39 protein-coding genes and 4 pseudogenes (2 of these 43 only partly in view) are annotated in these 57671 nt (G+C 70.2%); 34 read left to right on the top strand and 9 right to left on the bottom strand.

Translation table 11 applies throughout. From position 1 onward, the window contains the following. The 24 genes and pseudogenes from ACIQD6_RS09765 to ACIQD6_RS09650 form a co-directional block, all read left to right on the top strand. Positions 1-119: the 3' portion of an ABC transporter permease gene (locus ACIQD6_RS09765; RefSeq protein WP_401880236.1), read on the top strand. Its footprint begins 673 nt before the window's first position; only the last 119 of its 792 coding nucleotides appear in the window; the start codon falls outside the window, past its left edge; the stop codon is at positions 117-119. A 293-nt stretch (positions 120-412) separates the two neighbouring features. Further along, on the top strand, positions 413-9526 hold the full coding sequence (locus tag ACIQD6_RS09760) for an amino acid adenylation domain-containing protein (protein WP_401880235.1): 9114 nt from the start codon (positions 413-415) through the stop codon (positions 9524-9526). Then, the gene (locus tag ACIQD6_RS09755; RefSeq protein WP_401880233.1) at positions 9523-24624 is read left to right on the top strand and encodes an amino acid adenylation domain-containing protein; all 15102 of its coding nucleotides are present in this window, start codon (positions 9523-9525) and stop codon (positions 24622-24624) included. Before ACIQD6_RS09760 ends, ACIQD6_RS09755 begins: the two co-directional genes overlap by 4 nt. Before the next feature lie 64 nt (positions 24625-24688). Then, positions 24689-24913: an MbtH family protein gene (locus ACIQD6_RS09750; RefSeq protein ID WP_401880231.1), complete on the top strand. Its 225-nt coding sequence runs from the start codon at positions 24689-24691 to the stop codon at positions 24911-24913. A gap of 109 nt (positions 24914-25022) precedes the next feature. Next, a complete protein-coding gene (locus ACIQD6_RS09745; RefSeq protein WP_401880230.1) occupies positions 25023-25280 on the top strand; it encodes an acyl carrier protein in 258 nt (85 codons plus the stop codon). 38 nt (positions 25281-25318) lie between these two features. Next, entirely contained in the window at positions 25319-25867 is a 549-nt protein-coding gene (locus tag ACIQD6_RS09740) for a DUF3995 domain-containing protein (RefSeq protein WP_401880228.1), read from the top strand. Then, positions 25864-26871, top strand: a complete 1008-nt coding sequence (gene sbnA / locus ACIQD6_RS09735) for a 2,3-diaminopropionate biosynthesis protein SbnA (RefSeq protein WP_401880226.1) — start codon at positions 25864-25866, stop codon at positions 26869-26871. Before ACIQD6_RS09740 ends, sbnA begins: the two co-directional genes overlap by 4 nt. Before the next feature lies 1 nt (position 26872). Next, a complete protein-coding gene (sbnB, locus tag ACIQD6_RS09730) occupies positions 26873-27880 on the top strand; it encodes a 2,3-diaminopropionate biosynthesis protein SbnB (RefSeq protein ID WP_401880224.1) in 1008 nt (335 codons plus the stop codon). An 81-nt stretch (positions 27881-27961) separates the two neighbouring features. Further along, complete coding sequence (gene fabG / locus ACIQD6_RS09725) at positions 27962-28702, top strand: 3-oxoacyl-[acyl-carrier-protein] reductase (protein ID WP_401880223.1); 741 nt, start codon at positions 27962-27964, stop codon at positions 28700-28702. Beyond that, entirely contained in the window at positions 28699-29121 is a 423-nt protein-coding gene (locus tag ACIQD6_RS09720; protein ID WP_401880221.1) for a 3-hydroxyacyl-ACP dehydratase FabZ family protein, read from the top strand. Before fabG ends, ACIQD6_RS09720 begins: the two co-directional genes overlap by 4 nt. Then, positions 29108-29596 carry a 3-hydroxyacyl-ACP dehydratase FabZ family protein gene (locus ACIQD6_RS09715; protein ID WP_401880219.1) on the top strand — a complete coding sequence of 163 codons (489 nt, stop codon included), beginning with the start codon at positions 29108-29110 and terminating at the stop codon, positions 29594-29596. The genes ACIQD6_RS09720 and ACIQD6_RS09715 overlap by 14 nt, the downstream gene beginning before the upstream one ends. Before the next feature lie 51 nt (positions 29597-29647). Continuing rightward, positions 29648-29905: an acyl carrier protein gene (locus tag ACIQD6_RS09710; RefSeq protein ID WP_401880218.1), complete on the top strand. Its 258-nt coding sequence runs from the start codon at positions 29648-29650 to the stop codon at positions 29903-29905. Between the two features lie 5 nt (positions 29906-29910). Beyond that, positions 29911-31119, top strand: a complete 1209-nt coding sequence (locus tag ACIQD6_RS09705) for a beta-ketoacyl-[acyl-carrier-protein] synthase family protein (protein WP_401880216.1) — start codon at positions 29911-29913, stop codon at positions 31117-31119. Beyond that, positions 31116-32309: a beta-ketoacyl synthase N-terminal-like domain-containing protein gene (locus ACIQD6_RS09700; RefSeq protein ID WP_401880215.1), complete on the top strand. Its 1194-nt coding sequence runs from the start codon at positions 31116-31118 to the stop codon at positions 32307-32309. Before ACIQD6_RS09705 ends, ACIQD6_RS09700 begins: the two co-directional genes overlap by 4 nt. Further along, positions 32284-33423 carry a beta-ketoacyl synthase N-terminal-like domain-containing protein gene (locus ACIQD6_RS09695; RefSeq protein ID WP_401880214.1) on the top strand — a complete coding sequence of 380 codons (1140 nt, stop codon included), beginning with the start codon at positions 32284-32286 and terminating at the stop codon, positions 33421-33423. The genes ACIQD6_RS09700 and ACIQD6_RS09695 overlap by 26 nt, the downstream gene beginning before the upstream one ends. After that, a complete protein-coding gene (locus ACIQD6_RS09690; RefSeq protein ID WP_401880212.1) occupies positions 33420-34397 on the top strand; it encodes a beta-ketoacyl synthase N-terminal-like domain-containing protein in 978 nt (325 codons plus the stop codon). Before ACIQD6_RS09695 ends, ACIQD6_RS09690 begins: the two co-directional genes overlap by 4 nt. A 1-nt stretch (position 34398) precedes the next feature. Continuing rightward, on the top strand, positions 34399-35250 hold the full coding sequence (locus tag ACIQD6_RS09685; protein WP_401880211.1) for an alpha/beta fold hydrolase: 852 nt from the start codon (positions 34399-34401) through the stop codon (positions 35248-35250). A gap of 26 nt (positions 35251-35276) precedes the next feature. Next, entirely contained in the window at positions 35277-36230 is a 954-nt protein-coding gene (locus ACIQD6_RS09680; RefSeq protein ID WP_401880209.1) for a thioesterase family protein, read from the top strand. Continuing rightward, on the top strand, positions 36227-37006 hold the full coding sequence (locus ACIQD6_RS09675; protein ID WP_401880207.1) for a 2-hydroxychromene-2-carboxylate isomerase: 780 nt from the start codon (positions 36227-36229) through the stop codon (positions 37004-37006). Before ACIQD6_RS09680 ends, ACIQD6_RS09675 begins: the two co-directional genes overlap by 4 nt. 12 nt (positions 37007-37018) lie before the next feature. After that, a complete protein-coding gene (locus ACIQD6_RS09670; protein WP_401880205.1) occupies positions 37019-37552 on the top strand; it encodes a cobalamin B12-binding domain-containing protein in 534 nt (177 codons plus the stop codon). Beyond that, positions 37549-38889: a methylaspartate mutase gene (locus ACIQD6_RS09665; protein ID WP_401880203.1), complete on the top strand. Its 1341-nt coding sequence runs from the start codon at positions 37549-37551 to the stop codon at positions 38887-38889. Before ACIQD6_RS09670 ends, ACIQD6_RS09665 begins: the two co-directional genes overlap by 4 nt. After that, entirely contained in the window at positions 38843-39409 is a 567-nt protein-coding gene (locus ACIQD6_RS09660) for a hypothetical protein (protein ID WP_401880201.1), read from the top strand. The genes ACIQD6_RS09665 and ACIQD6_RS09660 overlap by 47 nt, the downstream gene beginning before the upstream one ends. Before the next feature lie 147 nt (positions 39410-39556). Next, entirely contained in the window at positions 39557-40450 is an 894-nt protein-coding gene (locus tag ACIQD6_RS09655) for a 3-hydroxybutyrate dehydrogenase (protein WP_401880199.1), read from the top strand. 131 nt (positions 40451-40581) lie between these two features. Further along, positions 40582-41862, top strand: a pseudogene (locus ACIQD6_RS09650) (GAF domain-containing protein); the annotation flags it as partial. 13 nt (positions 41863-41875) lie between these two features. Here the strand turns inward: ACIQD6_RS09650 and ACIQD6_RS09645 are convergent. Further along, on the bottom strand, positions 41876-42790 hold the full coding sequence (locus ACIQD6_RS09645) for an IS30 family transposase (protein ID WP_401880783.1): 915 nt from the start codon (positions 42788-42790) through the stop codon (positions 41876-41878). 475 nt (positions 42791-43265) lie between these two features. Next, the gene (locus ACIQD6_RS09640; protein ID WP_401880197.1) at positions 43266-43505 is read right to left on the bottom strand and encodes a hypothetical protein; all 240 of its coding nucleotides are present in this window, start codon (positions 43503-43505) and stop codon (positions 43266-43268) included. Between the two features lie 129 nt (positions 43506-43634). On the opposite strand from ACIQD6_RS09640, the gene ACIQD6_RS09635 reads away from it, so the two are divergent. Next, entirely contained in the window at positions 43635-45077 is a 1443-nt protein-coding gene (locus ACIQD6_RS09635; RefSeq protein WP_401880195.1) for an aldehyde dehydrogenase, read from the top strand. Positions 45078-45392: 315 nt separating this feature from the next. Here ACIQD6_RS09635 and ACIQD6_RS09630 read toward each other — a convergent pair whose 3' ends face one another. Beyond that, the gene (locus ACIQD6_RS09630; RefSeq protein ID WP_401880781.1) at positions 45393-45881 is read right to left on the bottom strand and encodes a TetR/AcrR family transcriptional regulator; all 489 of its coding nucleotides are present in this window, start codon (positions 45879-45881) and stop codon (positions 45393-45395) included. Positions 45882-46123: 242 nt separating this feature from the next. On the opposite strand from ACIQD6_RS09630, the gene ACIQD6_RS09625 reads away from it, so the two are divergent. From ACIQD6_RS09625 to ACIQD6_RS09600, 6 genes and pseudogenes are all read left to right on the top strand, one after another. Beyond that, positions 46124-47668, top strand: a complete 1545-nt coding sequence (locus ACIQD6_RS09625; RefSeq protein ID WP_401880193.1) for an MDR family MFS transporter — start codon at positions 46124-46126, stop codon at positions 47666-47668. 65 nt (positions 47669-47733) lie between these two features. Then, positions 47734-48144, top strand: coding sequence for an ABC transporter permease (locus ACIQD6_RS09620; RefSeq protein ID WP_401880191.1), 411 nt, complete (start codon positions 47734-47736; stop codon positions 48142-48144). Then, positions 48141-48302: pseudogene (locus ACIQD6_RS09615) on the top strand (ABC transporter permease); the annotation flags it as partial. The gene ACIQD6_RS09620 and the pseudogene ACIQD6_RS09615, both read left to right, overlap by 4 nt. Positions 48303-48399: 97 nt before the next feature. Beyond that, a complete protein-coding gene (locus ACIQD6_RS09610; RefSeq protein WP_401880830.1) occupies positions 48400-48606 on the top strand; it encodes a hypothetical protein in 207 nt (68 codons plus the stop codon). A 55-nt stretch (positions 48607-48661) separates the two neighbouring features. Continuing rightward, complete coding sequence (locus tag ACIQD6_RS09605) at positions 48662-48805, top strand: acyl-CoA dehydrogenase family protein (protein ID WP_401880828.1); 144 nt, start codon at positions 48662-48664, stop codon at positions 48803-48805. Between the two features lie 133 nt (positions 48806-48938). Beyond that, positions 48939-49832, top strand: a complete 894-nt coding sequence (locus tag ACIQD6_RS09600) for a hypothetical protein (RefSeq protein WP_401880189.1) — start codon at positions 48939-48941, stop codon at positions 49830-49832. Between the two features lie 258 nt (positions 49833-50090). Here the strand turns inward: ACIQD6_RS09600 and ACIQD6_RS09595 are convergent. The 4 genes and pseudogenes from ACIQD6_RS09595 to ACIQD6_RS09580 form a co-directional block, all read right to left on the bottom strand. Then, a pseudogene (locus tag ACIQD6_RS09595) lies at positions 50091-50513 on the bottom strand (RNA polymerase sigma factor); the annotation flags it as partial. A gap of 381 nt (positions 50514-50894) precedes the next feature. After that, positions 50895-51545, bottom strand: a complete 651-nt coding sequence (locus tag ACIQD6_RS09590) for a TetR/AcrR family transcriptional regulator (RefSeq protein WP_401880188.1) — start codon at positions 51543-51545, stop codon at positions 50895-50897. 565 nt (positions 51546-52110) lie between these two features. After that, positions 52111-53103 (bottom strand): zinc-dependent alcohol dehydrogenase family protein, encoded by a 993-nt coding sequence (locus tag ACIQD6_RS09585; protein ID WP_401880186.1) that lies wholly within the window; start codon positions 53101-53103, stop codon positions 52111-52113. Positions 53104-53251: 148 nt separating this feature from the next. Continuing rightward, positions 53252-54100 (bottom strand): alpha/beta fold hydrolase, encoded by an 849-nt coding sequence (locus tag ACIQD6_RS09580; RefSeq protein WP_401880184.1) that lies wholly within the window; start codon positions 54098-54100, stop codon positions 53252-53254. Between the two features lie 361 nt (positions 54101-54461). Between ACIQD6_RS09580 and ACIQD6_RS09575 the strand changes: the two genes are divergently transcribed. After that, positions 54462-55016: an IS3 family transposase gene (locus tag ACIQD6_RS09575; RefSeq protein WP_401880183.1), complete on the top strand. Its 555-nt coding sequence runs from the start codon at positions 54462-54464 to the stop codon at positions 55014-55016. Beyond that, the gene (locus ACIQD6_RS09570) at positions 55016-55312 is read left to right on the top strand and encodes an IS3 family transposase (RefSeq protein WP_401880181.1); all 297 of its coding nucleotides are present in this window, start codon (positions 55016-55018) and stop codon (positions 55310-55312) included. Before ACIQD6_RS09575 ends, ACIQD6_RS09570 begins: the two co-directional genes overlap by 1 nt. Before the next feature lie 307 nt (positions 55313-55619). Here the strand turns inward: ACIQD6_RS09570 and ACIQD6_RS09565 are convergent, their stop codons facing one another. Next, positions 55620-55838 carry a hypothetical protein gene (locus ACIQD6_RS09565; protein WP_401880826.1) on the bottom strand — a complete coding sequence of 73 codons (219 nt, stop codon included), beginning with the start codon at positions 55836-55838 and terminating at the stop codon, positions 55620-55622. Between ACIQD6_RS09565 and ACIQD6_RS09560 the strand changes: the two are divergent. Further along, positions 55800-56120 (top strand): annotated as a pseudogene (locus tag ACIQD6_RS09560) (transposase); the annotation flags it as partial. The gene ACIQD6_RS09565 and the pseudogene ACIQD6_RS09560 overlap by 39 nt on opposite strands. 227 nt (positions 56121-56347) lie before the next feature. Here ACIQD6_RS09560 and ACIQD6_RS09555 read toward each other — a convergent pair. After that, positions 56348-57671: the 3' portion of a SpoIIE family protein phosphatase gene (locus ACIQD6_RS09555; protein WP_401880179.1), read on the bottom strand. It continues 1178 nt past the right edge of the window; 1324 of the gene's 2502 nt are visible here — the last part of the coding sequence; the start codon falls outside the window, past its right edge; the stop codon is at positions 56348-56350.

Genomic DNA, 57671 nt, shown 5'->3' with positions numbered 1-57671 from the left:
GCGAAGGGGCGTTCCCCGTCCAGCATCCGGTGCCGGTGTCGCTGGTGCTCAGCGCCCTGGTGCTGTCCGCCGTTGTCCCGGCGGCCGTCGGCGCCTACCGCCGCGCCGCCGCCCGCTGAGCGAGTTGAGTTTCTGAGGGACCTCAGGGTTGTCCCGTAATGCCAGGCGCGCTTCCGGATTACGGGACAACTCTTCCGTCAATGATTCCTCCTCATTCTCCCTCATTGTTTTCTATTCTGTTCCGCTGTCCGACGTATAGACGCGCGGATTGACATCCCGAAGATCCAACAGGTTTCTCCGGTGTTAACCCGTGGCGGATGTAATGGCTCCTGAGTTCGTAATGCCGGTGACTTTCCCGGCCGCATTCGATTCTTCATCGACACATAAATGCCCGACCGAGAACGGATGAACCATGACCGGTTATCAGATTGCTCGTCTGCCCCTTACGGCCGCGCAGTCCGGTATCTGGCTTTCCCAGCGCCTTGAGCCGACGAACCCCATCTTCAACATTGCCGAATACATCGAGATCCACGGTGAGATCGACCCGGCACTGTTCGAGAGCGTGCTGCGACGCACCGTCGCCGAGGCCGAGACGCTGCGGATCCGGGTCGTGGAGGAGGACGGCAGGCCGCACCAGATCGTCGAGGAGCTCGGCGACTGGGACATGGACCTCCTCGACGTCAGTGGCGAGGACGATCCGCGGGCGAGCGCCGAGGAGTGGATGCGGGCCGAGGCGCGCCGGGCGGTCGATCCGACACGCGGCCCGCTGTTCGCGTTCGCGCTGTTCAAGGCGGCGGACGACCACTGGTTCTGGTACCAGCGCTACCACCACATCGTCATGGACGGCCTCGCCCTCTCCCTCGTCGGCGGGCGCGTCGCCGCGCTCTACACCGCTCTGGCGGCGAGGCAGCCCTGCCCGGAGCCGACGTTCGGATCCCTGCGGGAGCTGATCGAGGACGAGGCCGCCTACCGGGCCTCCGACCGGTTCGTACGCGACCGCGCGCACTGGACGGCCCGCTTCGCCGATCTGCCCGCCCCCAGCAGCCTCGCCGACCGCCGGCCGAGCCTGCCCCGGTATCTGGAGCGGCGGACCGCGTTCCTGGACGAAGGGGTACTGGACGGGCTCCGCGGTACGGCACGCGACGCGGACGTCAGCTGGCCCGCCGTCGCGGTCGCCGCGCTCGCCGCGTACATGCACCGGATGACGGGCAACCGGGATGTCGTTCTCGGCCTCCCCGTCGTCGCACGCGGGGCGATGGCGACCCGCACCGTCCCCGGCATGATGTCGAACGTGCTGCCGTTCCGGCTGGAAGTGCACCCGGGCACGACCGTCGGGGAACTCGTCCGGCAGGCGTCCAAGGAGCTGCACCTCGCGCTGAAGCACCAGCGGTACCGCTTCGAGGACCTGCGGCGGGACCTCGAACTCTCCGGCGACGAACACCGCTTGGTCGGCCCGCACATCAATATCGTCATGGTCGACTACGACCTGCGGTTCGCCGGTCACCGCACCACCGTGCACAACCTCGGCGGCGGCCCGGTCGACGATCTGTCGCTCGTCGTGGACGGCCGCGCGGGCTCCGGGCAGGGCCGGGGCGGCGGCCTGAGGATCGACCTGGACGCCAACCCGGATCTGTACGGCTCCGAAGAACTCGCGGCGCACCAGCGGCGATTCCTCGATGTCCTCGGCGGCATCGTCCGAGCCGGACTCGACGAGCCGGTCGGCGCTCTGGAACTCCTCCGGCCCGCCGAGCGCGAGCAAGTGCTCGTGGAGTGGAACGCCACCGCTCACCCCGTACCGTCCGGCACCCTGCCCGCGCTGTTCGAGGCACAGGCCGCCCGCACCCCGCGGGCCACGGCGGTGGTCTTCGAGGACCGTGAGCTGGCCTACGCCGAGCTGAACACCCGTGCCAACCGGCTCGCCCATCTGCTGATCGAACGAGGCGCGGGCCCCGAGACCGTTGTCGCGCTCTCGGTACCCCGTTCCGACGCGATGATGGTGGCGCTGCTCGCGATCCTCAAATCCGGGGCCGCCTACCTTCCCGTCGACCCCGGCTACCCGGCGGACCGGATCGGGTTCATGCTCGACGACTCCCGTCCCACGCTCGTACTCACGGTGGCGGGGACCACGGTGACCGAGTCCGGCAGGGAATGTCTGCTCCTCGACGACCCGCGGACGGCCGAACTGCTCGCCGTACAGCCGGTCACCAACCCCTCCGACGCCGACCGCACCGCCGCGCTGCGGCTCCTGCACCCCGCGTACGTCATCTACACCTCGGGCTCGACCGGCAGGCCCAAGGGCGTTGTGGTGTCCCAGGCGAGCGCCGTCGACCTCGCCTCGTGGGCGGCCGGCACCATCGGGCCGCGACAGCTGCGACGCGTCCTGGCGTCCACCTCGCTCAACTTCGACGTCTCCGTCTTCGAGATGTTCGGACCGCTGTGCTGCGGCGGCAGCATCGAGGTGGTCCGCGACCTGCTCGCGCTCACCGAACGGGCCGACGGTGGCTGGTCGGGCAGCCTGATCAGCGCGGTGCCGTCGGCGATCGCGCAGGTCCTGGCGCACGGCGGGGCGAAGGCGTCCGCGGAGACCGTGGTCCTGGCGGGCGAGGCACTCTCGGCGCACGCGGTCGCCGACATCCGCGCCGCCGTACCGGGCTGCCGCGTCGCCAACATCTACGGTCCGACGGAGGCCACCGTCTACGCGACGGCCTGGTACGGCGACGACGACGTGGACGACGACCGGACGCCGCCGATCGGCCGTCCGGTGTCCAACACACGTGTGTACGTGCTGGATTCGGGGCTGCGCCCGGCACCGGTGGGGGTGGCCGGTGAGCTGTACATCGCGGGCGCGGGCCTGGCCCGTGGGTATGTGCGTCGTCCGGGGTTGACGGGGGAGCGGTTTGTCGCTGATCCGTTCGGTGTTCCGGGTGCGCGGATGTATCGCACGGGTGATGTGGTGCGGTGGCGTGCGGACGGGAATCTGGAGTATCTGGGCCGGGCGGACGAGCAGGTGAAGATCCGGGGGTTCCGGATCGAGTTGGGTGAGATCGAGGCGGTTCTCGCCGGGCATGCGCGGGTGGACCAGGTCGCGGTGATCGCGCGTGAGGACCAGCCGGGTGTCAAGCGTCTGGTGGCCTACGTGGTCGGGGACGCGGATGCTGATGTGCTGCGTGAGCATGTGGGCGCCGCGCTGCCGGAGTACATGGTTCCGGCGGCGTTCGTGGCGTTGGACGGGCTGCCGGTGACGTCGAACGGGAAGCTGGACCGCAGGGCGTTGCCGGCTCCGGAGTTCGGTGCGGTGGTGACGGGCCGTGGTCCGGGCAGTGCGCGGGAGGAGGTGCTGTGCGAGGTCTTCGCGGACGTGCTGGGTCTGCCGCGGGTCGGAGTGGAGGACAGCTTCTTCGATCTGGGCGGTGACAGCATCGTCTCCATCCAGCTGGTCAGCCGGGCGCGTAAGGCGGGCCTGGTGTTCACCCCGCGCGATGTGTTCCAGTGCCGCACCGTCGCCGCACTCGCCGCCGTCGCCGTTCAGGCGGAGGAGACGCGGGCGCAGGCCTCCGACGACGGGGTGGGCCCGGTCGCGCTGACGCCGATCGTGCACTGGCTGCGCGAGCGCGGTGGTTCTGTCGAGGGGTTCCACCAGTCGATGGTGGTGCGGACGCCCGCCGGGCTGACGTGGGAGCGGTTGACGGCGGGGCTGCGGACGGTCCTCGACCATCACGACGCGTTGCGGCTGCGGTTGCGGCGTACGGGCGGTGAGTGGGAGCTGGAGACCATGCCGCGCGGCGCGGTGGACGCCGCCTCGGTGGTGACACGTGTCGAGAGCGCGGACGCGCTGACCGACGAGCCGTTGCGGCCGGACGCCGGTGAGATGGTGCGCGCGGTGTGGTTCGACGCCGGCCCCGCCGAATCCGGTCGGTTGTTGGTGGCGCTGCATCATCTGGTGGTTGACGGTGTCTCGTGGCGGATCCTGCTGCCGGACCTGGCCGCCGCTGTCGCGGGGCAGGAACTGGAGCCGGTCGGCACGTCGTTGAGGCGCTGGGCCGAGCAGCTCACCGACCTCGCCCAGGACCCCGCCCGCCTCGAAGAACTCCCCCTCTGGACGAGCATCCTCGAACGACCCGAGGCCCTTCTGTCCCGCCGGCCCCTGCTGCCTTCACGTGACACCGGCGCCACGCAGCGGCACCTCAGACTGACTCTGCCGTCCGACCGTACGCGGCCGTTGCTGACCACGGTGCCCGCCGCTTTCCACGGCGGTGTCAACGACGTCCTGCTGACGGCGCTGGCGCTGGCCGTCGCCGACTGGCGGCGCCGCAGGAACCGTGGGGACACGGCCTCGTTGCTGGTCGACCTCGAAGGCCACGGCCGCGAGGACATCGTCGGCGGCGCCGATCTCTCCCGTACCGTCGGCTGGTTCACCAGCCTGTATCCCGTACGACTGGATCCGGGGACGCCGGACTGGGACGACATGGGGCGGGCGCTGAAGCTCGTCAAGGAACAGCTGCGAGCCCTGCCCGACAACGGCATCGGCTACGGCCTGCTCCGCCACCTCAACCCCGCGACCGCGCCCGTACTCGCCGCCCTGCCGACCCCGCAGATCGGCTTCAACTACCTCGGCCGCCTGGAAACCGGCACCGGAACCGACTGGGCCGTGGAGAGCGCGTCCGGCGGCGCCGACGACGGCATGCCGTTCGTCCACGCCCTCGAAGTCGACGCGCTGACCCATGACTCGCCCGAAGGCGCACAGCTCAGCGCGACATGGACCTGGCCGGAGGCGCTCTTCTCCGAGGACGACATCCAGGACCTGGCCGAGACCTGGTTCCGCGCCCTGGACGCACTCGCCGCCCACGCCGAACGGCCGGGAGCAGGCGGACGCACCCCCTCCGACCTCCCCCTGGTTCCCCTGGAGCAGGACGAGATCGAACTCCTGGAGCGGTCCTGCCCCCCGCTGGAGGACATCCTGCCGCTGTCGCCGATGCAGGAAGGGCTGCTGTTCCACGCCCTGTTCGACGAGGAAGCCGCCGATGTCTACACCGTGCAGCTCTTCCTGGGCATGGAGGGCGCACTCGACGTGAAGGCCCTGCGCTCGGCGGCGGAAACACTGCTCCGCAGGCACCCCAACCTGCGCAGCGGATTCCGGCACGAACAGGTGAGCAGAGCGGTCCAGGTCGTCCACCACGAGGTGGAACTCGACTGGGACACCAAGGATCTCCGCGGCCTCGACGCGGACGAGCAGCCGGAGCGGCTCACCCGGATCGCCGACGAGGAGCGGGGCCGCCGGTTCGATCTCGCCGCGCCGCCGCTCGTGCGGTTCGTCCTCGTACAGCTCGCCGACGACCGGTTCCGCCTGGTCATGACGGTCCATCACATCCTGCTGGACGGCTGGTCGATGCCGCTGCTGGCGCAGGAGCTGTTCGCGCTGTACGCACGGGGAGGCGACGACACCGGGCTGCCCCACCCCACCCCGTACCGTGACTATCTGACCTGGCTCGCGGGCCGGGACAACGAAGCCGCCGAGCAGGCATGGCGGAACGCCCTCGCCGGAGTCGAGGAGCCCACCCTGCTGGCCCCGACCGGTGGCGACCGCGGGGCCCTCCCGCCCGAACGGGTCGCGCTGGAGCTGTCACCCGAGCTCACCACCGCGCTCGGCGACCGGGCCCGGAACCTCGGGCTCACCATGAACACCGTCGTCCAGGGCGCCTGGGCCGTGCTGCTCGCCCGGCTCACCGGCCGTGAGGATGTCGTCTTCGGCGCCACGGTGTCCGGACGGCCCCCCGAGATCGCCGGCATCGAGTCGATGGTGGGGCTGTTCATCAACACCCTCCCGGTGCGGGTGGAGTTGCGGCAGGACGAGACCCTGGCGCAGCTGCTCACCCGGCTCCAGGAACAGCAGTCCGGGCTGATGGAACACCAGCACGTCGGACTGCGTGACATCCAGCGGCTGACCGGTGCCGGGGAACTCTTCGACACGCTGACCGTCTTCGAGAACTACCCTCTCGACCCGAGCCTGCTGGATGTCTCCGGCACCCGGCTGCGGGTCACGGACGCCGACGCCGACGATGCCACGCACTACCCCCTCACCCTGGTGGTGGTTCCCGGACCGCGGCTCGGCCTGCGCCTCGGCTACCGGCCCGATCTGCTGACCGCCGAGACGGCCGAGAGCATCGGGGCCCGGCTCGGCCGGCTCCTCGAAGCCGTCGCCGCCACCCCCGACCGGCCGGTCGGGGAGATCGACGTCCTGGACGAGGCGGAGCGCGAGCGGGTACTCGTCGAGTGGAACGCGACCGCTCACTCCGTACCGTCCGTCACCCTCACCGAGCTGATCGAGACACAGGCCGCCCGCACCCCGCGGGCCACGGCGGTCGTCTTCGAGGGCAGTGAGCTGTCCTACGCCGAACTCGCGGCCCGCGCCAACCGTTTGGCGCGGCTGCTCGTCGAACGGGGCGCCGGACCCGAGGGATACGTCGCCCTCGCTCTGCCGCGCTCCCAGGAGCTGATCGTCGCGCTGCTGGCGGTGCTGAAGTCCGGGGCGGCGTACGTGCCGGTCGACCCCGACTATCCCGCCGAGCGGATCCGGTACATCCTCGACAACACCCGCCCCGCGCTCGTGCTCACGACGCGTGACGTGGACGCCGTACTGCCCCCCACCGACGGGACGGACCGGCTCGTCCTGGACGACCCCCGGACCGAGACGGCTCTGGGTGCCTACTCCGACACCGATCTCACCGACGCCGACCGGCTCGCGCCCCTCGGTGTCCTCAACACGGCCTACGTCATCTACACCTCGGGCTCCACGGGCAAGCCCAAGGGCGTCCTCGTCCCGCACGAGGGAATCGTCAACCGGCTGCGCTGGATGCAGGGAAGGTACGGCCTCGACGCCTCCGACCGGGTGTTGCAGAAGACACCGTCCGGATTCGACGTCTCGGTGTGGGAGTTCTTCTGGCCGCTCGTCGAAGGCGCCACACTGGTGGTCGCCCGCCCCGAGGGCCACAAGGACCCGGCGTATCTCGCCCGGCTGATCCGCGAAGAACGCGTCACCACACTGCACTTCGTCCCGTCGATGCTCCAGGTCTTCCTCACCGAGCCCACGGCGGCGGACTGCGTCAGCCTGCGCCGAGTGGTGTGCAGCGGCGAGGCGCTGCCCGGCGAACTGCGCGCGAAGTTCTTCGAGACGCTGGACGTCCCGCTGCACAACCTGTACGGGCCCACCGAGGCATCCGTGGACGTGACGTCATGGGAGTGCGCGGCGCACGACCCCACCGGGCCGGTGCCGATCGGCGCCCCGGTGTGGAACACCCGGGTACTGGTGCTGGATTCACGACTGCGGCCGGTGCCGGTGGGCGTGGCCGGGGAACTGTATCTGGCCGGTGTCCAGCTCGCCCGGGGGTATGTGCGTCGTCCGGGGTTGACGGGGGAGCGGTTTGTCGCTGATCCGTTCGGTGTTCCGGGTGCGCGGATGTATCGCACGGGTGATGTGGTGCGGTGGCGTGCGGACGGGAATCTGGAGTATCTGGGCCGGGCGGACGAGCAGGTGAAGATCCGGGGGTTCCGGATCGAGTTGGGTGAGATCGAGGCGGTTCTCGCCGGGCATGCGCGGGTGGACCAGGTCGCGGTGATCGCGCGTGAGGATCAGCCGGGTGTCAAGCGTCTGGTGGCCTACGTGGTCGGGGACGCGGATGCTGATGTGCTGCGTGAGCATGTGGGCGCCGCGCTGCCGGAGTACATGGTTCCGGCGGCTTTCGTCGAGTTGTCCGCGCTTCCGCTCACGCCCAACGGAAAGCTGGACCGTAAGGCACTTCCCGCGCCCGACTACGGAACGGTGGTGACGGGCCGTGGTCCGGGCAGCGTGCGGGAGGAGGCCCTGTGCGCGGTGTTCGCCGACGTACTCGGCCTGTCCCGGGTCGGAGTGGACGACAGTTTCTTCGACCTGGGCGGCGACAGCATCGTCTCCATCCAGCTGGTCAGCCGGGCGCGTAAGGCGGGCCTGGTGTTCACCCCGCGCGATGTGTTCCAGTGCCGCACCGTCGCCGCACTCGCCGCCGTCGCCGGCGAGGTCCAGGAGACCGCCGTGGAGCCGCCCGACTACGGCATCGGCGCGCTGCCGCTGACGCCGATCGTGCACTGGCTGCGGGAACGCGGTGGCCCTGTCGACGGGTTCCACCAGTCGATGGTGGTGCGGACTCCTGCCGGGCTGACGTGGGAGCGGTTGACGGCGGGGCTGCGGACGGTCCTCGACCATCACGACGCGTTGCGGCTGCGGTTGCGGCGTACGGGCGGCGAGTGGGAGCTGGAGACCATGCCGCGCGGCGCGGTGGACGCCGCCTCGGTGGTGACACGTGTAGAGAGCGCGGACGCGCTGACGGACGAGCCGTTGCGGCCGGACGCCGGTGAGATGGTGCGCGCGGTGTGGTTCGACGCCGGCCCCGCCGAACCGGGACGGCTGCTGCTCGTCCTGCATCATCTGGTGGTCGACGGTGTCTCGTGGCGGATCCTGCTGCCCGACCTGGCCGCCGCTGTCGCGGGGCAGGAACTGGAGCCGGTCGGCACGTCGTTGCGGCGCTGGGCCGAGCAGCTCACCGACCTCGCCCAGGACCCCGCCCGCCTCGAAGAACTCCCCCTCTGGACGAGCATCCTCGAACGACCGGATCCCTTGCTGGGCCTCCGCCCCCTGGATCCGTCGCGCGACACCGCCGGCACCGTGCGGCACCTCACCCTCACCCTGGCGCCCGACCGTACGCGGCCGTTGCTGACCACGGTGCCCGCGGCTTTCCACGGCGGTGTCAACGACGTCCTGCTGACGGCGCTGGCGCTGGCCGTCGCCGACTGGCGGCGCCGCAGGAACCGTGGGGACACGGCCGCGTTGCTGGTCGACCTCGAAGGCCACGGCCGGGAGGACATCGTCGGGGGCGCCGATCTCTCCCGTACCGTCGGCTGGTTCACCAGCCTGTATCCCGTACGGCTGGATCCGGGGACGCCGGACTGGGGCGAGGTGTGGGCCGGCGGTCCCGAGGCCGGACGGGTGCTGAAGCTCGTCAAGGAGCAGCTGCGGGCCCTGCCCGACAACGGCATGGGCTACGGCCTGCTCCGCCACCTCAACCCCGCGACCGCGCCGGTACTCGCCGCCCTGCCGACCCCGCAGATCGGCTTCAACTACCTCGGCCGGCTGGAAGCCGGCACCGGGGCCGACTGGGCGGCGGCGCCGGAAGCGGACGGGCTCGGCGGCGGGGCCGATGACGCGATGCCCGTCCCGCACGCCGTCGAGATCAACGCGCTGACCCGGGTCGGACCCGAGGGCGCACAGCTCGGCGTGACATGGACCTGGCCCGCGGGGCTTTTCTCCGAGGACGACATACGTGACCTGGCCGGGACCTGGTTCCGCGCCCTGGACGCCCTGGTCACCCACGCCGAACGGCCGGGAGCCGGCGGGCACACCCCGTCGGATCTGACCTTGGTCTCGCTCACCCAGGACGAGATCGACGCATTCGAAGACGAGCTGGAACCCGGAACCGAGTGGGAGATGTCGAAGTGAGCCAGTCCACGGTTGAAGACATTCTGCCTCTGTCGCCCTTGCAGGAAGGGCTTCTCTTCCACGCGGTCTACGACGACCAGACACCCGACGTGTACACCATGCGGTTCGTCTTCGAACTGGTCGGACGGGTGGACGCGGACGCTCTGCGCACGGCGGCGGAGGTCCTGCTGCGCCGGCACGCCAATCTGCGCGCCGGATTCCGCCGGCGCAAGACCGGCGAGGCCGTGCAGGTCATCCGGCGTACCGTGGAACTGCCTTGGGACGTACGGGATCTGAGCGGTCTCGGCGAGGACGAGCAGACGGCCGGGCTCGCCCGGATCCTGGAGGACGAGAAGGCCCGCCGGTTCGATCTGGCGACGCCGCCGCTCGTGCGGTTCGTCCTCGTACGACTGGCCGACGACCGCTACCGCCTCGTCATGACGAACCATCACATCCTGTTGGACGGCTGGTCGATGCCGCTGCTGGCGCAGGAGCTGTTCGCGCTCTACGCGAGCGGCGGCGCCGAAGGCGAACTGCCGCGCGTCACCCCGTACCGCGACTATCTGGGCTGGCTCGCCGGCCGGGACAGCGACGCGGCGCGGGCGGCCTGGGAGCAGGCCCTCGCAGGGGTGACCGAGCCGACGCTGCTGGCCCCCGCGGCCGTGGGCGGGGAGCACGACGCGGCGACTCCACAGCGGGTGATACGGGAGCTGCCGACCGAACTGACCGCGTCGCTCGGGCAGTTCGCGCGAGCCCGGGGCCTGACCCTGAACACGCTGGTTCAGGGTGTCTGGGCGGTGCTGCTCGGCCGGCACACCGGACGACAGGATGTCGTCTTCGGCGCCACGGTCTCGGGCCGTCCGCCGGAGATCCCCGGTGTGGAGACCATGGTGGGGCTGTTCATCAACACCCTGCCTGTGCGGGTCGAGTTGCGTCCCGAGGAGTCCTTCGTCCAGCTGCTCACCAGGCTCCAGGACGAGCAGTCGCGGCTGATGGAGCACCAGCATCTCGGTCTGCGCGATGTGCAGCGACTGGTCGGGGTCGGGGAGCTGTTCGACACCCTGACCGTCTTCGAGAACTACCCCCTGGACCCCGGGGGACTCGAACTGCCCGGCACCGGCGTGCGGATCGGCGGCGTCGAGGTCGACGACGCGACGCACTACCCCGTCACCCTCGCGGTGATTCCCGGCGACCGGCTCACCCTGCGGTTGGACCACCGGCCCGACCTCGTCGGACCCGACGCCGCAGCGCAGCTGACGGACCGTCTGGTGCGGCTCCTGGAGACCGCGGTCACCGCGCCGGACCAGCCCGTCGCGACGATCGACGTGCTCGATTCGGCCGAGCGCGAGCGGGTGCTCGTCGAGTGGAACGCCACCGGGCGCGAGGTCCCGTCGGCCAGCCTCACCGAGCTGATCGAGGCCCAGACCGCCGGCACTCCCGGGAACGACGCCGTGGTGTTCGACGGCGGCGCGCTGTCCTACGCGGAACTCGGCGCCCGCGCCAACCGGCTCGCGCATCTGCTCATCCGTCGCGGCATCGGCCCCGAGCACATCGTCGCTCTCGCCCTGCCGCGCTCCGTGGACGCGGTCGTGGCGGCGCTGGCGGTGCTCAAGTCCGGAGCCGCCTACCTGCCGGTCGACCCCGACTACCCGGCCGAGCGGATCCGGTTCATGCTCGGTGACGCCCGGCCGGAACTCGTGATCACCACCGAAGCCGACGCTCCGCAGACCACAGCCCCCGATGCCGCGTCCTCACGAGAGGTCCTGGTCCTCGACGGCCCCGGGACGGCCGGCCTGCTGGCCGGGTTCCCGGACACGAACCCGACCGACGCCGACCGCACGACCCCGCTGCGGCTGCCGCACCCGGCGTATGTGATCTACACCTCCGGCTCGACCGGCACCCCCAAGGGCGTCGTGGTCTCGCACGCCGGTCTGCCCAGCTTCTGCGCGGCGGCCGTCGAGGGATTCGCCGTCGAACCGGACAGCCGGGTATTGCAGTTCGCCTCCCCGAGCTTCGACGCGGCCGTCCTCGAACTCGGCATGGCCCTGACCGCCGGGGCCGCCCTTGTCGTCCCCCCGCCCGGCCCGCTGGCCGGGGAGGCCCTCGCCGACGTCCTGGCCGGGCAGCGGGTGAGCCACGCCCTCATCCCGCCCGCCGCCCTCGCCAGCGTGCCGACGACGACCGCGCTGCCCGGCTTCAGCTCCCTGATCGTCGGCGGTGACGCCTGCTCCGCGGACCTGGTGGCCCGCTGGTCGGCCGGCCGCCGCATGGTCAACGCCTACGGCCCGACCGAATCGACCGTCGCCGCCACGATGAGCGGACCGCTGGCGGGCGCGCGGACACCGTCGATCGGCCGGCCGGTGTTCAACACCCAGGTGCTGGTGCTGGACGCGGGGCTGCGGCCCGTACCCGTCGGTGTCGCGGGTGAGCTCTACATCGCGGGCGAAGGCCTGGCCCGCGGCTATCTGCGACGTCCCGGGCTGACCGCGGGGCGGTTCGTCGCCCACCCCTTCGGCGCCCCGGGCACCCGGATGTACCGCACGGGCGACGTGGTGCGGTGGCGCGCGGACGGCGAACTCGAATACGTCGGCCGGGCCGACGAGCAGGTCAAGATCCGGGGATTCCGGGTCGAGTTGGGCGAGATCGAGACGGTGCTGGCCCGGCACTCCCGGGTGGACCAGGTCGCGGTGATCGCGCGTGAGGACCAGCCGGGTGTCAAGCGTCTGGTGGCCTACGTGGTCGGGGACGCGGATCAGGCCGTGCTGCGTGAGCATGTGGGCGCCGCGCTGCCGGAGTACATGGTTCCGGCGGCGTTCGTCGCGCTGTCCGCGCTCCCGCTCACGCCGAACGGAAAGCTGGACCGTAAGGCACTTCCCGCCCCCGACTACGGAACGGTGACGACGGGGCGTGGCCCCGGCAACCCGCGGGAGGAGGCCCTGTGCGAGGTCTTCGCGGATGTGCTGGGTCTGCCGCGCGTCGGAGTGGACGACAGCTTCTTCGACCTGGGCGGCGACAGCATCGTCTCCATCCAACTGGTCAGCCGGGCACGTAAAGCGGGCCTGGCGTTCACCCCGCGCGATGTCTTCCAGCACCGGACGGTGGCGGCGCTCGCCGCCCTGGCCGCCCCCGTGGAGCGGTCCGCGAAGCGGACCCCCGACGACTCCGGCATCGGCGTGGTCCCGCTCACCCCGATCGTGCACTGGCTGCGCGAACGCGGCGGCCCCGTCGACAGCTTCCACCAGTCGATGCTGATCCGTACCCCGGCCGGGCTCGACGAGGAACAGCTCACCAAGGGGCTGCAGGCCGTACTCGACCACCACGACGCCCTGAGGCTGCGACTCACCCGCGCCGGAGGAATCGTGTGGGGTCTCGAAGTGGCGCCGCGCGGCGCGCTCGACGCCGCCGGATGCCTGACACGGGTGGACGCGACCGGTCTGCGCGGTGCGGCACTGCGCTGTGTGGTGGCCGGGCGCGGGGGCACCGAGCAGGCGCGGCTGTCCCCCGAAGCGGGCGCCATGGTGCGGGCCGTGTGGTTCGACGCGGGACCGCACGACTCCGGCCGGCTGCTGCTCGTCCTGCACCACCTGCTCGTCGACGGCGTCTCCTGGCGGATTCTGCTGCCGGACCTGGCCGCCGCCTGCCAGGCCGCGATGGAGGGTACGCGGGCCGAACTGGAGCCGGTGGGCACCTCGTTGCGCCGCTGGGCCGAGCAGCTCACCGCCCTGGCACAGCACCCCGCCCGGCTGGAAGAGCTGCCGCTGTGGGCGTCCATCCTCGACGCTCCCGACCCGGTGCTCGGCGGCCGGGCCCTGGACAGGACGCGGGACACCGTCGGGACCGTCCGGCACGTCAGCCTCACCTTGCCGCCCGAGCGCACGGAACCCCTGCTGACGACCGTGCCCGCCGCCTTCCACGGAGGCGTCAACGACGTCCTGCTGACGGGCCTGGCGCTGGCCGTCGCGGACTGGCGCCGACGCGGGAACGACGGCGAGGCGGCCCCGCTCCTCGTCGACCTCGAAGGCCACGGCCGGGACGACGTCGTCGGCGGCAGCGATCTGTCCCGTACCGTCGGCTGGTTCACCGATCTGCACCCCGTCCGCCTCGACCCGCGGGTGCGCGACTGGGCCGATGTGTGGGCCGGTGGCCCCGAGGCCGGCCGGGCTCTCAAGGAGATCAAGGAGCAGCTGCGGGCCCTGCCCGACAACGGCATCGGCTACGGGCTGCTGCGCTACCTCAACCCGCAGACGGGACCCGCGCTCGCCGGTCTCCGTACCCCGCAGATCGGCTTCAACTACCTCGGACGCTTCCCCGCCGCCCCCAAGGAGAACGGGGACTGGGCCGTGGCCCCGGAGGCCGACGGCCTCGGCGGTGGCATCGACCCGGACATGCCGGTCCCGCACGCCCTTGAGATCAACGCGCTGACCCAGGACCACACCGATGGACCGCGGCTGACCGCGACCCTGTCCTGGCCCGGCGACCTGCTCTCCGAACAGGACGCCCAGGACCTGGCCGAGACCTGGTTCCGCGCCCTCGACGTCCTCGCGGCCCACGCCGCGGCACCGACAGCCGGCGGACACACCCCGTCCGACCTCCCGCTGGTCTCCCTCACCCAGGCCGAGATCGACACCGTGGAACAGGCCCGCCCCGGCCTGGCCGACCTGCTGCCGCTGTCGTCCCTGCAGAAGGGCCTGTTCTTCCACGCCCTCTACGACGAGGGGGCGGCGGACGTCTACACCGTGCAGCTGCTGCTCGACGTCGAAGGCCCCCTGGACACCGACGCCCTCAAGCGGGCCGCGCGGGTCCTGCTGGGGCGGCACGCCAACCTGCGGGCAGGATTCTGGCACCACGGACTGTCCGAACCCGTCCAGTTCGTGCCCCGTGAGGTCCCGCTGCCGTGGTATGAGCACGACCTGTCCGGCACGGCGGCCGCGGAGCGGGACGAGGAGATGGAGCGGCTGCTCACCGAGGACCGTGCACGCCGCTTCGACCTGACCGCGCCCCCACTGCTCCGCTTCACCGTGATCCGGCTCGCCGGCGACCGCCACCGGCTGGTGCTGACGAACCATCACATCCTGCTGGACGGCTGGTCCACGCCGCTGCTCGCGCGGGAACTGTTCACGCTGTACGCCCGACAGGGAAGCGACGCGGAGCTGCCGCGCGTCACCCCCTACCGGGAGTATCTGGCCTGGCTCTCGGACCAGGACCAGAGCGCCGCGCACGAGGCGTGGAAGCAGGCGCTGGACGGTGCGGAGCCCACCCTGCTCGCGCCCGTCGGCCCCGGCCGCGCCCCGGCGGTGCCTCAGACGGTCACCGTCGATCTGACGGAGACGCTCACCGTCGCGCTCACGGAGCGGGCTCGCGGCCTCGGACTGACCGCGAACACCCTTGTCCAGGGCGCGTGGGCGGTCCTGCTCGGCCGCCTCACCGGGCGCCAGGACGTCGTGTTCGGCACCACGGTCTCCGGCAGGCCGCCCGAGATCGCGGGCATCGAGTCGATGGTGGGGCTGTTCATCAACACCCTGCCGGTCCGTGTCGAGCTGCGCCCCGAGGAGTCGCTGGCGTCGCTGCTCACCCGGATGCAGGACCAGCAGGCCAGGCTGACCGAGTACCAGCACGTCGGACTCACCGACATCCAGGGCATCACCGGTACCGGTGAACTGTTCGACACCCTGAACGTGTTCGAGAACTACCCGCTCGATCCCGCCACGATGGAGCTGCCCGGCACCGGTCTGAACGTCCTCGGGATCGACGGACGCGATGCCACCCACTATCCGCTGACCCTCGTCGCGCTCCCCGGCCGCGCCCTGGGACTGCGGCTGCACTACCGGCCGGACGCACTCGACCGCGACGCCGTCGAAGGGATCGGGGACCGGCTGCTGCGGCTGCTGGAACTTGTCACCGTGGATCCGAACCGGCAGGTCGGTCGGATCGATGTGCTCAACCGTGAGGAGCGCACCCGGCTGCTGACGGAGTGGAACGGTGCCGTACGCCCCGCCCCCGAGACGGCCGGGTCCGTCCAGCGGCGCTTCACGGAGCAGGTCGCCCGTACTCCGGACGCGGTCGCGCTGTGCGGCTGGGACGGCCGGCAGGTCACCTACCGCGAGCTCGACGTGCTCGCCAACCGGCTGGCGCACCGGCTGATCGCCGACGGCGTGGGTCCGGAGAGCCGGGTAGCGATCTTGCAGGAACGTTCCGTCGGGCTGGTCGCCTCCATCCTCGCCGTACTCAAGGCGGGCGGCGCCTACGTACCGCTCGACGCCCGTTATCCGCGGACCCGACTCCAGCTGATCGTGGCGCAGACCGGCGCCACCGTGCTGCTCACCGATCTGGCCACGCTCGACGACGCCCGCGGCTTCCCGCACGACGCCCGGCTGCTGGTCATCGACGACGACCCCGCGCTGGCCCATGAGCCCGGCACGGATCCCGGCGTCGACAGCCACCACGAACAGCTCGCCTACGTCATGTACACCTCGGGCTCGACCGGCACGCCCAAGGGCGTCGCCGTCACCCACCACGACGTACTGAGCCTCGCCTTCGACGGGTGCTGGGACACCGGGAACCACGAACGGGTGCTGCTGCACTCGCCGCAGGCGTTCGACGCCTCCACCTACGAGCTGTGGGTGCCGCTCCTGCGCGGCGGACAGCTCGTCGTGGCGCCCCCCGGCGAACTGGACGTCCACGATCTCGCCCGGGTCGTCGTGGAGCGGCATGTCACCGGACTCTGGCTGACGGCGGGCCTGTTCCGGATCCTCGCCGAGGAACGGCCCGAGTGCTTCGCGGGGGTCCGCGAGGTCTGGTCGGGAGGCGACGTCGTCCCCGCGCCCATGGTCCGCAGGGTGCTCGACGCCTGCCCGTCCACCGTCGTCGGTGACGGCTACGGTCCCACCGAGACCACCACCTTCGCCACGCACCACCTGATGCGCGCCGAGGACACCGTCCCCGGCACCGTCCCGATCGGCACGCCGCTGGACAACATGCGGCTCTACGTCCTGGACGACGGCCTCGCTCTCACCCTGCCCGGCGTCGCGGGCGAGCTGTACATCGCGGGCGCGGGTCTCGCCCGCGGCTATATCGACCGGCCGGGGCTCACCGCGGAGCGGTTCGTCGCGGACCCGTTCGGGCCCGCCGGCGCGCGGATGTACCGCACCGGAGACCTGGTGCGGTGGACCGGTGACGGTGTGCTCGAATTCGTCGGCCGCGCCGACGAACAGGTCAAGGTCCGCGGCTTCCGGATCGAGCTGGGGGAGATCGAGGCGGTGCTCGCCCGCCACCCCGGCCTCGCCCAGGTCGCGGTGATCGTCCGGGAGGACCGGCCGGGGGACAAGCGCCTGGTCGCCTACACGGTGGCCGAGATCCGTACCGATGCCCCGGATGCCTCCGCCCTGCGCGACCACGCGGGCGCCGCACTCCCCGAGTACATGGTCCCGGCGGCCTTCGTCGCGCTCGACTCCCTGCCCGTCACCGCCAACGGCAAGCTCGACCGCAAGGCCCTGCCCGCCCCGGACTACGCCGCCGCCTCCACCCGCCGCGCACCGCGCACGCCCGAGGAGCGCATGCTCTGCGAGGTGTTCGCCGAGGTCCTCGGGCTTCCCGAGGTGGGTATCGACGACAGCTTCTTCGACCTGGGCGGCCACTCGCTGCTGGCCACCCGGCTGGTCAGCCGGCTGCGGTCCGCGTTCGGAGTGGAGCTCGCGGTCCGCAGCCTGTTCGAGGCGCCCACCCCCGCCAGGCTCGTCGAATCCATCGCCGGAGCCGGACGGGCCCGTACCGCGCCGCACCCCGCGCACCGCCCCGAACTCGTCCCGATGTCCTACGGCCAGCACCGCCTGTGGTTCCTCAACCGCCTGGAGGGCGCGGCCTCCCCGTACAAGATCCCGATCGCGCTGCGGCTGCGCGGGCGGCTGGACCTGGCGGCCCTGCGGGCGGCCCTCGGCGATGTGGTCGAGCGGCACGAGTCCCTGCGTACCGTCTTCCGGGAGACCGGAGGAACACCGCACCAGGTGGTGCTCGACGCTTCCGAGGCCACCCCGGCCGTCACGGTGACCTCCCTCGCGGAGGAGCAACTCCCGGGCGCGATGCTGCTGGCGGTGCAGCCCGGATTCGACCTGGCCGTGGACCCGCCGCTGCGGGCCGACGTCTTCGAGATCGCTCCCGACGACTACGTACTGCTCCTCGTCCTGCACCACATCGCGGGCGACGGATGGTCGATGAACCCCCTCGCCCGTGACTTCTCGGTGGCCTACACCGCCCGGCTGCGCGGCGAGGCCCCGCAGCAGGACCCGCTGCCCGTGCAGTACGCCGACTACAGCATCTGGCAGCGCGAGGTGCTCGGCGCGGAGTCGGATCCGGACAGCCCGCTCTCCCGTCAGCTCGACTTCTGGACCACCACCCTCGCCGGGCTCCCCGACGAACTGGAACTCCCGTCGGACCGGTCACGGCCCGCTGTCGCCGGTTACGAGGGCGGCACCCTGCTCTTCCGGCTCGACCCCGAGCTGCACCAGGGGCTCCTGGGGCTCGTACGGGACAACGGGGCCAGCCTGTTCATGGTGGTGCAGTCCGCGCTCGCGGCGCTGCTGACCCGGCTCGGCGCCGGCGACGACATCCCGCTGGGCAGCCCGATCGCCGGCCGCACCGACGAGGCCCTGGACGATCTGGTCGGCTTCTTCGTCAACACCCTCGTACTGCGCACCGACACCTCGGGCGATCCGACCTTCCGGGAACTGCTCGGCCGCGTACGGGACACGGACCTCGCCGCCTACGCCCACCAGGACACGCCGTTCGAGCGGCTCGTCGAGGTGCTCAACCCGGCCCGCTCGATGTCCCGCAACCCGCTGTTCCAGGTGATGCTCGTCCTGCAGAACAACACCCAGGCGGATCTCGCCCTGCCGGGACTCGATGTCACGGTCGAGACGGCGAGTGCCCACGCGGCCCAGTTCGACCTGTCCTTCGACCTCACCGAGCGCTACGGACGCGCCGGCGACCCCGGCGAACCGGACGGCCTGGACGGCCGGTTCGACTACAGCACCGATCTCTTCGACCGGACCACGGCACAGCGGCTGCTGGGCTGCTTGGTCCGGCTCCTCGAAGCCGCTGTCGCCGAACCCGACCGCCGCGTCGGACAGTTCGACATCCTCGACCCGGCCGAGCGCGGGCAACTGCTGCACGACTGGAACAGCACCGCACGCGACGACGGCATCACCGGAGTCGTGGAACGGGTACGGGAGATCGCGGCGCTGCGCCCGCGGGACATCGCCCTCGTGGACGACACCGGCGACACCAGCTACGCGACGCTGGCCGCCCGTGCGAGCGCCCTGTCACGCCGACTGCTCGCCGGAGGTGCGGGCGAGGGCTCCATCGTGGCGATCCTGTCCGACCGCACGGCCCGGGTACCCGCCGCGGTGCTCGGCGTGCTCGGGATCGGCGCGGCCTATGTGCCGCTCGACCCCCGTGCCCCGCTGGCCCGCAGCGCGGGCATGCTCACCGACAGCGGCGCCCGCCGGCTGCTGGCCGCCCCCGAACACCTCGACCGGGCCACCGAACTGGCGGCGGCGGCCGACGGCCCCGTCGAGATCCTGCTCCTCACCGACGACACCGACGACGGCGAGCTGCTGCCCCTGGCCGGCGGCCCGGAACACCTCGCCTACGTGATCTTCACCTCGGGCTCCACGGGCCGCCCCAAGGGCGCGATGGTCCAGCGGCGCGGCATGGTCAACCACCTCCTCGCGAAGGTCGAGGACCTCGCGATGACGCAGGACGACAGCGTGGTGGCCAACGCCCCGCTGACCTTCGACATCTCCGTGTGGCAGATGCTGACCGGCCTGGTCGCGGGCGGCCGGGTGCGACTGGTCGGGGACGACACCGCCCTCGACCCGCAGGCCCTGTTCGGCCGGGTCGCCGACGAGCGCATCACCGTGCTCGAAGTCGTCCCCTCCCTGCTGCGGACCGCCCTGGACGCGTGGGACGCGGGTGCCGAACCCTTCGAACTGCCCCAGCTGCGCTGGCTGATGGTGACGGGCGAGGCGCTGCCGCCGGACCTCTGCACCCGCTGGTTCGCGCGCTACCCGGGCATTCCCCTGGTGAACGCCTACGGCCCGACGGAGTGCTCCGACGACGTCACCCACGCCGTCATCGACAGCGCGACCCCGCTCGGCGGCGTCCGGGTGCCGATCGGCTCCACCATCCGCAACACCCGGCTCTATGTCCTCGACGACCGGCTGCGGCCCGTCCCGGTCGGCGTACCGGGCGAGCTGTACGTGGGCGGCGTCGGCGTCGGCCTCGGCTACCTCGGCGACCCCCGGCGTACCGCCGTCGCCTTCGTCCCCGACCCGTTCGCCGCCGCCGACGAGCCGGGCAGCAGGCTGTACCGCACCGGCGACCGGGTACGTCATCTGCCCGACGGACAGCTGGAGTTCCTCGGCAGGCAGGACCACCAGGTCAAGATCCGCGGACAGCGCATCGAACTCGGCGAAGTCGAGGCCGCCCTGCGCGCCGTCCCCGGAGTGACCGACGCCGTGGTCACCGTCGGCACCGACCCCGCGGGGCAGAGCCGGCTCGTCGGCCATGTCGTCGGCGCGGTGGATCCCCGCGAGGTCCGCGCACGGCTGGCGGGCGCGCTGCCGGAGGCGATGGTGCCCGCGGCGCTCGTCCTGATGGAGGGCGCACTGCCGCTCACCCCCAACGGCAAGGTGGACCGCAAGGCCCTGCCCGCCCCGGACTTCGCGAACTCCGGGACGGGAGCCCCCGGGCGTGCGCCACGCACCCCGCAGGAGGAGATCCTGTGCGATGTCTTCGCCGAGGTCCTCGGTCTGCCGCGGGTGGGCCCCGACGACAACTTCTTCGACCTGGGCGGCCACTCACTCCTCGCCACCCGCCTGGTGAACAGGATCCGGTCGGCCTTCGGCGTCGAACTCCAGGTACGGGCCCTCTTCGAGACCCCCACGGTCGCCGGTCTCGCCGCCTCGCTCGGAGTCTCCGGCTCCGGCAGGCGGGCTCCCGCCCCGGTGGAGCGGCCCGAGCGGGTTCCGCTGTCGTTCGCCCAGCGCAGGCTGTGGTTCCTCAACAGGTTCGACGGGGACAGCGCCGCCTACAACGTGCCGCTCGCCCTGCGCCTCACCGGTGAACTGAACCGTGACGCACTGCGCGAGGCACTCGGCGATGTCGTCGGGCGCCACGAGAGCCTGCGCACCGTATTCCCCGAGACCGCCGGTCCCGACGCGGACGGCAGCGCCCACCAGCGGATCGTGGACGCCGAGGCGGCGAGGCCCGAACTCCCGGTCACGGAGACCGAGGAGGCGGTCCTCGCGGAGCGGCTGACCGCCGAAGCGGCGAAGGGATTCGACCTCGCCCGCGAACTGCCCCTGCGCGCCCGCCTGTTCGCCCTGCGCGCGGATGAGCACTGCCTGCTGCTCGTCATGCACCACATCGCGAGCGACGGAGCCTCCGCGGCGCCGCTCGCCCGCGACCTCGCCGCCGCCTACGAGGCGCGGTGTGCGGGCTCCGCCCCGCGCTGGACCCCGCTGCGGGTGCAGTACGCCGACTACAGCCTGTGGCAGCGCGAGGTGCTCGGCGCGGAGTCGGATCCGGACAGCCCGATCTCCCGGCAACTGGACTTCTGGCGCGGCCAACTGGCCGGACTGCCGGACCAGCTGGAACTGCCCACCGACCGTCCCCGCCCCGCGGTGGCCGGCACGGAGGGTGGCACCGTCCCCGTCGTCATCGGCCCGGAGCTGCACCGGCGGCTGGTCGGACTCGCCAGGGAGAACCGGGCGAGCGCCTTCATGGTGGTGCAGTCCGCGCTCGCGGCGCTGCTGACCCGGCTCGGCGCCGGCGACGACATCCCGCTGGGCAGCCCGATCGCCGGCCGTACCGACGAGGCCCTGGACGATCTGGTCGGCTTCTTCGTCAACACCCTCGTACTGCGCACCGACACCTCGGGCAACCCCACGTTCCGTGAGCTGCTCGGCCGCGTCCGCGAAAGCGACCTCGCCGCCTACGCCCACCAGGACACGCCGTTCGAGCGGCTGGTCGAGGTGCTCAACCCGACGCGGTCGCTGTCCCGGCACCCGCTCTTCCAGATCGCATTGGCCTTCCAGAACCCCACCGAGGTCGGCCAGGAGGTGACCGGCCTCACCGTGGCCGCGCAGCCCCTCGGCGTCGGCGGCGCCAAGTTCGACCTGTCGGTCAGCCTCAGCGACCGGCGGGCCGAGGACGGTGCCTGCCAGGGCATCGAGGGCCAGATCGTCTACCGCACGGACCTGTTCGACGCGGACACGGTCGCCACCCTCGTCGCCCGGCTCGTCCGGCTCCTCGACGCGGCCGTCACCGACCCCGACCGGCCGATCGGCGCGATCGGCCTCCTCGACGCCGCCGAGCGCGAGCGGACGGTGGTGACCTGGAACGACACCGCCACCGAGGTGCCGAAGGTGACGCTTCCCGACCTGTTCCAGGCCCAGGTCGCCCGTACCCCCGACGCCCCCGCACTGGTCTTCCGCGGCGAGGAGATCTCGTACACGGAACTCAACGCCCGCGCCAACCGGCTCGCCCGGTATCTCGTACGGCGCGGAGTGGGGCCCGAGCGGTTTGTCGCGGTCGCGCTCCCCAGGTCGGCACACCTGGTGGTGGCCCTGCTCGCCGTACTCAAGGCGGGCGGTGCCTATGTGCCCGTCGACCCGGAGTACCCGGCCGAGCGGATCGCGTTCATGCTGGCCGACACGGACCCGGCCCTGCTGCTCACCGACGCCGCGACGGCCGGTGAACTGCCGGACATCGAGGCGCCGCGCATCCTGCTGGACGACTTCGGCACCGACCTCGGCACCGACCTCGGCACCGACGGAGATCCGACGGGCTTCCCCGGCACCGATCTCCCCGGCACCGATCTCCCCGGCACCGATCTCCCCGGCACCGATCTCCCCGGCACCGATCTCCCCGGCACCGATCTCCCCGGCACCGATCTCACCGACGCCGACCGGCTGACGCCGCTGCGTCTCGCCAACCCCGCCTACATCATCTACACCTCGGGATCCACCGGGCGGCCCAAGGGCGTGGTGGTGCAGCACACCTCGCTCACCGACTACCTCGTCTTCGCCGGAGGCGACTACGAAGGCATCCGAGGAACGGCCCTGCTGCACTCGCCGATCTCCTTCGACCTGTCGGTGACCGCCACCTACGTACCGCTGACCGTGGGCGGCACCGTCCATGTCGTCGCCGATCTGCAGGACCCCGAACCCGGCACCTCGGAGGCGCTCCAGCAGCGCCCGTGCACCTTCCTGAAGGCCACCCCCAGCCATCTGCCGGTCCTGGGCGCGCTGCCGCAGGAGTTCTCGCCGGCCACCGAGCTGCTGCTCGGAGGAGAACTGCTGCTGGGCGAACTCGTCGACGAATGGCGCCAGAACCACCCCGGCACCACCGTCCTCAACATGTACGGGCCCACCGAGACGACGGTGAACTGCAGCGAGTACCGGATCGAGCCCGGCCAGGAGATCCCCCCGGGCCCGCTGCCCATCGGCGGCCCCATGGCGAACACCCAGTTCTATGTGCTCGACGACCGTCTGCAGCTCGTACCGCAGGGGGCACCGGGAGAGCTGTACGTCGCGGGCGACTGCCTGGCCCGCGGCTACCTGGGCCGCCCGGACATGACGGCCGCGCGGTTCGTCCCCAACCCGTTCGGCGCGCCCGGCTCCCGGATGTACCGCACGGGGGACGTGGTGCGGTGGAACGCGGACGGCACGCTGTTCTTCCTGCGGCGCGTGGACGACCAGGTGAAGCTGCGCGGCTTCCGGATCGAACTCGGCGAGGTCGAGGCCGTCGTCGACCGCCACCCGGCCGTCGCCAGGGCCGCGGTGATCGTACGTGAGGACCGCCCCGGCGATCAGCGCCTCGTCGCCTATGTAGTCCCGGAGCAGGGCGCCGAACTCCCGCCCACCGCCGTACTGCGGCAGCACGTCGCCGCCGACCTGCCCGAGTACATGGTCCCGGCGGCGTTCGTCCCGCTCGACGCACTGCCGCTGACGCCCAACCGCAAACTGGACCGCGGGGCACTGCCCGCCCCCGACCTCGGAGCGGGCACCGGCGGCCGGCCACCGCGCACCCAACAGGAGCGACTGCTCTGCGAGTTGTTCGCCGAAGTCCTCGGGGCCCGCCGGGTGAGCATCGACGACGGCTTCTTCGACCTCGGCGGCCACTCCCTGCTGGCCACCCGCCTGATCGGCCGGGTGCGCTCGACCTTCGGCGTGGACATCGCCATCCGTACCCTGTTCGAGGCACCCACCGTGGCGGAACTCGCGGAGCGGCTCGACGGAGCGGGCGGCGAAGGGGACGACGCCCAGGGCGCGTTCGAGGTCCTGCTGCCGCTGCGCCGCGGGGGAAGCCGCCCGCCGCTGTTCTGTGTGCACCCCGCCAGTGGGTTCAGCTGGTCGTACGCCGGGCTCATGCGCCACCTCGGCCCCGAGCACCCGATCTACGGGCTCCAGTCCCGGGGCATCGCCGAACCCGGTGAACTGCCCACGACGGTCCAGGAGATCGCCGCCGACTACCTCAAGCAGATGCGTACGGTGCAGCCCACCGGCCCGTATCTGCTCCTCGGCTGGTCCTTCGGCGGACTCGTGGCCCACGCCATCGCCGACCAGCTCCAGCGGGAGGGCGAGAAGGTGGCCCTCCTCGCCATGCTCGACTCCTTCCCGAGGCTGCGGGCGGAGTCCATGGACGACGTGCTGTCCCAGCGGGAGTTCCTCGCCGGGATGCTCGAACTCGCCGGATACGACCGGGAGAGCCTCGGCGAGGAGCCGCTGGAGTACGCCCGCGTCACAGAGATCCTCCGGCAGCAGGACGGAGTGCTCGGCTCCCTGGAGGAACGGCATGTGGCCGCGCTCCACGAGGTCTTCGAGAACAACTCGCGGATCGCGCGCGGCCATGTGCCCGGGATGTACGTCGGCGACGTCCTCTTCTTCGAGGCCGAACTCGGCAAGCCCGCGGACGCGCCGGGACCCCAGGTGTGGGCGCCGTTCCTGGAGGGCTCCATCGACAGCCACCCCGTCAAGGCCACCCACGACGACCTGACCCGGCCGGGCCCGCTGGCCGAGATCGGCGCGATCCTCGCCGACCGGCTCCGCGACCTCGCCTGACCCCCTGAACCGACACGTGCCACCCCGGGCAAGTGACCCCCAGAACCGACAAGGAGACGAGGAAATGAGCAACCCGTTCGAGGATGCGGACGCCAGCTATCTGGTGCTGGTCAACGACGAGGGACAGCACTCCCTGTGGCCGGTCTTCGCCGAGATCCCCGCCGGCTGGACGACCGCCCACGGCCCCGACGCCCGGCAGGCGTGCCTCGATCACATCGACGAGAACTGGACCGACATGCGTCCCAAGAGCCTCGTGGACGCCATGGACGCCGCCTCCTCAGCCTCCTAGGTCCTGTTGCCGGGGTCCCGCCTGCCAGGCAGTGACCCCGACGACACGCCCCAGGACCCACCAACCCTTCACCGCACAGCCAATCACCAACGAACACAGGAGAAGAACCATGTCTGGAACACGCGAACAGCACCTGGACGAGCTGCGCGAGATCGTCGCCGAGGTGCTCGAGGTCGAGCCCGAGGAGATCACCGAGACCGGCTCGTTCGTGGACGAGCACGAGGCGGACTCGCTGCGGGCGATCGAGATCCTGGCCAGGATCGAGAAGAAGTACAAGATCGACATTCCGCAGGCCGAGCTGCCGAACATGGGCCACCTCAAGGCCGTCTACGACGTCGTGGCCGTGCAGGCCGGCTGGCAGGACTGACCCGCCGAGCCGACGACGTCACGAGGGAAGGGACGGACATGAGTGCAGCAACAGTTCAGGAGACCGGACAACCACCCGCGGGCCCGCCGGGCCGGTCGGCGGCCTGGGCCGGATACTCGGCCGCGGCGCTGGCCTTCGCCTTCGGCCTGGTCAGTTTCTACTGGGCGGCCGGAGGAACGGTCGGCCTCGACACCCTGGGAGGCAAGATCCAGGAGATGGCGGGCCACCGGGATCCCGGATTCATCGCCGTCGTGTGGATCACCGGTGCCATGAAGGTCGCGGGCGCCGTGTTCTCCCTGTCCCTCGTCCAGTCGTGGGGCCGGATCTTCCCCCGCCCGCTCATGCTTCTCGCGGGCTGGGGCGGTTCGGTCGGGCTGATCCTCTACGGCGCCCTGCAGGTGGGGACCCTGGTGCTGGTGGCCGGCGGCGTCCTCACGCCTTCCGATCCCATCGAATGGAAGCCGCTGCTGTGGCGCCTGTTCTTCTGGGACCTGTCGTTCCTGGTGTGGGGCTTCCTGCTCCTCCTGGCCACCCGCCACTACGTCAGGACCCGTCCGCGGCGCCCGGAGAAAGTCGCAGAGAAGTGATCTACGACAACGCGCAAGATCTGGTCCTCGACCGTCTCTTCCTGCGGTTCGACGGACTCGTCCCCGATATCCGGCTCCTGCTCAAGATCGAAGGGTTCAACCCCGCCGGGTCGATCAAACTGAAGACCGCGATCGGCCTCGTCGAGGACGCGGAGCGGTGGAACCTGCTGAAGCCCGGCGGCCGCGTCATCGAGTCGTCCTCGGGCAATCTCGGAGTGGCGCTGAGCTCGGTGTGCGCCGCCAGGGGATACCACTTCACCTGCGTCACCGACCCGAACACCTCACCGCAGAACGCCGCGTTGATCCGGGCGTTCGGCGCGGAGCTCGTGGTCGTCGACAAGAAGGACGCCAACGGCGGCTATCTGCAGTCCCGGATCGACTACATAGGCGACCGGCTCCAGGAGGACCCCTCCCTGTTCTGGCCGAACCAGTACGCCAACGAGGCCAACCCCCGTGTCCACTACGACAGGACCGCCGCCGCCATCCTCGACGAGGTGCCCGAGGTGGACTTCCTGTTCGTCGGCGCCGGCACCACCGGCACCCTGATGGGCTGCGCGGCCTACTTCCGTGAGCACTCCCCGCGGACCCGGGTGATCGCGGTGGACACGGCCGGCTCCGTCACCTTCGGCTTCCCGCCGGGCAAGCGGCATCTGCCCGGACTCGGCACCAGCCGCAGGCCCGAGCTGTGCGCCCCCGAACTCGTCGACGAGGTCGTCATCGTCCCCGAGTCGGAAGCCGTACGGATGTGCCGCTCCGTCGCCAGGAGCCGGGGCATGGCCATGGGCGCGTCCAGCGGCTCCGTCCTGGCCGCCCTGGCACGCAAGGGCGGTGAACTGCCCGCGGGATCCACCGTGGTCGCCATCGCCCCCGACAACGGCGACCGCTACCTCAACACCGTCTACGACGACGCCTGGGTCGCGGAGCGGTTCGGCCTGTCCGCCGTGGCCCCCCACGGGATGGACGACCGTCCCGACACCGACGGCTCGCTGCTTCTGAAAGGTTGACATGTTCGATTTCCACGTCGTCAGCGGCGAGACCGCCCGCCGGGTCATCGGCCGATCGAGGACCCGGATCGTGGAGGAGGTGCGCGAGACCTACCTCACCCACGACCAGGGTGACTCGGTCAACCCCAACAGCTACTTCCTGCGGTTCCCCGACAAGCCCGACAGCCGGATCATCGCCCTGCCCGCCTACCTGGGCGGCCGGCACAACACCGCCGGGATCAAGTGGATCGCCAGCTTCCCGGCCAACATCGAGCGCTCCGTACCGCGCGCCTCGGCCGTGCTGCTGCTCAACGACTACGAGACCGGCTACCCCTTCGCCTGCCTCGAAGCCTCCCAGATCAGCGCCGCCCGTACCGCGGCCTCGGCCGTCCTCGCCGCGGAGACGCTGACCGGCGGGCACACCGCACGGCGGCTGCTCGTGGTGGGCGCCGGCATCATCGCCCGCAACATCCTGGAGTTCTTCAAGGCGCGGGACTGGGCGATCGACGAGGTGCTCGTCCACGACCACTCCCCGCAGTACGCCGAGTCGCTCGCGGACTTCACCACCGGCACCCTCGGCTACCGGGCGAGCAGCGCACCCGACCGTGACGCCGCCGTCGCCGAGGCCGACCTGGTGGTGCTCGCCACGACCGCCGGGGAGCCCTACCTCACCCGGCCCGGCATCTTCGCCCCCGGGCAGACCGTCCTCAACGTCTCGTTGCGGGACATCGGCCCGGAGGTCATCGAGGGCGCGTACAACATCCTGGACGACATCGGCCACTGCCTCACGGCGAACACCTCCCCGCACCTCGCGGAGCAGAAGTACGGCCACCGCGCATTCATCACCGGAACCCTCGCGGAGGTCATCCGCGGCGAGGTACGGGTTCCCGGCGACCGGCCCGTCATCTTCTCGCCCTTCGGACTCGGCGTACTCGATCTGGCCGTGGGCGGACTCGTCCACCAGGCCGCTCTCGACCAGGGCGAAGCCGTCTCCATCGACGGATTCTTCGGCGAGACCACCCGTTGGTAACTCCCGCTCGTGGCCGGTGACCTTCACCCGCCCCGGCGAACAACCCACCCACCTTCCGGACCCGAAGCACGAGGTAATCCCATGTCCACAGAACGCCGCGCCCTGGTCACCGGGGGCTCGCGCGGAATCGGCAGAAGCGTCGCCGTCCGCCTCGCCCAGGACGGAATGGACGTCGCATTCTGCTACCGCAGCGAGAAGGAGCGGGCGGAGGAGACCGCCGCGCTCGTCCGCGAGCACGGCGTGCGCTGCTACCACGCGCCCTGCGACGTAGCGGACTTCGAAGCCGTCCAGAGCTTCATCAAGGACGCCGAGGCCGAACTCGGCCCCCTCGACACCCTCGTCAACTCGGCCGGGATCGTCCGGGACAACCCGCTCGTGCTCATGCCCCTGGAGGACTGGAACGCCGTCATCGACGCCAGCCTGACCGGCACCTTCAACTTCTGCCGGTCGATGGCGTTCGGCTTCATGAAGCGCAAGAAGGGCGTCATCGTCAACATCTCGTCGGTGGCGGGCGTCTACGGCAACAAGGCACAGACCAACTACTCGGCGGCCAAGGCCGGGATCCACGGGATGAGCAGGTCGCTCGCCAAGGAACTCGCCCCGTACAACATGCGGGTCAACGTCGTCGCGCCCGGGTTCATCGAGACCGACATGACCGCCCGCCTCTCGGACAAGGTGCGCGCGCAGGCACTGGAGCAGATCCCGCTGCGCCGCCTCGGACGCCCCGAGGACGTGGCCGAACTGGTGTCCTTCCTCGCCTCCGACCGCGCCGACTACATCACGGGGCAGGTCTTCCAGGTCGATGGCGGCATCGTCCTGTGAGCCGTCGCTTCGCCGCCCCGCTCGCGGCCGTCGACAGCGTGGACAGCGCCGCCGGCACGCGGATCGAGGCGGTCAAACGGATCGTCTCCGACGACCCGTATCTGGTGGGCCACTACCCGGACTTCACGATCTACCCGGGTGTGTTCACCATCGAATCCGTCCACCAGGCCGTGAGGCAGTGGGCCGCCGAACGGCACGGCCCGGGAACGTCCGTCGAGCTGACCACGATCACCTCCGTCAGCTTCGCGGCCCCGCTGCTCCCGGGAGACACGATGAGCATCGGCTGCGACGTGACCGACCTGGACGCTCCGTCCACGGTGCGCGTCAAAGCCCGCTGCCACCGCGCGGACGGCGTCCTCGCCGGCCGGATGACCCTCGAACTGCGTATCCACCGGGAGGACGGACATGACGACGCTTGAGCACGCCGACATCCGCCGGATCCTCCCGCACCGCCACCCCGTCCTGCTCGTCGACCGTGCCCTGGAGATCGAGCCCGGCGTACGCATCGTCACCACGAAGGCCGTGACCGGCAGCGAGCCCTGCTACGCCGGCCTGGACGAGAACCTCCCCACCGCCGCCTACGCCTACCCCGTCTCGCTGCTCGTCGAGTCGTTCGGGCAGAGCGGCGCCGTCCTGTGGCTGCACTCGGCGGCCCTGAAGGACGAACCCGTCGAAGGCACCCTCATCTTCGGATCCGCCCGCGACGTGACGATCACGGGCAGCGCCTACCCCGGCGACGTGATCCGGCACGTCGTCGAGATCGACCGGATCATCGGAGGCAACGCCCTGATGAGGGGCGAGATCTGGGTGGGCGACGTCCGTATCGCCACCCTGGGCTCGGTACTCGCCGTCGTACGCGACGAGCTCGCCTCCGACGCGTCCAACGCCTCCTGAACTCCCGAACCGCTCACCGTCCCCATTCCGCCACATCGCAGGAGAAGAACCATGTCCGAAACGCGTGAACAGCACCTGGACGAGCTGCGCGAGATCGTCGCCGAGGTGCTTGAGGTCGAGCCCGAGGAGATCACCGAGACGGGCTCGTTCGTGGACGAGCACGAGGCGGACTCGCTGCGGGCGATCGAGATCCTCGCCAGGATCGAGAAGAAGTACAAGATCGATATTCCGCAGGCCGAGCTGCCGAACATGGGCCACCTCAAGGCCGTCTACGACGTCGTGGCCGAGCAGGCCCGCTGGCAGGACTGACCACCATGAACCGACGAGTCGTCATCACAGGTCTCGGACCTGTCTCCAGCATCGGCACCGGAGCCCGGGCGTTCGGTCAGGCACTGCGCGAGGGCCGCAGCGGCATCTCCCCGATCTCCAGCTTCGACTCCACCGGCTTCCCGCATCACATGGCCGGTGAGGTCATGGACTTCGACCCGAAGACCATGCTGCGCACCGTCTCGCCCGACGAATGGGGCCGCACCAGTCTGTTCGCCGCCGCGGCCGCCCGGCTCGCCGTCGAGGACTCCGGCATCGACCAGGAGCGGCTGTCCGCGGCCGCCGCGGGCTCCAGCATCGGCACCACCAGCGGTGAGTCGCAGGTCATCGAGCAGCTGACCGCCGAGTGGGTCCACACGGGCCTCTCCGGCATCACTCCCGCATACGCGGCGCAGGCACCCGCGTCCCGGCTGGCCAACGCCGTCAACCAGGAACTCGGCCTCACCGGGGAGGCCGTGACGCTCTCCACCGCCTGCTCCGCCAGCAACTACGCGCTGGGGTACGCCTACGACCAGATCCTCACCGGCGACGCCGACTACATGATCGCCGGCGGGGCGGACTCGGTGTGCCGCTGGGCCCACGCGGGGTTCTACCGTCTCGGCGCGCTCACCGAGAAGGTCTGCTCCCCGTTCGACAAGGACCGCTCGGGCATCCTGACCGGCGAAGGCGGGGCCGCGCTCTTCCTGGAGACCCTGGAGTCGGCCACCGCGCGCGGCGCGCACATCTACGCCGAGGTGCTCGGTTACGGCCTCAACTGCGACGCCAACCACATGGTCGCCCCCGACCCCGTCAGCATCGCCGAGTGCATGCGCCGGGCCCACCGCAACGCGGGCATCACCCCCGCCGATGTGGACTACATCTGCGCCCACGGCACCGGAACCCCCGCCAACGACACGATGGAGGCCAAGGCCGTCGTCGAGGTCTTCGGAGAGCGCCCGCCGCCGATCAGCTCCATCAAGTCCATGCTCGGCCACACCATGGGCGCGGCCAGCGGATTCGGCGCCATCGCCTCCGCGCTCGCCCTGGACGAGGGCTTCCTGCCCCCGACCACCAACTACCGGACCCCGGACCCGGGCATGCCCGGAATCGACCCCGTGCCGAACGAGAGCCGTCCCGCGCGCCCCAAGGTCGTGCAGAACAACGGATTCGCCTTCGGCGGCAACAACGCCATCACGATCCTCGGACAGGTCGCATGAACACCACCGCCACCGACCCCGGCGTCTCCCAGGACGCCCCGCCACCCCACGCAGTCCCCCGCGACGGGACCCTGGCCATCACCGGCTGGGGCGTCGTCACCTCCCTGGCCATCGGCGCGGACGAGTTCACCACCGCCGTGGGCGAAGGCCGCAGCGGCCTTCGCGAGGTCACCGGGATGTTCGACGAGGAGCTGCCGGAGGACGAGGCGTTCGCCATGCCCGACTTCCGGGTCCGCGACCATCTCGGCCGCAAGGGAACCAGCTTCTTCGACCGCAGCACCTCGCTGGGCCTGCTGGGATGCACCCTGGCGCTCGACGACACCGATCTGCTCGTGACCGACGACAACCGCGACCGCGTGGGCATCGTCCTGGGCACCACCGCGGGCAGTATCAAGGCGACCAGCGACTACAGCCGAGAGACGCTGGTCAACGACCGGCCCTACCTGGTCAATCCGGTGCTGTTCCCCAACACCGTGATGAACTGCGCCGCCGGCCAGTCGGCGATCTGGCACAAGCTCAAGGGCGTCAACGCCACGGTCGCGGGCGGACAACTCGCCGGACTGAGCGCGTTGCGCTACGCGCGCAACCAGATCCGGCGCGGCTATGTGGACGCCCTGCTCGTCGGCTCCGTCGAGGAGTTCAGTCCGCACACCGGCTGGTTCGCCCACCGCCAGCACAGCGAATGGGAGAGCCGCGCCCGTCTCGGTGAGGGCTCCGCCGTCTTCATGGTTGAGGACGCGGCGACGGTACGCGAGGCCGGCCGACTGCCCGACGCCGAGGTACTCGCCGTCGAGGCGGGCACGTACGGCCCGCCGGGACGCACCCCCGACGCGGGAGCGGGACTGGCCAACTGCATTCTCCGCGCCCTGAAGCGGGCCGAGGTGGAGCCGTCGCAGGTACGGGCGGTCGCCTCCGGCGAGTGCGGGATCGGACCCCTCGACGATGTCGAACGCCGGGGAATCGAGAGCGCGTTGGGCACCGAGGTGTGGCACGTACGCGCCAAGGAATGGGTCGGCGAATGCCAGAGCGCCGCCGGTTCGCTGCAGATCGCGGCGCTGCTGGCCGGTCACAGGAGCCACCCGGAACTCGACGGGGCGGTGTCCGTCGTCACCTCCGTCTCGGCCGACGGCTCCGTCGGGGCGGCCGTACTGAGGGGGTGGCACCGTGGACGTCGCGATCACCGGAGCTGACTTCGTCACCTGCCTCGGCGACGCCGACGCCACCTTCGCCGCGCTGCGCGAGGGTGTCGACGGCGGCGAGCCGCTGCGCTTCTACGACACCGGCCGCATGGGCGTCACCCGCGGCTACCACGTGGACGACGACGAGGGTGACGACCAGGACGAGCTGTCGCTGCGTGCTGGGCGCTGGCTCGCCCGGTGCGTGGACGGCGCCGTCCGCCAGGCCGGGATCGACCCGGCGCGCGAGCGGGTGTCCGTCATCGTCGGCACCGGCCTGCGAGAGCTGCGGGCCGTGGAACGCTGGGCCCTGGACGGCGTCCCCGTACGCCGCCGCGACCTGCACTTCGACGCGGCGGTACGCGCGGTGGTGCCGGAGGTCACCGAGGTGATCACGGTGTCCAACGCGTGCTCCGCCTCCGGGCACGCCCTCGCCCTGGCACAGGACATGCTCGCGGCGGGCGAGGCCGACGCGGTCGTGGCCGCGGGCTGCGACGCGATGACCGAGAGCATGCTCACGATGATCGGCCGTGTCTCCGACGCGCCGACCGCCGCGCTCCAGCCCTTCCAAGAGGGACGCGCGGGCGTCCTGCTGGGCGAGGGCGCGGTGGCGGTGGTGCTCCAGCCCACCACGGCCGAGGGAATCCGCCCGCTCGCCACCGTGCTGGGGACGGGCCTGTCCTGCGACGCCCACCACGAGACGGCTCCCGACGTCGGCGGCATCGTCGCCGCCATGCGGGACGCCCACGGCCGTGCGGGGGTGAGCCCGCAGGACATCGGCCTGGTGCTCGCCCATGGCACCGGCACCGCCCTCAACGATCCGACCGAGGCCGCGGCCCTGAACGAGGTCTTCGCCGGTGCCGCTCCCGGACCGCTGGTCACCGGCGTCAAGGGAGCCATCGGACACACCTCGGGGAGCGCCGCGCTGATGAGCCTGCTCATCGCCGTGGAGTCGATACGCACCGGCTCGGTGCCCGCCACGGTGGGGCTGAGCGAGCCGATCCCACAAGCGGCGGGGCTGCGCCTCGTCGTCGGGGAGTCCGCCGACTGCGACGCCCGCGTCGCCCAGGTCAACGCCTTCGGGTTCGGCGGGGTCAACGCCGTCAGCATCATCAGGGTGGACCGATGAACAACACCGTGCACACCGCGCACCACACCGGATACGCGACGGGCGTGACCGTCACCGCGCATGCCGTCCATGTTCCCGGTGCCGACGCGCCGACGGCAGGAGCCGCGAGCGCCCTGTTCACGTCCGTGGCCCCGGAACCGGCGTGTGGTCCGGACGAGGCGCACACCGTACTCGGCCGCAAGGGGCTGCTGTACAAGGAGGACTCGACGCGGCTCGCGCTGTGCGCCGTACACCGGGCGTTCGGTCTTCCCCCGGGCAAGCTGAAAGAACCGCTGCCGGGTGCGGCCGGCACCGCCGTCGTCGTCAGCTCCGCCTTCGGCAACGTACGGACCGTCCGTGACATCGTCGCCGAGATGCGCGCCGGCAGCGGGCACGACGTCAGCCCCCTGAACGGTCCCAACGCGTCCAGCAATGTGATCGCCAGTACCCTCGCCATCCGCTACGGCTTCACCGGGCCGAACCTGATGGTGTGCGGCGGCGCCACCTCCGGCCTCGACGCCGTCCGGCTCGGCGCCCTGCTGCTGCGCGCGGGCCGCGCCCGGCGGGTCGTCGTGGTCGGCGTCGAACCGGACGACGAAGTGGCCCGGGGCCTGGCCGCCCTGCGGCCGGGAGGAGCCGAACTGCGCGCGACGGCGGCCTGCGTGGTGCTGGAGTCCGAGGGCGAGGGGCCGCGCCTCGGGAGCGTACGCCACCACGCACAGCCCGACCCTCTCGCCGAGCCCGAGGCACCGGCCGCGCTCCGGCTGGCCGCACCGGGATCGGCGGGCACCTCCGGCGGGGTCGACCTCACCGACCACGTGGGTGAGACGTACGGCGCGCTGGGCGTACTCCAACTCGCCGTCGCGGCTGCCTGGTTGCCGTCGTCCGGCGAACAGAGCGGCGGCGCGCTGATCACCTGTGGCGACGACGAGGACGGCTACGCCTCCGTACGTCTCGACCCGGCCGGTGGCCGAGTCCCCGCGGGAGCCTCCTGAGATGGCGAAACCGAAGGAGGGGACCTGGCCGGAGTTCTGGACGCCGGTGGCCGAAGTCCGCGGACCGCGCGAGCGGTTGGCGGTGTCCCGGGCGCCCGGCACGGCGGGACCCGTGGTGGCGCTGGTCCACGGTCTCGAAGGCAGCTGGGACAGCTGGCGCCCCCTCGTCGAGGCGCTCACGGGCTGCCGGGCGTACGCGCTCGACCTGCCCTGGCGCGCGGGCAACCCTTACCGCTGGCGGCAGCACGGTACACCGGCCGACTGGCTGCGACAGGCCCTGGACCTCGTCCCGGAACCCGTCGACGTCCTGCTCGGCCACTCCTTCGGCGCCAATGCCGTACTCGAACACCTGGCGACGTCCGAGGGCACCCGGGTTCCGTCCGCCGCCGTACTCCTGGCACCGTTCTACCGCCCGGAGAGCCTCACCGTGGACTGGCCGCTGCATGACGCGGCGCTCGCCGGTTTCCGCCGGGTCATCGCCGACGGTGTGGGCGTGGGACTGGGGGAGCGCGCCAGGACCATGGACCCCGAGGTCCTCTCCGCGATGGTGGACACCACCCTCGAACGGATCGGGCCCGTCGGATTCCTGAGCCTGTTCCTCCAGTTCGTGGGCACCACCGAACTCGCCCTGGCCGACGTCACCGTGCCCACGCTCGTCCTGGCGGGCCGGAACGACGAGTCCCTGGCCGGAAACCGGGCGACGGCCCTGGCCGCCGCCATGCCCACGGCGACGGTCCGTCAGCACGCCCACTACAGCCACTTCTGCCACGCCGAGCAGACCGGCGACGTAGCGGCGGAAATCGCCACCTTCCTTATGAACACCCCCATGAACACCCTCATCAGCTCCTCGTGAACACCCGCTCCGCAAAGGAACACGCCATGACAGTCCTGCTCGACGGCAGCCTCACCACCGCGGTGGGCAGCCCCCGCTACGAGGGCGCCAACATCCGCACATGGATCGGCTTCAAGCACTTCATGTACCTGACGGAAGAGGCGATCCTCGAGTACTTCCGCGAGCGCGGGGTGGGGGCGGAGACGCTCTACCACACCTACGGTCTGGGCCTTGAGGTCGTGGACCACTCGGTGAGCCTGCCGGCCACGCTCGGTGTGGACGACAAGGTGACCGCGGTCGTCGAGCCCGGCAAGCCCAAGCCCGGTCACGGCGCGCCGTTCAAGGTGAAGCTGACCGTCGAACGGGACGGCGAGACCGTCACGGTGCTCACCGGCAAGATCCGTGTCGCACTGGTCGTGCTGAAGGACGCGCCGGGCGACGTCCAGCCCGTCCCGTCGTTCCTGGAGCCCTACACCGTCCCCGAGGTGGCCGCCCTCGCGGACGCCGCCGGCACCCCCTCGCCGGAGGTCGCGGCGAGCGACGTCCCCGGTCTGCTCGTCCCCGTCGGCTCCAACGCGTTCCTGTGGTCCTGGCGGATCCCGTACTTCTACTGCCACTTCTCCGACCGTCTCCAGCACTCGGGCTACGTCCGCGCGATGGAGGAGGTCGTCGACCGGTTCCTGGAGGACCGCGGCATCTCCATCCGCACCATGCTCGTCGAGCGGGGCTGGATCCCGGTCGTGTCGCGGGCACGGGTGCACATGCTGGCCGACGCGTACATGGAGGAGACCTTGCACACCGTCTTCACCGTCGAGGAGATCATCAAGGAGGTGATGTACACCGCGACGTTCAACACCTACGTGTACCGCGACGGGCGGCTTGTGCACACCGCCACCGGCACGATCATGCACGGATACGCCGTCAGCCGCGGCGAGAACGCGGGCTCGCTCGCCGAGTTCGACGACACCACCCGTACCGCCCTGCTCGGAGGCGGGCGATGAACACCACGGAGCCGACGAACACCGCGAAGCCGATGGACACCACGAAGCCGAGGAAGAAGCTGAAGCGGCCGCCCCGGCTGTACTTCAACCTGCGCAGCCCGTTCAGCTGGATGGGCCTGCGCCAACTCGAAGAGCGCTTCCCGCAGGCCCCGGACGTCATCGAGTACTACCCGTACTGGGACCCGGACGAGAAGACCGTCGCCGCGCTCGAAGAGCGGGACTCCGGCTTCCACTACACCCAGATGAGCAAGGCCAAGCACCTCTACATCCTCCAGGACACCAAGCGGCTCTCCACGCGCTTCGGTTACACCATGTCCTGGCCGATCGACATCGACCCCTGGTGGGAACGCCCGCACCTGGCCTGGCTCAAGGCGCGTCACCTCGGCCGCGAGCGCGAGTTCTACACGGCGGTGACCGCGGCCCGCTGGGAGCGCGGCGAGAACATCTGCGACGCCGAAGTGCTGCGCCGCGTCGCCGAGTCGGCGGGTTTCGACGGTGACGAGATGCTGGCCGCCGCCGACGACCCGGCGCTGCGCGCCGAAGGCGTGGACGCGCTCGCCGCCGCCTACGACGACGATGTGTTCGGCATCCCGTACTTCAAGGTCGGACGGCACCGCTTCTGGGGGCTCGACCGCGTCGACGCCTTCCTCGACGAGCTGATCCCGGCCCTGGAGCAGGCCGTCGAGTCCACCCCCGCCCCGCCGCAGGAGGTGCCTGCCGACCTGCTCAACCGGGTCGGCGCGTACGACTCCGACTCGGCGGGCGGCTGCGGCTGAACGGAAGATCCGGTGCTACCGACAGCCGCCGGCGCAGCCCTCAACGGCCGCCGCAGAAGAGTGCTCCTCAGCAGTGTGTCCTCCGACGCGCACACATGGAACCTGGTCTTCCTCCAGTTGCTCCTGGAGGAGATGGGCCATGACGTCACCAACCTCGGTGCGTGCGTGCCCGACGAGATGCTGATCCAGGAGTGCGCCGCACTCCGTCCCGACCTGGTGGTGATCAGCACGGTCAACGGCCACGGACACGTGGACGGGAAGCGGCTGATCGGGAAAGTACGCGCCCAGCCGGAGACACGGCACACCCCGGTGGTGATCGGCGGAAAGCTGGGCATCACCGGGGGCACCCAGGCGACGGCGTCACACGAACTCGTGACGGCCGGTTTCGACGCGGTTTTCCAGGACGGCGCGGACCCGGCCGCCCTGGGCCGCTTCATGGACACCCTGGAGGCCGCGCCGAAAGCCCTGGAGCTCGGCCCGGGTGTTCCGAAGCCGGGCCAGGACGTCCTGAAGCCGGGCCCGGACGTCCTGGAGCCCGCGTCGTGAGCGCCGCCCGGGGCTCCTTCGTGGGCCTGTCGGAAGTGCGCCGCTCAACGGGTCTCCTGGTCCAGCCCCGCATGGGCTTCAGCAGCCCCGTTCAGATGCGGCAGGGCCTCGCCGCCACCCGGGGGGCGCGCGCGGCCACCGTGGGCACCCTCACCCTCGACAGCTATACGAGGGTGAAGGACTACGCGTCCGTCGAGCGCGCCCTCTCCGAGGACATCGGGCTCAACGGCTATCCGATCGTCACCCACGGCGTGGAGACCACCCGCGACGTCCTGGACGGCATCCGCGGCCCCGGCTTTCCCGTCCAGATCCGGCACGGTTCCGCCCTGCCGGACGACATCTTCGCCACCCTGGTAGCCGCCGGGCTGGACGCCACCGAGGGCGGCCCCGTCTCGTACTGCCTGCCCTACAGCCGCGTCCCGCTCGCCGTCGCCACCGACGCGTGGGCCCGCTGCTGCGAGCAGTTCGCGCGGCTGCGGGACGAGAGGGGCATCGAGCCGCACCTGGAGAGCTTCGGCGGCTGCATGATGGGCCAGATGTGCCCGCCCAGCCTGCTCATCGCCATCACCGTCCTCGAAGGGCTCTTCTTCCACCAGCACGGGCTGCGCAGCGTCTCCCTCAGCTTCGCCCAGGGGACCGACCGGCGGCAGGACGAGGAAGCCATCGCCGTCCTCCGCTCCCTGGCCGCGGAACTCCTGCCGCCCGACACGGACTGGCACATCGTCCTGTACACGTACATGGGCAAGTACCCGCGTACCCGCGAGGGCGGGCTGCACTTGCTGCGCGAGGCGGCCGAACTCGCCGTACGCGGCGGCGCGGCGCGGCTGATCGTCAAGACCCCCGCCGAGTCCCAGCGCATTCCCACCATCGAGGAGAACGTCGAAGCGCTGGAGTTCGCGGGCGCGGCGGCAGCAGCGGTGGAGGGCGAGCCGGTAACCCCGGTCCAGGACACCGGCATCGCCGCCGAGGCCCGGCTCCTCGTCGAAGCGGTCCTCGATCTCGACGCGGACGTGGGCAAGGCCCTGGTCGCCGCCTTCGCCAAGGGCTACCTCGATGTGCCCTACTGCCTGCACGCCGACAACCGCGGGCGCTCGCGCAGCTACATAGACGAGGCGGGGCGGCTGCGTTGGGCTTCCGTCGGCGCGATGCCCATCCGGGGCGTGACCGGTTCCCGCGAGCGCGATCACAGGGTCGGCAGCGCGGAACTGCTGACGGCGCTCTCCTACGTGGAACGCACACATGACCGCCTGGCGCTGCACGGCGGCGATCCGAGAACACCGGGAGCACACCATGAACTGGACGCTGGAACGACTGCTTCCGACCTTCGACAAACGTGAACACCACAGCCGCCTGATCCACGCGCCTCAGGAGCGCGTCTGGGACACCCTCATGGACCTGCGCGCGGGCGACCTCCCCGTCACCCTCGGCCTGATGCGGATACGAGGCGGCCCCTCGACGTGGGTGAAGGGCATCGACGTCGGGGCGCACGAAGGGATGGATCTCCGCGTCCTGGAATCCATGGCCCCCCGCGAGATGGCCGCAGATCCGCCCCACGAGGTGGTCCTCGGCGACATCGCGCGCTACGCCGCCATGCGCCCCTCCCGCCCGGAGATCGAGCGCGGTGACCCGGAGGCGTTCGCGGCGTTCGCCGAGCCGGGCTGGTCCAAGGTCGTGATGAACTTCCGGCTCACGCCCGAAGGCGACGGCACCCTGCTCTCCACCGAGACCCGCGTCCTGGCCACCGACGCCTCCTCCCGCCGCGCGTTCGCCCTCTACTGGGGCGTCATGCGCGCGGGCAGCGGCCTCATCCGCCACGACATCCTGCGGGCGATCGAGAAGAAGACACGAACGCCGTAGCTCAACGCCCCCTGGTGCTGCACTGGAAACCGCCGGATCAAGCAGGCGCTCGCCGATGCACCCACATGGTTCGAACCCACCACCCCATGGTGAAGTGTGGGCGCCGACCATATCGGTGGGGCTCCGAGCGCTGCTTAGGGTGCGGATATGACCGCGCCCATCACACCAGGTCCTGCCCCGCGTACGCCGGGCTCCCGCACCGCGGACAGCCCGGCCGCCAGTGGCCCCGCCACTGCCGGCTTCGCCGCCGCCCCCGGCGGGATCGCTTCCGTCGCGCTCGATCTTGAAGGCCGCGTCGCGCTGGTCACCGGCGCCGCGAGCGGCATCGGCCGCGCCTGCGCGCTGCGGCTCGCTGCGGCCGGGGCCAGGGTCAGAGCGGTGGACCGGGACGGCGAGGGACTGGCGTCCCTGGCCGGGGAAGCCGAAGGCGCCGGGGCGGCGGGTGCCGTCGACGCGCGGGTCCTCGACCTGACCGACCTCGACGCGGCGGAGACGGCGGCCGAGGGCGCGGACATCCTGGTCAACAACGCCGGGCTGCAACTGGTCCGCCCCATCGAGGACTTTCCGCCCGACGTGTTCCACACCGTCCTCACTGTCATGCTGGAGGCGCCCTTCCGGCTGATCCGGGGCGCGCTTCCCCACATGTATGCCGAGGGATGGGGCCGGATCGTCAACATCTCCTCCGTACATGGGCTGCGCGCCTCTGCCTACAAGTCGGCATATGTGGCTGCCAAACACGGTCTCGAAGGACTCTCCAAGACCGCAGCCCTTGAAGGCGCCTCGCACGGGGTCACCTCCAACTGTGTCAACCCCGGCTATGTGCGTACGCCACTGGTCGAGAAGCAGATCGCGGACCAGGCACAGACGCACCAGATCCCTGAGGAGAGGGTCGTCGCGGACGTCCTGCTCCAGGACTCCGCCCTGAAACGTCTCCTCGAACCGGACGAGGTCGCCGAGGCGGTCGCCTATCTCTGCACCCCACAGGCGTCCTTCATCACGGGCACGTCGCTCACGCTCGACGGGGGCTGGACCGCGCATTAGACCGACCGGTAATTGGGGGGGCGCGGGGGTGGGCACGCGCATCTGCCGCGTTGCCGGAGCCAAGTTGTCCACATCGCTTCCGTTGTCCACAGGCTGGCGCGGCTGACCGGACGACAGGTAATGCTGTGTCCATGTCCCAGCAGCAGCCCGACTCCCACGTCGCCCATGATCATCAGGTCTCCTACCTGGAACTCCTCGCCCGCGGCGCGGCGGCGGAGGCGTACGACCGCCCCGCGCTGCTGGCCCGCGCGGACGGCGGGGGCCCGGAGGCGCTGGCGGCACTGGAGCACGCCAAGCGGCTCGCCCTGAGGGTGCGGGCCGAGTTGGCGGAGCGACGGCGCCGGGAGGCCGAGCTGTCGGCCCTCTTCGAAACCGCGCACGACCTCGCGGGACTGCGTGATCTCGACGCCGTGCTCCGGGCGATCGTGCAGCGCGCGCGCTCCCTGCTCGGGACCGAGGTCGCCTATCTGTGCCTGAACGACCCGGCCGCAGGTGACACATACATGAGAGTCACCGAGGGGTCGGTGGCGGCCCGCTTCCAGCAACTGCGGCTCGGGATGGGGGAGGGGCTCGGCGGGCTCGTCGCCCAGACCGCGCGGCCGTATGTCACCGACAGCTATTTCGACGACCCGCGTTTCCAGCACACCGGGGCCATCGACTCGGGCGTACGCGACGAAGGGCTGGTCGCCATCCTCGGTGTGCCGCTGATGCTCGGCAGCCAGGTCATCGGGGTGCTCTTCGCCGCGGACCGCCACGCCCGGGTCTTCGAGCGTGAACAGATCTCACTGCTGAGCTCGTTCGCCGCCCATGCGGCGGTCGCCATCGACACCGCGAATCTGCTCGGGGAGACCCGCTCGGCGCTCGCGGAACTGGAGAAGGCCAACGAGATCATCAAGGAACACAGTGCGGCCATCGAGCGCGCCTCGGACGTGCACGACCGGCTGACCGAACTGGTCCTGGGCGGGGGCGGTGTCCATGACGTGGCGAGCGCGCTCTGCGAAGTACTCGACGGCACGGTGGAGTTCGCCGGGCCGGATTCCCCTTCCGTGACGGCGCTGGACCTGACCGGCACCGAAGGCCGTGCCACGCGTCACGGCGAGGTCTGGGGAGCCGCGGTCTGGGCCGGCGGAGAACTGCTCGGCGCGCTCGTCCTGCGTGGCCATCCCGGTCTCGACTCCGTCGACCAGCGCACCCTGGAGCGGGCCGCCATGGTCACCTCCCTGCTGTTGCTGGCCCGTCGCTCCGCCGGAGAGGCCGAGCAGCGGGTGCGGGGCGAGTTGCTGGACGACCTCCTCGACGCCCCCGACCGCGACCCCCGCCTGCTGCGCGAGCGGGCCGTCCGGCTCCATGCGGACCTCGACGCACCTCATGTGGTGCTGGCCGCCCGGATCGACGGCCCCGCCCCCGGCGCGCCCGGAGGCGAGCTCAAGCGGTCAGTGCATCACAGCTGTTCAGAAGATCAGCGTAGACCTCCGCGGGAGTGCGGTAGCCATGGGTCTTGCGTGGACGGTGATTGAGCTCGTGGGCGATGGCGTCCAGGTCGGCCTGGCTGAACGTGCGGAGGTCCGCGCCCTTGGCGAGGTACTGCCGTAGTAGTCGATTGGTGTTCTCGTTGGTGCCGCGCTGCCACGGACTCCGGGGCTTGCAGAGGTAGATCGGCATCCCCGTCTCGGCGGTGATGGCCTGGTGCTCAGCTATCTCCCGGCCGCGGTCCCAAGTGAGCGTTCGTCGCAGTTGGGGCGGGATGCCGAGGAGGCTCCGGGTGATATGCGGGGTGACCTGCTCGGCCTTGATGCCGTCCGGCAGCGCGACGATGGCCGTGTAGCGGCTGGTGCGCTCGACCAGCGTGGCGACTGCCGAAGGCCGGGTGCCCATCACCAGGTCGCCTTCCCAATGGCCGGGGACCTTGCGGTCCTCGACCTCGGCGGGGCGGTCGGTGATGGACACCATGCCGCGGATGATCCCCCGGCCCGTGGGACGGCGGGCGAGCTTCGGACGGCGCATCGGCCTGCCTGACCTCAGCCGCTGAGTGAGGCTGCGGTCGATCGCTTGGCGCCGGCGAGGGTCGTAGAGCGAGAGGTAGATCGCTTCGTGCGAGATCTGCATGGAGGCGTCACCAGGAAACTGCCGTCGCAGCCATCCTGCGATCTGCTCGGGTGACCAGCAGAGAGCCAGCTTGACCTCCACCAGGCCGCGCAGAGCGGGTAGTTGAGCGAGCTTGGCCTGCTTGGGACGGCGCCCGCGTCCGTAGGCGGCTGCATCGGCGGTGGCGGCTCGGTAGCGGTCCCGGCCGCCGTTGCGCGCGATCTCGCGGGAGACGGTCGAAGGGGATCGACCCAGCCGCTTGGCCAGTTGCCGAGCGCCGAACGACAGGGTTCACCGCATCAACATCTGTCCCTTTTCATCCGTACGAAGCTGGGGACGTAAGTGTGTACGCCGACACCGGGACGTGATGCTGGCGCTGATCAAAGCGGACGTTGCCGTGGCGCGCCGGGCCATCGAAGTGTTTGCCCAGTCCAAGAGTCCTCCCTTGCGGATCCGCCCCCGTGGTTCCGGGATCTGGCCCACCGCGCGGACATCTCCTCCAGGGGCATCCCCCGAGCATGGACGCCTGCCCGGGGCTGAGGTGGCTCTGCCGGTGCGATGCGAGGTGCACCAGCTCGGGCAGTGGTGGCCCGGTCCAGCCCCGCAGGTGGGCCTGGCGCAGGAATCCTTCGTCGGTGGCGCGCTGTAGGAAGGTGTCGGCTGCGCGGACGGCGGTGTCGCGGTGGGCGCGGAGGGTGTCGTCGTCGAGCATGCGGGTGAGGTCGACGGGTCAGGTGCGGTTGACGGTGATGATGTCGACGTAGCGGTGCAGGGCGACGGCAGCGGGTGCTTCGCTCAGTTGGGCGTCCTGGACGGCGTGCTCGCCTGCAGGCGAGCTGCGTAGAGGGCGGCGAGGAGGTCCTCGCGGCGGGCGAAGCGCCGGGAAGACAGTACGCCGGTCCACGCCCCCCTCGGCGGCGATGCTCGTGCCCGCGTCGGCGGCGAGCATGCGTGCTGCGGCGGCTCTCATTTCACATGAGTACCGGTGGTGGGAAGAATCGATAGTTGTTCACCGCCTCTGTGTGTATCTCTTGGCATGAAATGCTACATTGAAGTGACAGTTATGTGGGGGCTCGCGAGATCGAAAGAGGAAACGCACGTGATTACCTACGACCGGCTGTTCATCGGAAGTTCCTGGGTGGAGCCGAGCGACCCGGCGCTGCTCGACATCGCCTCGCCGCACGACCGGTCGGTCATCGGCTGCGCGGCACAGGCACAGCCGGCCGATGTCGACCGTGCGGTGGCCGCGGCGCGAGCGTCGTTCGACGCGGGTGTGTGGCGTGCGACCCCGCCGGCCGAGCGCATCGCGGTCCTGCGGCGGTTCAACGCGCTGCGGGAGGGGAACCGGGAGGAGGCCGCACACCTGATCTCGCTGGAAACCGGCTCTGCGCAGTGGTTCACCCGGGCCGGACAGTCGGGTCTGACCCGGCAGGCCAACGCCTATCTGAAGGCGGCGGAGGAGTTCGGCTGGGAGGAGACTCTGCTTCCCTCTGACCCGGCGTCCCCGGTACGCAGCGTGGTGCGCCGTGAGGCGGTCGGCGTCGTGGCCGCGGTGATCCCCTGGAACTCGCCGTTCTCCGCAGCCACCTCGAAGATCATTCCCGCGCTGCTCGCCGGTAACTCGGTGGTCCTCAAGGTGTCCCCGGAGAACTCGCTGAGCATGGGCTTCCTGGCCGAGCTGCTGGAGCAGGTGGGCCTGCCCGAGGGCGTGCTCAGCGTCCTGCCCGCGGACCGGGAGACCAGCGAGCACCTGGTGTCGCACCCGCAGGTCGACAAGGTCGCCTTCACCGGTTCGACCCGGGCCGGCCGCCGCATCGCCGCGATCGCGGGGAAGCAGCTCAAGCGGGTCAGCCTGGAGCTGGGTGGCAAGTCTGCCGCGGTCATCCTGGCGGACGCTGACATCGAGAAAGCCGTCGCGGGCCTGCAGTTCGGCTCCCTGCTCAACAACGGGCAATCGTGCATCGCGCAGACGAGGATCCTCGCCCCGCGCAGCCGGTACGAGGAAGTCGTCACCGCGCTGAAGGAGCTGGTGGAGTCGCTGCAGGTGGGCGACCCGAACGCCCCGGACACCTTCATCGGCCCGATGATCCGTCCCGAGCAGCAGGCGCGGGTGCGTGAATACATCCACCTCGGCATCGAGGAGGGCGCCCGCCTGGTCACCGGCGGTCCGCAGATCCCCGAGGGCCTGGAGGAGGGCAACTACGTCACGCCCACCGTGTTCGCCGACGTCGACAACTCCATGCGCATCGCGCAGGAGGAGATCTTCGGCCCGGTGCTGGTCGTCATCGCCTACGACGACGAGGACGACGCCGTCCGCATCGCCAACGACTCCGAGTACGGCCTCTCCGGCGGTGTCTGGTCCTGCGACGAGGCCCACGCTGTGAACGTCGCCCGCCGTATCCGCACCGGCACCATCACGGTCAACGGCGCCTCCGTCGCCTTCGACGGCCCGTTCGGCGGCTTCAAGGCCAGCGGCATCGGCCGCGAGTTCGGCGCAGTCGGCCTCGGCAGCTACACCGAGTACAAGACCATCACCCTCTGACCGCTGGGCGGGCGAGCAGCCCCGCCGATCACGACACACGATGACCGCCGACGGTGGCAGGTGGCCCGGCCGCCTGCCACCGTCGCGGCGTTCGGCCGTCCGTTGAAGGTGACGACGCCGTCCACCGCGTCCCCCGGCTGCCGTCGTAGCGTGTCCTGCCCTGCGCCGCCGCGGGACTGGCGTACATAAGCAACTTGACCGTCGGTCTTCGTCTGCGGTGACGTCTCAGGTGTGCGCGCTCAGCACTGCAAGGGCCTCGTCTTCGACTTTGGTGGTGTGCGGACGACTCCTCTGCTGCCCTGCGCTCTCGCCGTATCACGACGGTCCGAGACCGCGCCGCAGTGTGTCCACGACGAGGTCCGCTGCTTGTGCGGGACTCAGCTGGGGCAGTTGCCGCGATACCAGGTGCATGAGTTGGGGGAGTAGCGCGCCCGCCCAGCCCTGGGGGAGATCGGGCCGCAGAATTCCCTCGTCGGTGGCGCGTTCGAGGAAGACATCGACCTCACGGGCGGACGCGTCACGGCGTGCGCGCACGTCGTCGTCGGCGAGCATGCGGGTGAGATCGACGGGCCAGGCGCGGTTGACGGTGATGATGTTCTCGACGTAGCGGTGCAGGGCGACGGCGACCGGCGCCTCACGCAGCCGGGCGTCCTGGATGGCTTCTTCGATAGCCGTCAGGCGGGACTCGTAGACGGCAGCGAGGAGTTCCTCGCGGGAGGCGAAGCGCCGGTAGACGGTGCGGCGGTCCACGCCCGCCTCCGCGGCGATGCCCGCGATGGTCGCGCTGGGATCAGCGGCAAGCATCCGGGCTCCGGTAGTCAGGACGGCTTCCAGGTTGCGTGCTGCGTCGGCTCTCACGGAACCGAGTCTAACTGTGGATCTGTGCAACCTGCACCCCATAAAGCCTCTTCTCAGTACATAATCTCAGATTAAGTGCTACGGTGATGTGTCAAATAATGTGGGTAACGACAGCCGAGTGGTACGGCATCGTTCTGCTGCGGCAGACGCGCCGCTCCTGCCGCCCCCGTGGAGAGAGGTACGTTCCGATGTCGAAACCAGACTCCCCATCACGGCGGGCCGGCGGTCCGGGCGCCGCGATGAGCGCGCTGATCCTCGCCGTCCTGCTCGCGGCCCTGGACCAGACGATCGTCTCGACCGCCCTGCCCCGGATAGCGTCGGACCTCAAAGGGTTCGACGACATCGCCTGGGTCAGCGCCGCGTACCTTCTCGCCTCGACGGCGGTGACGCCGCTGTGGGGCAAGCTCGGCGACATGTTCGGCCGTAAGCGGCTCTACCTGGCCTCGACCGCGATCTTCCTCGTCGCCTCCGTCGCCTGCGGCCTGGCGCAGAACCTGCCCGAACTCATCGGCGCCCGGGTGCTGCAGGGCGTGGGTGGCGGCGGCATGATCGTGCTGACCTTCGCTCTGGTCGGCGACATCGTCGCCCCCAGCGAACGCGGCCGCTATCAGGGCATGTTCGGTTCCGTCTACGGCGTCGCCAGCATCGTGGGCCCCCTGCTGGGCGGCATCTTCACCGACCAGCTCTCCTGGCGCTGGGCCTTCCTCATCAACCTTCCCATCGGCCTCGTCGCGCTGGCCGTCGCCGCACGGGCGCTGCCAGCGGCCACCGGTGGCGTCAGGGCCCGCATCGACTACCTGGGCTCCACCGTCCTGGCCGCCATGGCCACGGGCCTGGTCCTGATCACTTCCTTCGGTGAGCGCTGGGGCTGGGGCTCGCCGGCCATCATCGGGTTGATCGCCGCCACCCTCGCGCTGATGGCCCTGCTGCTGCCCGTCGAGCGCCACGCCGCCGCACCGGTCCTACCACCGGCCATGCTCGCCTCCCGTACCGTGGTCTTCTCCTCGCTCATCGGCTTCTTCGCCAACGCGGCGATGTTCGTGGTCCTGGTCTACCTGCCGACCTACCTCCAGATCGTGCGAGGGGTCTCGGCCACCTTGTCCGGCATCGCCATGCTGCCGCTGGTCGCCGGCCTGGTCATCAGCCAGTCCCTGGCCGGCCGCTGGGCCGCGCGTGCCGGGCGGCTGCGGATGATCCTGCTGGCCGGTCTGGCCGCCAACCTCGCCGGGCTGCTCCTGCTGGGCACTCTCGGCGCAGCCACGAACATCCTGCTGCTGAGCGTCTACTTCCTGATCACCGGTATCGGCATCGGGATGGTGCCCATGGTGGTGCTGACCACCGTCCAAAACAGCGTGCCCGCCGCCGACCTCGGCGCCGCCAGCGCCGTGGTCACCTTCGCCCGCTCCATCGGCGCCGCCTTCGGAGTCGCCATCTTCGGCACCCTCCTCAACAGCGGTTTCGCCGACCGCGCCCACGGCCTGCCGACCGCTGGCGGGTTCGACGCGGCCCGCCCTGACACCATCGGCCGACTGCCCGCGGCCTTGCGCGACACCGCGCTGGACGCCTTCGCCCATGCCGTCGCCGCCGGCTACCTCTGGATCGCCCCCACCCTCGCGGTCGGCATCCTTCTCGCCCTGTTCCTCAAGCCATCGCGCGAAACCGAAGCCGTCCCGGTCGCCGACCCCGCCGCGAAGAACGCGGACACCGAAGCGGACACCGTCCCGGCCGTCTAGGGCGCCGACCACTACCCGCAGTCCTCCCCAGCGGCCGCCTCCGACAGCCTCTTGGGCTAGGAGCGGTGGCCGCCGCCCGCGACCCCGACTTCCTGCAGACCGCCAACCTCACCGAGATTCTGCGCAGCTCGGTCACCTACTTCGTCCCCGCAGCCGGCGCAACACTCCTGATCATCGGCGGCGGACTGGACTTCTCCGCCGGAGCGGTCTTCACACTCGGGGCCATCGCGGCATGCGAGCTGATGGTCCACGGGGTTCCCGTCCCGATCGCGGTCGTCGCCGCCGGTGCCGTCCTGGGCACCGTCAACTTCGCTCTGATCACCTACTGGAACGTGCCCCCCATCATCGCCACGCTGGGCATGTTCTTCGTCGTGAGCGGTGTCGACACCCAGATCACCTGCGGGAACGACGTCCTGCCGCTGCCCGAGTCGTTCACCTCCCTGGCAACGGCTCACTGCTGGGGATCTCCTACGTGATCTGGTACGCGGTCATCGCCGGCCTGGCAGCGTGGTTCGTCCTCGAACGCAGTCGGCTCGGGGTCAACGTCCGCGCACTGGGTGGCAACCGCCAAGCGGCCGTCGGGAACGGCCTGCGCGTCACCCGCCTCGACCTCACCCTGTACGCCCTGGCCGGTGGTTCCGCGGCCTTGGCGGGCATCATCTACTCCGCCCGCGTCGGCGCCGCCCAAGTCGCATCCGGCGGCACCAGCCTGACCCAGCGTCATCACTGCGGTGCTGATCGGCGGCGTCAGCATCCTCGGCGGCCTCGGCTCGATCACCGGCGTCGCCCTGGGAGCCGTCCTGGTGTCCACGATCGACAACGCACTGATCCTCACCAACACACCGCTCCAGTACAACAACATCATCATCGGCGTCATCCTCATTTGCGCGGTCGCGCTCGACGCCCTACACCGCGGACGCCTGTACAAGCAGCGCTGAACGGCCCGCCCGGGTGCCACCGCCCCCACTCGCCCTCGAACGAAACGGACACAACATGCAGCGCAAGCACTACGACGAGGAGCACCTGGCCCTCGCCAAGGCTTTCCGGGCCTTCATCGACAAGATCATCGTCCCGCACTTCGGTGACTGGGAGCGGGCGGGCCTCATTCCGCGCGAGGTGTTCGCCGTGGCCGGGTAGGGCGGCTTCCTGGGGGTTGATACTGGTGAGGTCGCCTATTCAAGTGTCGCCAATTCGTCGCGAAGTCCGGCCTGCCGGTGACCGCGCGTGATTGTCGACCATGATGTCAGCGACGGCTGACAGGATCAACGTCATGACTCACACCACGGGGACAGGCCGCCAGGCCGCGGCGGATCTCGCAGAAAGCCTTCTCACTCACGACGATGCCGAGCTGGACCGGCCGTTCACGATCCTGACGCACAAGGAGGGAAACGACCTGGTCGAACGCCGCACGACCCTGCGTCCGGTCTACGAAGCCATCGTGGCGCGCATCGGCCAGCCCACGCTGCTGGGCGGCACCGCGCACGGGCCCAGCGTGCGGTGGAGTAACCGTGAGCGGACGCTACTGCTGTCCGGGGACCACAGCAAAGCGACACTGTCCGCGCACCAGGCTTCATCGCTCGCCCGAGACGAGTTCTGGAGCTTCGACTCGGACCGCATGCCCTTGCCCTACACGTGGCAGCTGGATCGCCACGGCCCCGGCGATGCCCCCGGCTGGACCTTCAACGGACACGCGGCAGCATACGACTGGACGTCGGCCGAGGAGCGACTGGCAGAGATGCTTGCCTCCTGGGCCGAGCACATACCCGTACAAGCCCCGGGTGACTGGGTGGGCTTCAGGCTCATGGCGGCGCGCGACCGAGAACGCATCATGATCGTGGCTTTCAACCCTTCGGACACGCACGGCGAGTTCCACATCGCCATCGAGGACCGAGACCACGAGCAGACGCCCGAGCGTGCAGAGGAGATGCGTGCAAGGGGCTGGCAGAACGTGGACGAGCACCGATGGTGGCGCACCGTGCTGCCCGAGACGGACCCGACGGCAGCCACCGCACTCGCGCGGGTGGCCATCACTGATCTGCGGGCCCGCGGCACCACATGCCCGGACGAAGTAACCGCCTGGGACATCAGCGCCGGTGACGACGGCGAACTGTGGGTGCCCGGCATCGGAGTCAACGTGCATCCCCGCCGTGGAGAGCACTACTAGGCGGCAGTTGGAACATCGGAACGAAAACCGGCGCTAAGTCTCCCGTGCACCTGAGAGCGCTTTGACCTGGACTTCTTCGAGGGCTGAGCCTTCAGCAGTCGTGTTGATCATTGACTGTGTGGAGGTCCGGAGTGCCGGTCGAATTTCTGACGGATGTACAAGCCGCCGCGTACGCGGCGTACGACGGGGCGCCGTCCCGTGCGGAGTTGGAGCGGTTCTTCTTCCTGGACGACGCGGACCGGCGGTGCGCGGGCTGAAGTGCCGCAGCATCACGGTCATGCGGAACAGGGGAGACAGTTCGTTGATGGCCTGCCAGATCCAGTCGCGCAGGGCATGCCCCTCAATGACCTTCTCCGGGTCGCTGTCCACCGCGAGCAGGGACAGGTCCGGCAGTGGCGTCGTGAAGGGCGTCGAGCGCAGTCGCGAGCGGCAGACATTGCGCACGATCATGCGCAGCCACGCGCCCACCGATTCCGGCTCCCGCACGTCACCGATGCGCCGAAAGGCGATCAGCGACGCGTCCTGCACCGCGTCCTGTGCGTCGGGTCGGTTGCCCAATATGCTCAGGGCCACGGCCTGCATACCGGCCAAGTGCCGTTCGAGTAGCGCGCCGACCGCAGCCACGTCGCCGGTGCCCGCGCTGCGCACCAGTTCCGCGTCGGAGGGATTTTCGTGCACCATACTTCCCAAGAGTTCGTACCGCGGGGCAGATCCAGGGCCTGGGCCGTCGTCGTCCGGCGCGTCCACCTCCCCAACTGCGCCCGCTCCTGCGTGGACAGCAATAACGGCTCCGGATCCTGGGCGCCCCGGCGAAGAACTGACGCACCGGCAGAAGCCGTACACCACTGACGGTCAACTACTGGCGCATCCCACTGGGCCCCATGGCATCGCTCGCCCTGCCGTCAGCCTCCTCCGCGTGCGGCACCCCTGCCGAACGGCTGAGGGCAGACGGGGCAACGAATGACGCTGTCTTTGCGGTGAGTGACACGGGCGAAGGACGAAGGGGGCCGTAGGCTCGACAGCCGCGGTAAGGACGGGCAGGAACACCGGCCACCGGAGTGTTCACAGACGCGTGGAGGGCCGGTCTGAAGACACCTCAATCGGTGAGCCGGACAAGGCCGAGGCGCGTGGCAGGCCGTCCAGCTCCTGTGCGGCAAAAAGGATGCGAACGGTGGTGAGAACGCTGTCTGGGAAAGGCTGATTACGGACCGAGCCGTATGCCATCGCGCCGTCGAAGAGTACGCCCAGCTGTTCAGCAAGCAATGTGGGTTCCGCTGCCCCAGACAGGCGAGCTTCCTGAACAAAGTAGCTCTGCATGCGATCCTTGTACGAGACCGCAATCTTTCGCATGGGGTGTTCCGGATCGGAAATCTCGGCAGCTGCATTGAGGACCGGGCATCCGCGAAAGTCGGGTTCTCTCGACTTTCGCTGTGCGGCAGCGAAGAACTCGACGATCTTCTCGACCGGTGAACGGTCACAGTCCTCATCGGGGATGATGAGACCCTCCAAGAATCGATCGGTGGCACGCGGGAGGTAGGCGGCGATCAGGTGGTCTTTGCTCGGGAATCGTTGGTAGAGGCTGCGCTTGGATACGCCAGCTACCTCGGACACCAGATCTACACCGGTGCTGTTGATTCCCCTGCTGCTGAACAGTTCGCACGCCGCTTCGAGGACGCGCTCACGCACACTGTCTGTTCTGTCATCGATCGTCATGGTGACTAATCTAGCTCCTGAGTCGATGAGGGGAAAACCGAAGAGTTTACCTGCTTCACCGCCGCGAATGCGCGCCACCGGCTGAGACGTATCAGCCGGTGGCCGCGATGCGGCAGGCCGAGATCGACACCATCCGGCGACCTGCGAAGACGTTCGCGTGCCGGCCCGGCAGGGCCCTGCGGATGCCGCGGCCGACCGGAGCGAACCGTCCGGACACCGGCCCCCGCCCGGTGGCGAACTGCAGCGCACAACCGCCCTGCCGCGGGTCCTGGCCGACGGCAGAAACTCCGGTTGTCGATGGCCTACTCACGGGGCACGAGGGACACCCCAATTCCCGTCAGCGCCGCCGCAGTAACGCAGGAACGTCCCACCTTTCCAGGAGTTCCTATGGCGAGGCGGAGCAGACGCAGGGCGGGGACGGCATCTGCATGTTGTGGCCGGCGAAGGGGTCCCGGTGAGCCGGTGCATGAGGTCATGTGGCTCCTCGTGCACCGGCTTCGCCTGACGGAGACCGACGGCGGCCCGGCCCCGGCTTCTCATCCGCCTCCGTCCGGCGCGCGGTTCCTCAGCGCCGGACGGTGAGGACGATCTTGCCGAACTGGGTGCCGGCCTCCATGTGGCGGTGCGCTTCGGCGGCGTCGCTGAGGTCGAAGGTGCGATCGATGACGGGTGCGAACGCTCCGTCGGCGAGTCCGGCTTCGATGAACTCAATGGCGCCGCGACGGCGCTCAGGATCGCCAGTGACGGGGAAGAGGGTGTAGAGGCGCAGGTCGATGCCGGGAATCGTCGGCAGCCCCTTGGACAGGTCGTTGCGGGGGTCGAGGAGACCGTAGGCCAGCAGGCGGCCTCCCGGTGCGACGCAGGAGATGACCTCGGCGATTCCAGGGCCGCCGACGGGGTCCATCGCCGTGGCGACGCCCCGGCCGCCGGTGATCTCCTTGACGCGCTGCGCAAGGTCCTCCTGGCTGGTGACGATGACGTGGGCGGCGCCCGCGTCCAGCAGCAGCTGCTTCTTGGCGGGGGAGCGCGTGGTGGCGATGGGGATGGCGCCGATCCTGTTCGCCACCTCGATGGCTGCCAGGCCGACCCCGCCGGTGGCCGCGATCAGCAGGACGTGGTCGCCGGCGGCGAGCGGGCTGCCCTCCACGAGCGCGCCGTACGCGCTGGCATATGCCATCCAGATGGACGCCGCAACGACAGGGTCGCTGTCAGCCGCCCGCGGCACGAGGTCGGCAGCGGGGACGATCACGTGGTCGCCGTAGGTTCCGTAGTCCGTGAGCTTGAACGACGGCAGGACGGCGACGCTGTCACCTATCGCCACCTCGGTCACGCCGGGGCCGACTGCTTCGACGACGCCCGCGGCCTCGTATCCGAGCCCGGAGGGAGTGTTCGGCGGGTAGAAGTAGCGGCCCTCCCTGAACATGATGTCGGCTCGGTTGACGCCGATCGCTTCAACCCGGATACGAGCTTCTCCGGCTTTTGGTCCGACCGGGTCTACTTTGCGTATGTACAGCACGTCGGGGCCGCCAACCTGGGCGAACACGATCTCTCGAGCCATGGTTTTCTCTTCCTTACTGGAGTGGTGTTTCACAGGAAATGCGCCATTCCTTCATTCCCTTTTCGAGCGCTACGCCGGCTCCCCGCAGCGGAGCAGGAGATCTCCCGAAGGAGACCCTTGGCCGGGAGAACGGGCGGGGATGCGTGTGTCAGTCGAGGAACTGATTGACTTCGTGTGCGAATTCCGCTGGGAACTGGTGCAGGAATCCATGGCCGGCGTCGGGGTAGATGCGTAGCGTGGCGTTCGGCAGGTGTCCGGCGAGCAGGTAGCTGTTCACGGTGGGGGTCATCACGTCGCTGTCGCCGTTGGCGACCAGTACGGGTTGTGTGATGGCGGCCAGGCGGCCCAGTTTGGTGATGTCGGGGATGCCCCAGCTGTTGATGGCGAGCAGTTGTGCGTCGCGGGTGGCCGGGTCGGTGGGGGTGTCGCGGTCCGTTTGGCGGGTGAAGAGCCTTTGCAGTGACTCGCCTCCCTTGGTCCGGCTGGTTTCGCTGGATGTGTAGAACAGCGTCAGGAAGTCCTCAGCACCGGGCTCGTCGGGCATGACGGCGTCCCGTACCTGCCCGCTCCAGGCGTGGAATCCGCGGCCGCCTTCGGGTGCCGTGCCGGCAAGCACGATCCGGCGGACCTGGTGGGGCCGGATCAGGGCGATCTCCTGGGCGACCGCGCCGCCGAGCGAGAACCCGAAGACGTCACATGCCTTCAGCCCGAGGGCGTCGGCGAAGACCAGGGCATCGACAGCCATCTCGCGGATGGTGCTGGGCACGGTGCCGGTGGAAGCGCCCACTCCTGTGTTGTTGAGCAGGATGACTTCCCGCTGCGCGGCGATGGGGTCGATGAGGGCGGGGTCCCAGTTGTCCAGGTTGCCGCGCAGGTGCTGCAGGAACAGCACCGGTGGGGCGGTGGTCGCGGCGTTGCCGAAGCGCCGGTAGGTGTAGGTCACGCCGTTCGGGGCGGACAGTGTGAGGTTGGCGGCCGTAAGTTGCGTGACGGTCACGCGAAGGCTCCTTGGGATTCGACGAGAGCGGAAGAGAGCGAAGGCGAAGGAGTCCACAGCGCAGCGATGTGCGGTGGCCCCGCGTCAGCCCGAGGGGCGACGCAGCACAAAAGGCCTGCTCAAGGCACGGGCCGGGTGCGGCGAACACACCCGGTAAACAGATCTGTACCTGTGTTGGCATCGCCACTGTACACCGATCTGTTTCCTTGTGCGCGTGCCGGGCGTGCCGGGTCGCCGTGGTGGCCCTGACGGCATCCGCGAAGGGCCCCGACCAGGTGCGCGAGCGCCTGCCCGCTACCGCGTGGGCAGGGGTCCGTGAGATCGATGACGACGAGGGGCGGCTGCTGCGGATCATCCGTAGGTGCGCTGGGCTGGTAGTGGTGTGGCGGCGGGCCCAGAGGAACCGTGCGAACGGCGACGCCGCGACGTCGAACTGGCCGAGCGGATCAAGGAGATCCACGCGGAATCCGGCGGCAATTACGGCTCGCCGCGCGTGCACGCCGTCCTCAGACGCGAGGGCACACGCGTGGGCCGCAAGCGGGTCGAGCGCCTGATGCGCGAGGCCGACATCGCGGGGATCAGCCCGCGGCGGAAGGGCTTCACGCGCTGCGATCCCAAGGCCAGCCTCGCCCCGGACCTGGTCAACCGGGACTTCACCGCACCGGCGCCGAACCGGTTGTGGGTCACCGACCTCACGATGGTCTCCACCGGCGAGGGACCGTTGTGGCTCTCCGCGATCCGGGACGCATTCTCCCGCCGCGTGGTCGCGTGGGAGACCTCCGCCCGCGCCGACGCCGACCTGGTCCTGACCACGCTGGAGTACGCGCTCGCGTCCCGCGAGGTCGAGCCGGGCAAGCTCATTCACCACGCCGACCACGGCTGTCAGTACACGTCCTCAAGCTCACAACCCGGCTGATGCGGGCGGGAGTTGAGGCATCCATGGGCTCCGTCGGGGACTCCTACGACAACGCCCTCGCGGAGAACCTCTGGATGCTCATCAAGACCGAATGCATCCGTGGCCGCACCTACACGACAAGGGCCGAGGCGAATCTCGCGCTCTTCGAGTACATCGACGGCTTCTACAACTCCCGCCGCATCCAGGAACGCGTCGGCTTCCTCAGCCCGATCGAGTTCGAAGAGAAGTACTACGCCGAGCAGGCGACGTCCGAACCAACGAATCTGAACACCCGTCAACCCCTGCTGACCAGCTGATCAGCGGCTCCCGCATGACGGGGGAACCTCATACTACTGCCGCGACGCGGCAGGACGCCTGAAGCGGCGCACCAGCGAGGACGGCGGACTGCCGCTCTCCTCGTTGGTGATCGTCTCTCCCTACGACACCACGGCACGCTACGTCCGCCACGGGCACATCATCCGCTGGAAGGGCTTCGCCGCCCATCTCATCGAGACGTGCACCGCCGGCAGCGCCAACGTAATCACCGACGTGGCCACCACCTCGGCCGTCACCAACGACGGTCAGGCCCTGCCCGGCATACACACCCGCCTCGCCCGTCGCGGGTTACTGCCCGCCGAACGCCTGGTCGACGGCGGCGACACCTCCCTGGTCCACCTGGAACGAGCCGCCCGCGAACACCAGATCACCCTCACCGGGCCATTGCCAGGTAACCCCACCCGCCAGCACCGCAAGAATGAAGGCTCCGACCGGGACGACTTCCACATCGGCTTCGACCACCGGCAGGTGACCTGTCCCCAGGGCCAGGTCGGCCAGGGCTGGCACGGCCCCTACCCGACGTCCTCGCCCGCCGCCGCCCCGCTGATCGTGGCCCGGTTCGCCAGGAGCCAGTGCCGCTCCTGCCCGGCCCGCGCTCGCTGCACCACCACCGACAGCGCCAGGACCGTGGGCTTTCCCCCACGAGAACTCCGCGACCTGCAACTCCGCGTCCGCGCCGAGCAGCAGACCCCCGAATGGAAGACCCGCTACGCGGTCCGCTCCGGAGTCGAGGGCACCATCAACGAGTTCGCCCACGAACACGGCATGCGCCGCTGCCGCTACCGAGGACAGCCGAAAGCCCACCTGCTACACGTACTCACGGCCATCACCGTGAACATCGAGCGACTCAGCGGCCGGTCAGAGTCCGCGGAACCCTCTTCGCCGAGACCACCGACCGCCTTCCAGACCTCCCTGGACCAGAACGAGATCCCCCAGTCGAAGTCCTGGCGAACACTCTCGGCACCTGAGCCCGCCTGTCCAAGAGCCCGACAGAGTCGAGCTGAGACGCCGTCTTCTCACGAAACGAGCCGCTCCAGCTCGTCCGTGACGATCGGGCCAGAGTCCAGCACTGCATCCGGCAGCGCCTGCTCGGCCCAGATGGTCTTTCCGGTGGAGGACTGGCGGGTGCCCCAGCCCTTGGTGAGCTGGGCCACGAGAAGGAGCCCGCGGCCACCCTCGTCAAAGACGCGGGCACGGCGCAGGTGAGGGGCGGTGTTGCTTGCGTCGGAGACTTCACAGATCAGCGTACGGTCGTGAATCAGGCGCAACTGGATGGGCGGGGCGGCATACCGGATGGCGTTGGTGACCAGCTCGCTGACCACCAACTCGGTAGTGAAGAGAGCCTCTTCGAATCCCCATTCACTCAGTTGAGCGGAGACCTTCTTGCGGGCCTGGGCCACGGCCATGGGGTCGGCCGGTATGTCCCAGGTGGCCACCTGTCCGGCGTCCAGGGCTTTGGGGCGGGCAATCAGCAGGGCGATGTCGTCCTGGGGACGGTCGGGCAACAGGGCTTCGAGCACCGTGTCGCATACCTCGTCCAGAGACCGGGCAGGCCGGGTGAGCGCCTGGCGCAGCATGCCGAGTCCTTGGTCGATGTCGTGGTCGCGGGACTCGACGAGTCCGTCGGTGTAGAGGACCAACAGGCTGCCCTCGTCCAGTTCCACCTCGGCCGACTCGAAGGGGAGGCCGCCCAGGCCCAGCGGCGGACCTGCTGGGATGTTGAGGAGGTCGACGGTTCCCTCGGGAGTGACCATGAAGGGCAGTGGATGACCCGCGCGGGCCAGGGTGCAACGGCGGGAGACAGGGTCGTAGACCGCGTAGAGACAAGTGGCGCCGACGTCTCCTGCGGCCGGTGTATCTGCGATGTCCGTTTCGGCACCACCACCAGGGGTGTACGCCCAGCTATCGGCATCCTCGTCGGCGAGATGGGTGACGAGGTCGTCGAGGTGAGTCAGCAGTTCGTCGGGAGGGAGATCCACGTCAGCCAGGGTGCGCACCGCGGTTCGCAGGCGGCCCATGGTGGCTGATGCCTGGATGCCGTGGCCGACCACGTCACCGACCACCAGCGCCACCCGCGCTCCGGAGAGCGGGATGACGTCGAACCAGTCGCCGCCCACGCCTGCCCGGGCGCCGGCGGGAAGATAACGGGACGCGGCCTCGACCGCCGACTGCCGTGGCAGCCGTTGAGGCAGCAGGCTGCGCTGCAGGGTGAGGGCCGTGCTCCGCTCACGGGTGTAACGGCGGGCGTTGTCGATGCAGAGCGCGGCGCGGGCCGCGATCTCCTCAGCCAGCAGCCCGTCGTCGGGGTCGAACGCCTCCTGGAGCCGACGGCGGCCGAAG

Origin of the sequence: Streptomyces sp. NPDC088400, from assembly GCF_044753355.1 — a bacterium.
Lineage (GTDB): Bacteria > Actinomycetota > Actinomycetes > Streptomycetales > Streptomycetaceae > Streptomyces.
Note: the sequence above shows the minus strand (reverse complement) of the source record. Positions and strands in the feature narration are given on the sequence as shown.

Bases quoted from the DNA above. Each gene is read 5' to 3' on its own strand.
- ACIQD6_RS09760 (WP_401880235.1), top strand. From the start codon at position 413: ATGACCGGTTATCAGATTGCTCGTCTGCCCCTTACGGCCGCGCAGTCC.
- ACIQD6_RS09750 (WP_401880231.1), top strand. From the start codon at position 24,689: ATGAGCAACCCGTTCGAGGATGCGGACGCCAGCTATCTGGTGCTGGTC.
- ACIQD6_RS09745 (WP_401880230.1), top strand. From the start codon at position 25,023: ATGTCTGGAACACGCGAACAGCACCTGGACGAGCTGCGCGAGATCGTC.
- ACIQD6_RS09740 (WP_401880228.1), top strand. From the start codon at position 25,319: ATGAGTGCAGCAACAGTTCAGGAGACCGGACAACCACCCGCGGGCCCG.
- sbnB (WP_401880224.1), top strand. From the start codon at position 26,873: ATGTTCGATTTCCACGTCGTCAGCGGCGAGACCGCCCGCCGGGTCATC.
- fabG (WP_401880223.1), top strand. From the start codon at position 27,962: ATGTCCACAGAACGCCGCGCCCTGGTCACCGGGGGCTCGCGCGGAATC.
- ACIQD6_RS09715 (WP_401880219.1), top strand. From the start codon at position 29,108: ATGACGACGCTTGAGCACGCCGACATCCGCCGGATCCTCCCGCACCGC.
- ACIQD6_RS09710 (WP_401880218.1), top strand. From the start codon at position 29,648: ATGTCCGAAACGCGTGAACAGCACCTGGACGAGCTGCGCGAGATCGTC.
- ACIQD6_RS09705 (WP_401880216.1), top strand. From the start codon at position 29,911: ATGAACCGACGAGTCGTCATCACAGGTCTCGGACCTGTCTCCAGCATC.
- ACIQD6_RS09700 (WP_401880215.1), top strand. From the start codon at position 31,116: ATGAACACCACCGCCACCGACCCCGGCGTCTCCCAGGACGCCCCGCCA.
- ACIQD6_RS09690 (WP_401880212.1), top strand. From the start codon at position 33,420: ATGAACAACACCGTGCACACCGCGCACCACACCGGATACGCGACGGGC.
- ACIQD6_RS09685 (WP_401880211.1), top strand. From the start codon at position 34,399: ATGGCGAAACCGAAGGAGGGGACCTGGCCGGAGTTCTGGACGCCGGTG.
- ACIQD6_RS09680 (WP_401880209.1), top strand. From the start codon at position 35,277: ATGACAGTCCTGCTCGACGGCAGCCTCACCACCGCGGTGGGCAGCCCC.
- ACIQD6_RS09675 (WP_401880207.1), top strand. From the start codon at position 36,227: ATGAACACCACGGAGCCGACGAACACCGCGAAGCCGATGGACACCACG.
- ACIQD6_RS09660 (WP_401880201.1), top strand. From the start codon at position 38,843: ATGAACTGGACGCTGGAACGACTGCTTCCGACCTTCGACAAACGTGAA.
- ACIQD6_RS09655 (WP_401880199.1), top strand. From the start codon at position 39,557: ATGACCGCGCCCATCACACCAGGTCCTGCCCCGCGTACGCCGGGCTCC.
- ACIQD6_RS09640 (WP_401880197.1), bottom strand. From the start codon at position 43,505: ATGAGAGCCGCCGCAGCACGCATGCTCGCCGCCGACGCGGGCACGAGC.
- ACIQD6_RS09630 (WP_401880781.1), bottom strand. From the start codon at position 45,881: ATGCTTGCCGCTGATCCCAGCGCGACCATCGCGGGCATCGCCGCGGAG.
- ACIQD6_RS09625 (WP_401880193.1), top strand. From the start codon at position 46,124: ATGTCGAAACCAGACTCCCCATCACGGCGGGCCGGCGGTCCGGGCGCC.
- ACIQD6_RS09605 (WP_401880828.1), top strand. From the start codon at position 48,662: ATGCAGCGCAAGCACTACGACGAGGAGCACCTGGCCCTCGCCAAGGCT.
- ACIQD6_RS09600 (WP_401880189.1), top strand. From the start codon at position 48,939: ATGACTCACACCACGGGGACAGGCCGCCAGGCCGCGGCGGATCTCGCA.
- ACIQD6_RS09590 (WP_401880188.1), bottom strand. From the start codon at position 51,545: ATGACGATCGATGACAGAACAGACAGTGTGCGTGAGCGCGTCCTCGAA.
- ACIQD6_RS09585 (WP_401880186.1), bottom strand. From the start codon at position 53,103: ATGGCTCGAGAGATCGTGTTCGCCCAGGTTGGCGGCCCCGACGTGCTG.
- ACIQD6_RS09570 (WP_401880181.1), top strand. From the start codon at position 55,016: ATGCGGGCGGGAGTTGAGGCATCCATGGGCTCCGTCGGGGACTCCTAC.